68 protein-coding genes (2 of these 68 cut by a window edge) are annotated in these 56,741 nt (G+C 36.5%); 55 read left to right on the forward strand and 13 right to left on the reverse strand.

What is annotated here, in order from left to right:
- On the reverse strand, positions 1-117 hold the 5' portion of the coding sequence (locus BAQ44_RS05640; protein WP_063260830.1) for a LacI family DNA-binding transcriptional regulator. The gene continues 861 nt to the left of window position 1, outside the view; 117 of the gene's 978 nt are visible here — the first part of the coding sequence; its start codon is at positions 115-117; its stop codon lies beyond the left edge, outside the window.
- A gap of 321 nt (positions 118-438) precedes the next feature.
- Here BAQ44_RS05640 and BAQ44_RS05645 point away from each other — a divergent pair, with 321 nt between their 5' ends.
- Complete coding sequence (locus BAQ44_RS05645) at positions 439-975, forward strand: DNA polymerase III subunit delta (RefSeq protein WP_071721463.1); 537 nt, start codon at positions 439-441, stop codon at positions 973-975.
- A gap of 39 nt (positions 976-1,014) precedes the next feature.
- Here BAQ44_RS05645 and BAQ44_RS05650 read toward each other — a convergent pair whose 3' ends face one another.
- Positions 1,015-1,398, reverse strand: coding sequence for a rhodanese-like domain-containing protein (locus BAQ44_RS05650; protein ID WP_048531103.1), 384 nt, complete (start codon positions 1,396-1,398; stop codon positions 1,015-1,017).
- Positions 1,399-1,568: 170 nt separating this feature from the next.
- Between BAQ44_RS05650 and BAQ44_RS05655 the strand changes: the two genes are divergently transcribed.
- The gene (locus BAQ44_RS05655; RefSeq protein ID WP_071721172.1) at positions 1,569-2,405 is read left to right on the forward strand and encodes a lipoate--protein ligase family protein; all 837 of its coding nucleotides are present in this window, start codon (positions 1,569-1,571) and stop codon (positions 2,403-2,405) included.
- Between the two features lie 28 nt (positions 2,406-2,433).
- On the opposite strand, the gene BAQ44_RS05660 is transcribed toward BAQ44_RS05655, so the two are convergent.
- The 3 genes from BAQ44_RS05660 to BAQ44_RS05670 form a co-directional block, all read right to left on the reverse strand.
- Positions 2,434-3,273, reverse strand: coding sequence for a hypothetical protein (locus tag BAQ44_RS05660; protein ID WP_071721174.1), 840 nt, complete (start codon positions 3,271-3,273; stop codon positions 2,434-2,436).
- Between the two features lie 200 nt (positions 3,274-3,473).
- Positions 3,474-4,145 (reverse strand): DUF1129 domain-containing protein, encoded by a 672-nt coding sequence (locus tag BAQ44_RS05665; protein ID WP_061677426.1) that lies wholly within the window; start codon positions 4,143-4,145, stop codon positions 3,474-3,476.
- A gap of 5 nt (positions 4,146-4,150) precedes the next feature.
- Complete coding sequence (locus BAQ44_RS05670; protein ID WP_061677431.1) at positions 4,151-4,468, reverse strand: PadR family transcriptional regulator; 318 nt, start codon at positions 4,466-4,468, stop codon at positions 4,151-4,153.
- Positions 4,469-4,624: 156 nt separating this feature from the next.
- On the opposite strand from BAQ44_RS05670, the gene splB reads away from it, so the two are divergent.
- The 3 genes from splB (at position 4,625) to BAQ44_RS05685 (ending at position 6,939) form a co-directional block, all read left to right on the forward strand.
- Positions 4,625-5,650, forward strand: coding sequence for a spore photoproduct lyase (gene splB, locus BAQ44_RS05675; RefSeq protein WP_061677432.1), 1,026 nt, complete (start codon positions 4,625-4,627; stop codon positions 5,648-5,650).
- Positions 5,651-5,794: 144 nt separating this feature from the next.
- Positions 5,795-6,223, forward strand: coding sequence for a transcriptional regulator MntR (mntR, locus tag BAQ44_RS05680; protein ID WP_001143071.1), 429 nt, complete (start codon positions 5,795-5,797; stop codon positions 6,221-6,223).
- Positions 6,224-6,276: 53 nt separating this feature from the next.
- On the forward strand, positions 6,277-6,939 hold the full coding sequence (locus BAQ44_RS05685; protein ID WP_063260833.1) for an HAD family hydrolase: 663 nt from the start codon (positions 6,277-6,279) through the stop codon (positions 6,937-6,939).
- On the opposite strand, the gene BAQ44_RS05690 is transcribed toward BAQ44_RS05685, so the two are convergent.
- Both BAQ44_RS05690 and BAQ44_RS05695 read right to left on the reverse strand, forming a co-directional pair.
- On the reverse strand, positions 6,936-7,337 hold the full coding sequence (locus tag BAQ44_RS05690; RefSeq protein WP_061677439.1) for an SA1362 family protein: 402 nt from the start codon (positions 7,335-7,337) through the stop codon (positions 6,936-6,938). The two genes, BAQ44_RS05685 and BAQ44_RS05690, sit on opposite strands and share 4 nt — an antisense overlap.
- Positions 7,338-7,416: 79 nt before the next feature.
- Entirely contained in the window at positions 7,417-8,337 is a 921-nt protein-coding gene (locus tag BAQ44_RS05695) for a DUF1385 domain-containing protein (protein ID WP_000807116.1), read from the reverse strand.
- A 244-nt stretch (positions 8,338-8,581) separates the two neighbouring features.
- Here BAQ44_RS05695 and BAQ44_RS05700 point away from each other — a divergent pair, with 244 nt between their 5' ends.
- The 4 genes from BAQ44_RS05700 to efp are packed head-to-tail and all read left to right on the forward strand — an operon-like array spanning position 8,582 to position 11,208.
- A complete protein-coding gene (locus tag BAQ44_RS05700) occupies positions 8,582-9,070 on the forward strand; it encodes a YqhR family membrane protein (protein WP_071721176.1) in 489 nt (162 codons plus the stop codon).
- 52 nt (positions 9,071-9,122) lie between these two features.
- Positions 9,123-9,563 carry a type II 3-dehydroquinate dehydratase gene (aroQ, locus tag BAQ44_RS05705; RefSeq protein WP_061677443.1) on the forward strand — a complete coding sequence of 147 codons (441 nt, stop codon included), beginning with the start codon at positions 9,123-9,125 and terminating at the stop codon, positions 9,561-9,563.
- A gap of 4 nt (positions 9,564-9,567) precedes the next feature.
- On the forward strand, positions 9,568-10,629 hold the full coding sequence (pepQ, locus tag BAQ44_RS05710) for a Xaa-Pro dipeptidase (RefSeq protein WP_071721178.1): 1,062 nt from the start codon (positions 9,568-9,570) through the stop codon (positions 10,627-10,629).
- Between the two features lie 21 nt (positions 10,630-10,650).
- Positions 10,651-11,208: an elongation factor P gene (gene efp / locus BAQ44_RS05715; RefSeq protein ID WP_000626520.1), complete on the forward strand. Its 558-nt coding sequence runs from the start codon at positions 10,651-10,653 to the stop codon at positions 11,206-11,208.
- Positions 11,209-11,243: 35 nt separating this feature from the next.
- Here efp and BAQ44_RS05720 read toward each other — a convergent pair whose 3' ends face one another.
- A complete protein-coding gene (locus BAQ44_RS05720; protein ID WP_063260914.1) occupies positions 11,244-11,564 on the reverse strand; it encodes a hypothetical protein in 321 nt (106 codons plus the stop codon).
- Positions 11,545-12,123 carry a GNAT family N-acetyltransferase gene (locus BAQ44_RS05725; protein ID WP_071721180.1) on the reverse strand — a complete coding sequence of 193 codons (579 nt, stop codon included), beginning with the start codon at positions 12,121-12,123 and terminating at the stop codon, positions 11,545-11,547. The genes BAQ44_RS05720 and BAQ44_RS05725 overlap by 20 nt, the downstream gene beginning before the upstream one ends.
- Positions 12,124-12,313: 190 nt before the next feature.
- Here BAQ44_RS05725 and BAQ44_RS05730 point away from each other — a divergent pair, with 190 nt between their 5' ends.
- From BAQ44_RS05730 to BAQ44_RS05770, 9 genes are read left to right on the forward strand one after another with little or no spacing between them, the layout of a single operon-like run.
- Entirely contained in the window at positions 12,314-12,595 is a 282-nt protein-coding gene (locus BAQ44_RS05730) for a YqhV family protein (protein WP_000816054.1), read from the forward strand.
- 27 nt (positions 12,596-12,622) lie between these two features.
- Entirely contained in the window at positions 12,623-13,549 is a 927-nt protein-coding gene (spoIIIAA, locus tag BAQ44_RS05735; RefSeq protein WP_071721183.1) for a stage III sporulation protein AA, read from the forward strand.
- The gene (spoIIIAB, locus tag BAQ44_RS05740) at positions 13,543-14,058 is read left to right on the forward strand and encodes a stage III sporulation protein SpoIIIAB (protein ID WP_000238690.1); all 516 of its coding nucleotides are present in this window, start codon (positions 13,543-13,545) and stop codon (positions 14,056-14,058) included. Before spoIIIAA ends, spoIIIAB begins: the two co-directional genes overlap by 7 nt.
- 14 nt (positions 14,059-14,072) lie before the next feature.
- Positions 14,073-14,276 (forward strand): stage III sporulation protein AC, encoded by a 204-nt coding sequence (spoIIIAC, locus tag BAQ44_RS05745; RefSeq protein WP_000020914.1) that lies wholly within the window; start codon positions 14,073-14,075, stop codon positions 14,274-14,276.
- A gap of 23 nt (positions 14,277-14,299) precedes the next feature.
- Positions 14,300-14,683 (forward strand): stage III sporulation protein AD, encoded by a 384-nt coding sequence (gene spoIIIAD / locus BAQ44_RS05750; RefSeq protein ID WP_077393170.1) that lies wholly within the window; start codon positions 14,300-14,302, stop codon positions 14,681-14,683.
- 10 nt (positions 14,684-14,693) lie between these two features.
- Positions 14,694-15,866, forward strand: coding sequence for a stage III sporulation protein AE (spoIIIAE, locus tag BAQ44_RS05755; RefSeq protein WP_000943696.1), 1,173 nt, complete (start codon positions 14,694-14,696; stop codon positions 15,864-15,866).
- A gap of 12 nt (positions 15,867-15,878) precedes the next feature.
- A complete protein-coding gene (spoIIIAF, locus tag BAQ44_RS05760; RefSeq protein WP_001161039.1) occupies positions 15,879-16,511 on the forward strand; it encodes a stage III sporulation protein AF in 633 nt (210 codons plus the stop codon).
- Positions 16,501-17,163 (forward strand): stage III sporulation protein AG, encoded by a 663-nt coding sequence (gene spoIIIAG / locus BAQ44_RS05765; protein WP_063260836.1) that lies wholly within the window; start codon positions 16,501-16,503, stop codon positions 17,161-17,163. The genes spoIIIAF and spoIIIAG overlap by 11 nt, the downstream gene beginning before the upstream one ends.
- Before the next feature lie 15 nt (positions 17,164-17,178).
- Positions 17,179-17,847, forward strand: a complete 669-nt coding sequence (locus BAQ44_RS05770) for a SpoIIIAH-like family protein (RefSeq protein WP_071721185.1) — start codon at positions 17,179-17,181, stop codon at positions 17,845-17,847.
- Positions 17,848-17,946: 99 nt separating this feature from the next.
- Here BAQ44_RS05770 and BAQ44_RS05775 read toward each other — a convergent pair whose 3' ends face one another.
- Positions 17,947-18,141: a hypothetical protein gene (locus BAQ44_RS05775; RefSeq protein ID WP_033678013.1), complete on the reverse strand. Its 195-nt coding sequence runs from the start codon at positions 18,139-18,141 to the stop codon at positions 17,947-17,949.
- Between the two features lie 469 nt (positions 18,142-18,610).
- Between BAQ44_RS05775 and accB the strand changes: the two genes are divergently transcribed.
- The 15 genes from accB to BAQ44_RS05855 all read left to right on the forward strand — a co-directional run bounded on the left by accB (position 18,611) and on the right by BAQ44_RS05855 (position 34,952).
- Positions 18,611-19,099 carry an acetyl-CoA carboxylase biotin carboxyl carrier protein gene (accB, locus tag BAQ44_RS05780; protein WP_000472874.1) on the forward strand — a complete coding sequence of 163 codons (489 nt, stop codon included), beginning with the start codon at positions 18,611-18,613 and terminating at the stop codon, positions 19,097-19,099.
- A 16-nt stretch (positions 19,100-19,115) separates the two neighbouring features.
- Positions 19,116-20,468 (forward strand): acetyl-CoA carboxylase biotin carboxylase subunit, encoded by a 1,353-nt coding sequence (gene accC, locus BAQ44_RS05785; protein ID WP_061677463.1) that lies wholly within the window; start codon positions 19,116-19,118, stop codon positions 20,466-20,468.
- A 22-nt stretch (positions 20,469-20,490) separates the two neighbouring features.
- The gene (locus BAQ44_RS05790) at positions 20,491-20,883 is read left to right on the forward strand and encodes an Asp23/Gls24 family envelope stress response protein (protein ID WP_000807630.1); all 393 of its coding nucleotides are present in this window, start codon (positions 20,491-20,493) and stop codon (positions 20,881-20,883) included.
- A 347-nt stretch (positions 20,884-21,230) separates the two neighbouring features.
- Positions 21,231-21,623 carry a N utilization substance protein NusB gene (gene nusB, locus BAQ44_RS05795; RefSeq protein WP_000830249.1) on the forward strand — a complete coding sequence of 131 codons (393 nt, stop codon included), beginning with the start codon at positions 21,231-21,233 and terminating at the stop codon, positions 21,621-21,623.
- Between the two features lie 23 nt (positions 21,624-21,646).
- Positions 21,647-22,507, forward strand: coding sequence for a bifunctional methylenetetrahydrofolate dehydrogenase/methenyltetrahydrofolate cyclohydrolase FolD (gene folD / locus BAQ44_RS05800; protein WP_071721187.1), 861 nt, complete (start codon positions 21,647-21,649; stop codon positions 22,505-22,507).
- 26 nt (positions 22,508-22,533) lie between these two features.
- Entirely contained in the window at positions 22,534-23,892 is a 1,359-nt protein-coding gene (gene xseA / locus BAQ44_RS05805) for an exodeoxyribonuclease VII large subunit (RefSeq protein WP_071721189.1), read from the forward strand.
- A complete protein-coding gene (gene xseB / locus BAQ44_RS05810) occupies positions 23,882-24,112 on the forward strand; it encodes an exodeoxyribonuclease VII small subunit (protein WP_000428423.1) in 231 nt (76 codons plus the stop codon). The genes xseA and xseB overlap by 11 nt, the downstream gene beginning before the upstream one ends.
- Positions 24,112-25,002, forward strand: coding sequence for a (2E,6E)-farnesyl diphosphate synthase (ispA, locus tag BAQ44_RS05815; protein WP_061677470.1), 891 nt, complete (start codon positions 24,112-24,114; stop codon positions 25,000-25,002). Before xseB ends, ispA begins: the two co-directional genes overlap by 1 nt.
- A 302-nt stretch (positions 25,003-25,304) precedes the next feature.
- Positions 25,305-27,197 (forward strand): 1-deoxy-D-xylulose-5-phosphate synthase, encoded by a 1,893-nt coding sequence (gene dxs, locus BAQ44_RS05820; RefSeq protein WP_063260840.1) that lies wholly within the window; start codon positions 25,305-25,307, stop codon positions 27,195-27,197.
- Between the two features lie 3 nt (positions 27,198-27,200).
- Entirely contained in the window at positions 27,201-28,040 is an 840-nt protein-coding gene (locus BAQ44_RS05825; protein WP_063260841.1) for a TlyA family RNA methyltransferase, read from the forward strand.
- A 142-nt stretch (positions 28,041-28,182) separates the two neighbouring features.
- Positions 28,183-28,632, forward strand: coding sequence for an arginine repressor ArgR (gene argR, locus BAQ44_RS05830; RefSeq protein ID WP_001032581.1), 450 nt, complete (start codon positions 28,183-28,185; stop codon positions 28,630-28,632).
- A 267-nt stretch (positions 28,633-28,899) separates the two neighbouring features.
- Positions 28,900-30,639, forward strand: a complete 1,740-nt coding sequence (gene recN, locus BAQ44_RS05835) for a DNA repair protein RecN (protein ID WP_063260842.1) — start codon at positions 28,900-28,902, stop codon at positions 30,637-30,639.
- Between the two features lie 118 nt (positions 30,640-30,757).
- Positions 30,758-32,056 carry a SpoIVB peptidase gene (gene spoIVB, locus BAQ44_RS05840; protein ID WP_071721191.1) on the forward strand — a complete coding sequence of 433 codons (1,299 nt, stop codon included), beginning with the start codon at positions 30,758-30,760 and terminating at the stop codon, positions 32,054-32,056.
- A 287-nt stretch (positions 32,057-32,343) separates the two neighbouring features.
- Positions 32,344-33,138: a sporulation transcription factor Spo0A gene (gene spo0A / locus BAQ44_RS05850; protein WP_000411416.1), complete on the forward strand. Its 795-nt coding sequence runs from the start codon at positions 32,344-32,346 to the stop codon at positions 33,136-33,138.
- Between the two features lie 287 nt (positions 33,139-33,425).
- Positions 33,426-34,952 (forward strand): glycosyltransferase-like membrane protein, encoded by a 1,527-nt coding sequence (locus BAQ44_RS05855; RefSeq protein WP_061677476.1) that lies wholly within the window; start codon positions 33,426-33,428, stop codon positions 34,950-34,952.
- Between the two features lie 186 nt (positions 34,953-35,138).
- Here the strand turns inward: BAQ44_RS05855 and BAQ44_RS05860 are convergent, their stop codons facing one another.
- Complete coding sequence (locus tag BAQ44_RS05860; RefSeq protein ID WP_001247671.1) at positions 35,139-35,285, reverse strand: YycC family protein; 147 nt, start codon at positions 35,283-35,285, stop codon at positions 35,139-35,141.
- A gap of 50 nt (positions 35,286-35,335) precedes the next feature.
- On the opposite strand from BAQ44_RS05860, the gene BAQ44_RS05865 reads away from it, so the two are divergent.
- Positions 35,336-36,064: a glycerophosphodiester phosphodiesterase gene (locus BAQ44_RS05865; RefSeq protein WP_061677478.1), complete on the forward strand. Its 729-nt coding sequence runs from the start codon at positions 35,336-35,338 to the stop codon at positions 36,062-36,064.
- Between the two features lie 154 nt (positions 36,065-36,218).
- Here BAQ44_RS05865 and BAQ44_RS05870 read toward each other — a convergent pair whose 3' ends face one another.
- Positions 36,219-36,452, reverse strand: coding sequence for a DUF2627 domain-containing protein (locus tag BAQ44_RS05870; RefSeq protein WP_001190187.1), 234 nt, complete (start codon positions 36,450-36,452; stop codon positions 36,219-36,221).
- 136 nt (positions 36,453-36,588) lie between these two features.
- Between BAQ44_RS05870 and BAQ44_RS05875 the strand changes: the two genes are divergently transcribed.
- The 19 genes from BAQ44_RS05875 to BAQ44_RS05970 all read left to right on the forward strand — a co-directional run bounded on the left by BAQ44_RS05875 (position 36,589) and on the right by BAQ44_RS05970 (position 55,378).
- Positions 36,589-38,661: a sigma-54 interaction domain-containing protein gene (locus BAQ44_RS05875; protein WP_071721193.1), complete on the forward strand. Its 2,073-nt coding sequence runs from the start codon at positions 36,589-36,591 to the stop codon at positions 38,659-38,661.
- A 195-nt stretch (positions 38,662-38,856) separates the two neighbouring features.
- Positions 38,857-39,756, forward strand: coding sequence for a phosphate butyryltransferase (gene yqiS, locus BAQ44_RS05885; protein ID WP_071721198.1), 900 nt, complete (start codon positions 38,857-38,859; stop codon positions 39,754-39,756).
- Positions 39,757-39,790: 34 nt separating this feature from the next.
- Positions 39,791-40,891: a leucine dehydrogenase gene (locus BAQ44_RS05890; RefSeq protein ID WP_000171356.1), complete on the forward strand. Its 1,101-nt coding sequence runs from the start codon at positions 39,791-39,793 to the stop codon at positions 40,889-40,891.
- Positions 40,892-40,978: 87 nt separating this feature from the next.
- The gene (buk, locus tag BAQ44_RS05895; RefSeq protein ID WP_000056195.1) at positions 40,979-42,082 is read left to right on the forward strand and encodes a butyrate kinase; all 1,104 of its coding nucleotides are present in this window, start codon (positions 40,979-40,981) and stop codon (positions 42,080-42,082) included.
- A 4-nt stretch (positions 42,083-42,086) separates the two neighbouring features.
- Complete coding sequence (gene lpdA / locus BAQ44_RS05900; RefSeq protein WP_000090438.1) at positions 42,087-43,508, forward strand: dihydrolipoyl dehydrogenase; 1,422 nt, start codon at positions 42,087-42,089, stop codon at positions 43,506-43,508.
- 27 nt (positions 43,509-43,535) lie between these two features.
- The gene (gene bfmBAA, locus BAQ44_RS05905) at positions 43,536-44,537 is read left to right on the forward strand and encodes a 3-methyl-2-oxobutanoate dehydrogenase subunit alpha (protein WP_061677485.1); all 1,002 of its coding nucleotides are present in this window, start codon (positions 43,536-43,538) and stop codon (positions 44,535-44,537) included.
- A gap of 13 nt (positions 44,538-44,550) precedes the next feature.
- Positions 44,551-45,534: a 3-methyl-2-oxobutanoate dehydrogenase subunit beta gene (bfmBAB, locus tag BAQ44_RS05910; RefSeq protein ID WP_000290073.1), complete on the forward strand. Its 984-nt coding sequence runs from the start codon at positions 44,551-44,553 to the stop codon at positions 45,532-45,534.
- A gap of 15 nt (positions 45,535-45,549) precedes the next feature.
- Positions 45,550-46,866 carry a dihydrolipoamide acetyltransferase family protein gene (locus tag BAQ44_RS05915; protein ID WP_061677488.1) on the forward strand — a complete coding sequence of 439 codons (1,317 nt, stop codon included), beginning with the start codon at positions 45,550-45,552 and terminating at the stop codon, positions 46,864-46,866.
- A 340-nt stretch (positions 46,867-47,206) separates the two neighbouring features.
- Positions 47,207-48,385, forward strand: coding sequence for an FtsW/RodA/SpoVE family cell cycle protein (locus tag BAQ44_RS05920; RefSeq protein WP_061677489.1), 1,179 nt, complete (start codon positions 47,207-47,209; stop codon positions 48,383-48,385).
- A gap of 105 nt (positions 48,386-48,490) precedes the next feature.
- Positions 48,491-49,195: a DUF421 domain-containing protein gene (locus BAQ44_RS05925; RefSeq protein ID WP_061678081.1), complete on the forward strand. Its 705-nt coding sequence runs from the start codon at positions 48,491-48,493 to the stop codon at positions 49,193-49,195.
- 69 nt (positions 49,196-49,264) lie between these two features.
- Positions 49,265-49,729, forward strand: a complete 465-nt coding sequence (locus BAQ44_RS05930) for an NUDIX hydrolase (RefSeq protein WP_063260847.1) — start codon at positions 49,265-49,267, stop codon at positions 49,727-49,729.
- A gap of 121 nt (positions 49,730-49,850) precedes the next feature.
- A complete protein-coding gene (locus tag BAQ44_RS05935; RefSeq protein WP_063260848.1) occupies positions 49,851-50,258 on the forward strand; it encodes a YjdF family protein in 408 nt (135 codons plus the stop codon).
- 143 nt (positions 50,259-50,401) lie between these two features.
- Positions 50,402-50,815 (forward strand): BrxA/BrxB family bacilliredoxin, encoded by a 414-nt coding sequence (locus BAQ44_RS05940; RefSeq protein WP_002008492.1) that lies wholly within the window; start codon positions 50,402-50,404, stop codon positions 50,813-50,815.
- 355 nt (positions 50,816-51,170) lie between these two features.
- On the forward strand, positions 51,171-51,950 hold the full coding sequence (locus BAQ44_RS05945) for a transporter substrate-binding domain-containing protein (RefSeq protein WP_071721201.1): 780 nt from the start codon (positions 51,171-51,173) through the stop codon (positions 51,948-51,950).
- 36 nt (positions 51,951-51,986) lie between these two features.
- The gene (locus BAQ44_RS05950) at positions 51,987-52,646 is read left to right on the forward strand and encodes an amino acid ABC transporter permease (protein WP_063260851.1); all 660 of its coding nucleotides are present in this window, start codon (positions 51,987-51,989) and stop codon (positions 52,644-52,646) included.
- Positions 52,639-53,361, forward strand: coding sequence for an amino acid ABC transporter ATP-binding protein (locus BAQ44_RS05955; RefSeq protein WP_063260852.1), 723 nt, complete (start codon positions 52,639-52,641; stop codon positions 53,359-53,361). Before BAQ44_RS05950 ends, BAQ44_RS05955 begins: the two co-directional genes overlap by 8 nt.
- Positions 53,362-53,461: 100 nt before the next feature.
- A complete protein-coding gene (locus BAQ44_RS05960; RefSeq protein ID WP_000472675.1) occupies positions 53,462-54,430 on the forward strand; it encodes an aromatic acid exporter family protein in 969 nt (322 codons plus the stop codon).
- Between the two features lie 16 nt (positions 54,431-54,446).
- Positions 54,447-55,007, forward strand: a complete 561-nt coding sequence (locus BAQ44_RS05965; protein WP_061678087.1) for a L,D-transpeptidase — start codon at positions 54,447-54,449, stop codon at positions 55,005-55,007.
- Positions 55,008-55,138: 131 nt separating this feature from the next.
- Positions 55,139-55,378, forward strand: coding sequence for a DUF3894 domain-containing protein (locus tag BAQ44_RS05970; protein WP_061678088.1), 240 nt, complete (start codon positions 55,139-55,141; stop codon positions 55,376-55,378).
- A 72-nt stretch (positions 55,379-55,450) separates the two neighbouring features.
- Here BAQ44_RS05970 and prli42 read toward each other — a convergent pair whose 3' ends face one another.
- The gene (gene prli42 / locus BAQ44_RS30725; RefSeq protein ID WP_000549040.1) at positions 55,451-55,543 is read right to left on the reverse strand and encodes a stressosome-associated protein Prli42; all 93 of its coding nucleotides are present in this window, start codon (positions 55,541-55,543) and stop codon (positions 55,451-55,453) included.
- Between the two features lie 189 nt (positions 55,544-55,732).
- On the opposite strand from prli42, the gene BAQ44_RS05975 reads away from it, so the two are divergent.
- Complete coding sequence (locus tag BAQ44_RS05975) at positions 55,733-56,278, forward strand: GNAT family N-acetyltransferase (RefSeq protein ID WP_033657628.1); 546 nt, start codon at positions 55,733-55,735, stop codon at positions 56,276-56,278.
- A 127-nt stretch (positions 56,279-56,405) separates the two neighbouring features.
- On the forward strand, positions 56,406-56,741 hold the 5' portion of the coding sequence (locus BAQ44_RS05980) for a tripeptidase T (protein WP_000609805.1). 783 nt of this gene lie beyond the right edge of the window; 336 of the gene's 1,119 nt are visible here — the first part of the coding sequence; its start codon is at positions 56,406-56,408; its stop codon lies beyond the right edge, outside the window.

Raw genomic sequence — 56,741 nt, forward strand, 5'->3', positions numbered from 1 at the left:
AGCATCTAGAACACGCTTACGTTTTTCTTCTTTTACGTAAGGGTGATTATTAAGGACGCGGGAAACAGTTGATATGGATACACCAGCGGTTTTTGCAATTTGTTTTATATTGGCCATATGTATCACCTCTTTCCCCTTATTATAAAGGGAAAATAATAAGAATGAAAAAATCTTGACCTGAAAAGCTTTTCACAAACTATGTTATAAACATGACTTCTGTTATTCGCGTAACCTTTTCATTTGGGCGTGAGAATGATGGGGGTCTTTTTTGCGTCTATAAAAGAGATTTTGTCAAAATGTGTGAGAATAACGTGGAAAGTTTTCAAAGGGGGAGTTTGTTAATGAAGCGAATATGAATAGCATATAAACGCTTCATTCGTAAAGATAGCGGTATGAAGAAAGGGCGGAAACAAATTGAAAAAAAGAATCATTTGTTTCGTGTTTTCTAGTCTAGTGCTAAGTTCATGTTCGTTTCAGCAAACGATGCAAGGAGAGAAAAACTTTGTGGGAACAACAGGGGGAGCTATGGATCGTGTTACGGATCCAATTCCGCTGAAGGAGCTTCCAAAATATTTTCCAATGAAATTTAAAGTTCCGGCGTTTTTACCGTATGACATTACGAGTGATGTGAAGGGGGAAGTCAGAACGATTGGAAAAAAGAACACTGTTTTGATGATTAAATATAAACAGCGGGAGTCGGGGAGAAATGAGTATATTGAGTTAAATGTTGCGAACTTTCCTTATAGTTTTCCGGATCTCGTGGAAGAGAAGCGATTTCAAGAACAAATGAAATTGAATAATGGAGCACTCGCTTATTTTAAAAATAAGGATGATACTGAGCGAGGAGACGAATTTGCTACGCTTATCTGGAAAGAGAAAGGACTTGAATATCAGATTTTGTATCGTAATGCACAAGAGAATGATAAAAATGTAATTAAGCAAAATTTATTATACATTGCGAATAATATGGAATGAAAAAACTAGCTGAATTATTCAGCTAGTTTTTGTATGTTATTATTTCTTTTTAATTTTTCCAGTCCACGTTTTGAATCCACCTTGTAATTGGTAGAAATCTTTGTAGCCTTGTTTCTTTAAGTATTGAGCCGCACGACCAGTACGGAATCCGCTTTGGCAGTATAAGTAAACTGGTTGATCTTTACGAAGTTCTTTATGACGAAGGCGAATTTGTGATAACGGAATGTTACGTGCGCCTAAAATATGCCCTGCAGTATATTCGTCTGCTTCGCGAATATCGATAAGCTGTGCTTTACGGTAGCCAGCGCGAAACTCTTCTTCTGAAAGTGTTTTAATTAATTTTTTCTGATAGAAATACATCCATACAGTGTAACCGATGAACGCTACGATTACGGCTAATAAAATAATCCAAGTTGTTGACACGGTTCTATCGCTCCCTTTTTTCTTATCCTACTTTCAATATTATAATGCCCGTATGTATTTATGCAACAGATTCATTTGCATATAAGAAGAAATTTCGTATTCTTTCACAAATTTTGTCGAATTTGGTAGACTAGAGAATGTGAAAAATAATTGGTTATATGAGGTGCAGGATGGGAAAAGAAAAATGGTGTTATATTAACTCTGGTCAATGTTCACCGGCATTTAATATGGCGTTAGATGAATGTTTATTAAATTGGCAAAGTGAAAAGAAAATGCCACCAACCATTCGTTTTTATGAATGGGAAGTACCAACATTAACAGTTGGGTATTTCCAACGTGTTGAAAAAGATATCAATATGGATATAGTTAACGAAAAGAAATATGGATTCGTTCGTCGTCAAACAGGCGGCAGGGGTGTACTACATGATAAAGAATTAACGTACAGTGTTATTGTGTCTGAAGATCATCCAAATATGCCAAAAACAGTTACAGAAGCGTATCGTATTATTTCGCAAGGTTTATTAGACGGTTTTAAGGCATTAGGATTAGAAGCGTATTATGCAGTTCCAAAAACGGAAGCAGACCGTGAAAATTTAAAAAATCCACGTTCAGGCGTATGCTTTGATGCACCGTCTTGGTATGAAATTGTAGTAGAAGGAAGAAAAATCGCAGGTAGTGCTCAAACACGTCAAAAAGGTGTGATTTTACAGCACGGATCGATTCCGTTAGAAATAGATTTAGATGAATTATATGATCTGTTTTTATTCCCGAATGAACGTGTAAAAGAACGTATGAAGAGTATGTTCTCTTCTAAAGCGGTAGCAATTAATGAATTAACAGACCGTACGTTTACAATCGAACAGTTAATTAAAGCGTTTGAGGTTGGGTTTGAAAAAGGATTAGATGTAGAGCTTATTCCGTATGAATTAACAGAAGAACAGTTACATGAAGTGCAAACATTAGCAAAAGAGAAGTATGAAAGTAAGGAATGGAATTATAAAAAATAAGAGGTGGCAATGGCCACCTCTTATTTTTTTATAGTAAATTAAGTACTTTTTCTACTTTGATTCCTTTATCTTGTAAAGAACGAAGGCGATTTACAACGTCCATAATTTCTTTGTCAAATGTAACGCTAATACCTTGGCTTTGTAGTTCTTGTTTTAAGCTTTCAATAGAATCATCTATGTCGATGCCAAGCTCGTAATCTTGACAAACTTCAATTGTCTTTTTCACGAGTTTCACATAATTTTCTTGTAGTTTTGTATTTGTTTCAGTCAAAGCAGGTTGCTTCGGTTTTGCAGGCGCAACCGGTGCTGTCTCTTGCTTTGTAACTGGAGTTGGTACTGCTTTTTTCACAGGTGCTGGAGTAGATAATTCCACAGCTGCTTCTACACTTACTGGCTTCGGCGTTGGTACCGGAGTAGGTTTAGGTGCTACAGGTGTTTCTACTCGCGTAACAGGTTTTGGAGCAGGTGTAACTGCTTTTGGAGCTTCTACAACTACTTCTTTTTTCGGAGTAGGTACTACAACTGTTTCTTCTTGCTCAGCAGCTTCTTTATTTTCTTTGCTCCACATAACGCGCTCAACTTCTAGAGAAACATTATTTTTGTTCATCGCTGTTAATGTAACTTTACCAACTTCAGCGTTCCCAGTGAAATCAACAATTTTATAAATAACACTCTTGTTCCAATCCACGTTTCCGCTCAAAAATAATTCTTCGTTACATTTCGGCGTTAAGCCCTCGATTTTAATTTCTGCGTTTACACCGTTTTCACTATATACCATAATTAGCGAAGCATTTACATCTTCGTCTGCTAACATTAGTTCACGTACCATTTTGCCGGTGCGTACTTGCGTTTTCTTCTTAACTGACATCTAATTTCTCCTCTCAAAAATTCAGTAATAATAAAAAAATCGTATAACGAAAAATAATTGCTCACGAAGATTTATGATACCGATAATAAAAGCATCACGTCAACAATTAACTTTAATTATTTTGCATTTTTCTTATTTTCTTTATGAAATTTTTCAATTTGTAAAATTAGACAGAAGAAAAACAGCCTTTTGAAAGGCTGCTAAAAATTTGATTTTTTATATAGTAATTTATATAAAACAAAAAATAAGATAGCAATTAAGGCATTTTGCCAAAAGGTTAGATGATAAAGGAAATAAGGTTGCTTTCTAAAATAAATATTTACAAATATAGCTGAACAAAATGGAGTAGCAAAAGCGAGTCCGAATAGAATTCGTCCTTTCCAATTTATCTTTTTATTAAAAGAGTAACGCTTTAATAAATGTAATATAAGCAGTATTCCTAGAATAATGAGTGAAACAGATAAAGTAGTTCCAGGGATGCTAAAAGGTGGGCTTGTTATATCGGTATTTTTTTCAAACAGGAAAATGAAAAGAGAAGCAAGGGCATCCATTCCAAACTGTATAGCAAGAAGTAAGCTAATAACAAAACCGATTAAAGAAGTTTTTTCTAATTTTGTTTGGGCTGGTAAAGCTGATATAAGTTCATCGCAGTAAGATTGTAAATCATTTCCGAAAATGTCGTAAGCATTTTTATTTTCTGTTTGTGCTTCGATAAGGTGGTCTAATATTTCTAACAAAAGTTCTTCCACTTGATGTTCGGGTACATTAGATAACCGAAGGTATACTAACATATCGCCATAAGCAGTTTCGTTTTCGGAAGTTAAAAGCTCACGTTTTTTATTATTTAACTCAATCATGTCTTGTGCATTCATCCCTATCACTCCCCTTGTAATAAGTTGTTTACGGTTGTTGAAACCATTCCCCAGCTTTGTTTAAATTCTTCAAGCTGTTCTAATCCTTTTTCGGTTACGTGATAATATTTACGTTTTGGACCGAGTGAGGAGGCTTTTAATGTTCCTTCAATCAACTTTTCTTTTTGCATACGTAACAATAACGGATATATGCTTCCTTCGCTTACGAATGTAAATCCGTGTTTATTTAATTTTGTACTCAGTTCATATCCGTACACTTCTTCTTGTGAAATGATGTATAGGATGCAACCTTCGAGCACACCTTTTAACATTTGGCTGTGCATGATTTCACCACCTTTTATTCAGGTAACTTGCGTTGCAAGGTAGCTGATATCCAAATTATAGCATCCAGTAACTTGCAACGCAAGTTACTGACGTGGAAAACTTTTATGAGTGTTAATTTTTCAACATTCCCCATACTAACGAGGGGAGGGAAACGTATGAAACCATTTATGCCAAAACTCGTTTACTTTGAACCGAAGGCACTTGAATATCCGCTTGGAAAAGAACTGTATGAGAAGTTTACGAAGATGGGATTAGAAATTCGTGAAACGACATCTCATAATCAAATTAGAAATTTGCCAGGTGAAAATGATTTGCAAAAGTATCGTACTGCAAAGGCAACGCTTGTCGTTGGGGTTAGGAAGACATTAAAGTTTGATACGTCAAAACCGTCAGCTGAATATGCAATCCCGCTTGCAACAGGGTGTATGGGGCATTGTCATTATTGTTATTTGCAAACGACACTTGGGAGTAAGCCTTACGTTCGCGTGTATGTTAATCTTGATGAAATATTTGAGAAGGCAAAGCAATATATGGATGAAAGAGCACCTGAAATAACAAGATTTGAAGCGGCTTGTACATCAGATATCGTTGGGATTGATCATTTAACACATGCATTAAAGCGGGCGATTGAATTCATTGGAGAAAGTGAGCACGGGCGTTTACGTTTCGTTACGAAATATTCGCACGTTGATCATTTATTAGATGCAAAACATAATGGGAAAACTCGTTTTCGCTTCAGTATTAATTCACGGTATGTGATTAAAAATTTTGAGCCGGGGACATCACCGTTTGAAGAGCGTATTGAGGCGGCACGTAAAGTAGCAGGCGCGGGTTATCCACTTGGCTTTATAGTTGCGCCACTTTATATGCATGAAGGATGGGAAGAAGGATACCGTGAACTATTTGAGCGACTGTACAATGCGCTAAAAGATTTGTCGATACCGAATTTAACGTTTGAATTAATTCAACATCGCTTTACAAAACCGGCAAAAAAGGTCATTCAAGAGCGTTATCCTAATTCGAAACTTGAAATGGATGAAGAGAAGCGTAAATATAAATGGGGACGATACGGAATCGGGAAATACGTATATAAAAAAGATGATGCGGAAGTATTAGAAGAAACAATAAGAGGTTATATACATGAGTTTTTTCCTGATGCAGAAATACAATACTTTACTTAAGAAGAGTCTGTATACAAATACAGATTCTTTTTTGTTTTATATATTTAAGCTTGTTTTCAACTTGTCACGTTATTCTTTCTGGTGTATCATTTTATTGATTGCTTCGTACGGAATGAGCAAAATGAAATTGGATGGAGGAAACCGATGCCTACCCCTAGTATGGAAGATTATATTGAACAAATTTATTTGTTGATTGATGAAAAGGGTTATGCCCGCGTATCTGATATTGCTGAAGCGCTGAGTGTACATCCATCCTCTGTAACAAAAATGGTGCAAAAATTAGACAAAGATGAATATCTAATTTATGAAAAATATAGAGGGCTTGTATTAACATCAAAAGGTAAAAAAATCGGAGAACGTCTCGTATACCGTCATGACTTGCTAGAGCAATTTATGCGTATTATCGGTTTGGATGAAAGCAAGATTTACAATGATGTAGAAGGAATTGAACATCATTTAAGTTGGGAAGCAATTGACCGCATCGGTGATTTAGTGCAATACTTTGAACAAGATGAGGTTCGAGTGGAAACACTTCGTGGTGTTCAAAAAGCAAATGAAGAGAAAAGTAATTAAGGGGAACGTATGTCGTTTCCTTTTTTATTTCAATCGAAAAGGATGGGAGAATTATGAAAGCAATTATTTTTGATTTTGATGGATTAATTGTGGACACAGAAACAATATGGTTTCACTCTTTCAGAGACGCCGTTCGTGAGTATGGCGGGGAGTTACCTTTAGAGGAATTTGCAAAATGTATTGGAACGACAGATGATGTACTATATGCATATTTAAATGAGCAATTAAAAGAGAAATTTAATAAGCATACATTAAAAGAAAAAGTGAAAACTTTACATAAAGAGAAAATGAAAATACCAGAAGCTCGTGACGGGGTAAAAGAATATTTAGAGGAAGCGAAAGAAATGGGATTGAAAATCGCATTAGCTTCCAGTTCATCTAGAGAATGGATTATTCCTTTTTTGGAAGAGCTACAAATTCGAGATTATTTTGAAGTCATTAAAACGAGAGACGATGTTGAAAAGGTAAAACCGGATCCAGCACTTTATCGAATTGCGATAGAAGATTTAGGGATTGATCCGTCTGAAGCTGTTGTATTTGAAGATTCGTTAAACGGATTGAAGGCAGCAATTGCAGCAGGATTAAAGTGTGTCGTAGTACCTAATGATGTGACACGGAACTTACCCTTTGAAAATCATCACCTTCGAATTGAAAGTATGAAAGATAAAAGTTTGAAAGAAGTACTGCAAAATATAAAAAAAGACCGTATTTCCTAAAAGGAAGCACGGTCTTTCTTTTTTGTTTTTTTACCTTCAATGACAGTTAAATGAGATTGTTTTCTTTTTCGCTTCAAAGTGGAAGGAGTGCCTTTTTTTCCTTTTTCATTAGAAGCGTTTGATTTAAATAATGAATTGCTTAGGGGTGCTACATTTTGTTTCCCATGTTTGCGGTTCGATTGTTTTGCAGCACGCTTATAAGAGCTTTGCGAATTTGCAGAACCACTAGAGTTTGTAAACATTTTGTAGAGTAAATAAAAGATACCAACGACAGCCAACATGATACCAATATTTCTTAACACTCCCATTGGGTCTGTAATGACAGATGAAACAAGGCCGAATATTGCTAATCCGATAATAAGCACAAATATAGCGAAAGTAAACGAACGACCGTTCATAAGGGACACCTCCTAAAAACATATATTAAAAATAGTATATTAACGATGAGGAAAGGAGTTGAACACCATTTTTAAATAATTATTGTTTGTTTTCTAAACGTAATAATTCTTCAAACGATGCAATGGCTACTTCCACTTGATCATCTGTTGGTTCTTTCGTTGTTAACAGTTGCAGCCATAATCCGGGATATCCAAGTATGCGTAATACTGGAATATCGCGTAATCGATTTGTAAATTGTAACACTTCGAAAGAAATGCCGAGAACGACTGGAATTAATAAAATTCGGTTTACGACTCTGGCCCAAAGTGGATCTGTAGGGACAAGGAAATAAACAAACATTCCAATAATGACTGTAAATATAATAAAGCTACTGCCACAGCGATAATGAAGGCGAGTTTGTTTTTGTACATTTTCCACAGTCATTGGAAGGTTATTCTCATAGGCATTAATTACTTTATGCTCCGCACCATGGTACTGAAATACCCGCTTAATAAGTGGGGTTAAAGAAATAAAGTATATATAGCTCAATAATAGCATGAGCTTAATGACACTTTCGACAATGATTTGCCCTGTATGAGAGGGGAAAATCGGTCTCGTTAATTCAGCTAGTAGTGCAGGAACTGCTGTGAAAATGACTTTACCAAATATGAAAGATAAAACACCAACTGCTGCAACTCCTAATACCATCGTTAATTTCGATTGTTCTTCTTTGTTATTTGCAATTTGTTCGTCTTCTTCTGGGTGAACATCAAATCGTTCTGAAGCAAAGTTTAAATGTTTTGCTCCGTTCGCACTTGCATCCACAATAGCGGCAATACCTCGTAAAAATGGAATTTTCTTCAGGATAGATAATGCTTTATTACGAACGCGTGGTAATCGATAAAATTCAATCGATTTATCTTTACGACGAACCGCTGTAACAGTATATTCTCTACCGCCAAACATAACTCCTTCTATGACTGCTTGCCCGCCATATATTTGTTTTGACTCTTCTGCCATGTTAACACCAACCTGTATTTGTTTCTCTCTTATGTAGAAAAAGAGGCAATTGTCATACTGGGTTCTGTCATTTTGAAATAAGACAATCACCGAGTTTCCTTTATTTTATCGACAAATACAAGTATATGACAAGGAAAAATGTTACGAGAGTCGGACATTTCTTATTCTTTTTATAGACAAATTTCGCAGTATTTAAACATGGTTCAAAATAGTTTCGGGCATACTATTGAGCGGAGGTGTCGATGTGAGTCAAGAACAATTAGGAACAAGAAATTTTGTGCAAATTGGTTTATTTGGTGGAATCTTTTGGGGAGGGATATGGTATTTCCTTCATATATTTTCATTTACGGAAGCGGGACCGAACTATTTACTTTTACCATTTGCCTTTGGAAGCTGGAAAGAAGGGGTATGGGGCAATGTGTCAGGAATTGTTTGTATGGGACTACTTTCGATTTTAATTGCCTTTTTGTATAAAGTGTTTTTGGCAAAGTTTGAAGGAATTCTTCCAGGGATGATTTATGGCCTATTTTGGTGGGCGTTACTATTTTTCGGAATGGGGTTAATAGCGCCTGCTATTAAAAGCGCACTCCATTTACCGAAAGAAACAATTGTGACGACGATATGCATTTTTATATTGTATGGTGTGTTTATAGCATACTCTGTTTCCTACGCAGTAAATACCAATAAAGCTGAGCGAGAAGGAGAAGAGAAGACGAACTATTCAAATAAGTAACTCCTATGTTAAAATGTTGTATAGATATTTAATATTAAGGAGTTTTAAGCATATGAAAAAGGTACTCCTCGTAAACGGTCCTAACCTAAATCGCCTCGGTGTCAGGGAGGTAAATGTATATGGTAAGGGCACGCTAGCGACACTTGAAGCAGACATGAAGCAAGAAGCAGAAACGATGGGAGTGGAGTTAGAATGTTTCCAATCGAATCATGAAGGTGCGATTATCGATCGTATTCATGAGGCGGAAGATATATATGAAGGGATCATTTTAAATCCTGGAGCATTTACGCATTATAGCTATGCGATTCGAGATGCGATTGCGAGCATTTCGATTCCTGTTATTGAAGTACATATTTCTAACATTCACCAGCGTGAGTCGTTCCGTCATGAATCTGTGACGGCAGCTGTTTGTGCGGGACAAATTGTTGGATTTGGTTTTTATGGCTATAAGTTAGCGTTATTTGCAGTAATGGAGAAATTGAGGGAGGCATAAAGTAATGGGGAAAATCGAAAGAGTAAGAAGTGCATTTGATGAGGCTGGTATTGACGGTATTTTGTTAACAAATGAACATAGTCGTAGATATATGGCTAACTTCACAGGAACAGCTGGTGTTGTACTGATTTCGAAAAATCGTGCTCAATTTATTACAGATTTCCGTTATGTAGAGCAGGCTAGTAAACAAGCAGTTGGATACGAGATTGTACAGCATGCAGGATTAATCATTGATGAAGTTGCAAAACAAGTGAAGGAACTAGGAATTCAAAAGCTTGGCTTTGAGCAAGATACTCTTACATATAGTTCTTATTCAGCGCATAAAGAAGCGATCGATGCTGAATTTATCCCAACTTCTGGGCTTGTAGAAAAGTTACGCTTGATAAAGACTGATTCAGAGATTAAGATATTAAAGGAAGCTGCACAGATTGCAGATGCTGCCTTTGAACATATTCTATCATTCATTCGTCCGGGAGTATCTGAAATTGAAGTGTCAAATGAACTTGAATTTTTCATGAGAAAACAAGGAGCAACATCTTCTTCGTTTGATATTATCGTTGCTTCAGGTCTTCGTTCGGCATTACCGCACGGCGTGGCATCTGAAAAAGTGATAGAAACAGGAGATTTCGTTACATTAGACTTCGGCGCTTATTACATAGGATATTGCTCTGATATTACTCGTACGATTGCAGTTGGTGAACCATCTGATAAATTGAAAGAAATTTATAATATCGTTTTAGAAGCACAACTATGTGGTGTGAACGGTATTAAAGCTGGTTTAACAGGCCGTGAAGCGGATGCGTTAACGCGCGATTACATAACGGAAAAAGGATATGGTGAATACTTCGGACACTCTACTGGTCATGGAATCGGTCTTGAAATTCATGAAGCACCAGGTTTAGCGTTCCGTTCTGATACAGTTCTTGAACCAGGTATGGCTGTAACAGTAGAACCAGGTATTTATATTCCAGGTATTGGCGGCGTACGTATTGAAGATGATATCATTGTAACAAGTGAAGGTAATGAAGTAATTACGAAATCACCAAAAGAACTTATTATTTTGTAATATACAGGAGGATTTTTTTACATGATTTCAGTAAACGATTTTCGTACAGGTTTAACAATTTCAGTGGACAATGCCCTATGGCAAGTAATGGATTTCCAACACGTAAAGCCAGGTAAAGGTGCTGCATTCGTTCGTTCTAAACTACGTAACCTTCGCACAGGATCTGTTCAAGAGAAAACATTCCGTGCAGGTGAAAAAGTAGAAAAAGCACACATCGAAAACCGTCGTATGCAATACTTATACGCGAGCGGTGAGTCTCACGTATTTATGGATAACGGAACTTATGAGCAAATCGAACTTGGTGAAAAACAAATCGAGCGCGAACTTAAATTCCTAAAAGAAAACATGGAAGTATCTATTATGACATACCAAGATGAAGTACTTGGTGTTGAACTTCCAAACACGGTTGAATTACAAGTTACAGAAACAGAGCCAGGTATTAAAGGAGATACAGCTTCTAACGTAACAAAACCAGCTACATTAGAAACTGGTCTTGTTGTACAAGTACCAATCTTCATTAACGAAGGCGAAATGCTTATCATCAACACTGGTGAAGGTAAATACGTTTCTCGTGCATAGTAGAAAAGCACTCGTGATTATCACGAGTGCCTTTTTTATAGGAAATAGGGCAGATAATAAATCGTGGTTATAACAAAGCTAACTAAGACAAGTGAAAGGGTACCCATAATGTACGGAGTCAAAACAATTTGAAATGGTTTTATCTCGCCAGTCTCAACGCCAGTCAGTGTTTTACTGATGGCATGATCTGTAATGTTGTTTCTATGATTACTCATAATAATTAGCCACGTAATTGCAAATATTGCTAAACTACCAAGGAAAAAGGCCTCCATAAATGACCAACTGACCAATAATGAAAAAAGATAAATAAGAGCTAATTCTACTACAATCGTTAAACTAATTTTTAATACCTTCATATTTTTCCCCCTTATTTTGTAAGTCTAGCCAATTTAGAAATTTCTCACGTGACACAACATGTAGTACACAAGAAGAGTTTATTTCATTCTCTAAGGCAGAATGCTCATCAGGGAATCTATCTTCCACATGCAATGAAATATAAGGTAGTTTTTCTTGTGCTTTTAACGAACGGACATTATTCGTTTTAGCACCAGCAAATACGTAGGAAAGTTGTAAGTCTAAAAAAGCAATTTTAAAGATTTCTTTTTTAGCAGCTTCATTATATCCTTTCCCCCAGTATGGATAACCAAGCCAACTGCCAATGTGAGATTGTTTCTTTTCAGAATTAATATGTTTAAGCGTGGTGAGGCCAATTATTTCATTCTCGTCATTTACAATCATTCTCGATAAAGACCTCTTTTGGCGCTCTTCTTCTATTGCGAAAAGAAGAAATGCTTTCGTGTCTTCAATCTTTTCTACTTTTATTCCTAATGCATTTTTTACATGTGGATCACTTGATAGCTTAAAAATCACATTTGCATAGCGTAAATCGATTGGTACTAAAGTAACGTGCTGCATCGTCTATACCCCTTTTAAATTAAATATACCATAATATACCATTAAATAATACAAATATTCTGATTTTTAAAAGGCGTTAGATAAAAATTATGTTTTTACTTCTGAAATAGACAACCTTTGCATATGGTTGTACAAATATACTCTTTTGTAGCAGACAGCATTAGTAACCGTTATGGGAGAAGGTGGGAGAATGAAACAGTGGCTAGCGGCAATGGAAACATCCGTGCTTGTAATGGGGTTACTTCGGTTGTTTTCAGGTAGCGCGGAAATATTCGCCGCTTTGCTTATGCTTTATGTGAATGATGCGAAGAAAGCATTGTTTATAAATGGTATGTTGGCGTTTGTTGGACCGACCGTATTAATTTTAACAATGACAATAGGCATAGCGAGTGTGGCAAGTGAGATTTCTTTCTTGAAACTCTTTTTTCTAGCGCTTGGAATTGGCTGCATTTTTATCGCGTTGTTGAAATAGTAAGTCGAGTATAGTGGGGAGAAGCTGATGAAAGAAGTATTAGAAGTTTTACCGAAAACGATGAAGCAGCTAGTGGAAAGTTGTAAGCAGTGCGATGCTCTAGAGGAAATTCGTGTTCGAATTGGAAGACCGCTAGAGTGTATTGCTCATGGCGAAGTGTTTTTTTATGACTATATCGTTACGGCAGAGGATGCCATTTACTTATTGAATAAGTTAAGTCAATTCTCAATTTATACGATGGAAGAGGAATTAAAACGAGGGTATGTGACACTTCGAGGAGGACATAGAATCGGCTTGGCGGGAAAAGTCATTACAGAAAAAAGCGCAGTGAAAATGATTCGAGATGTCTCTTCCTTTAATATTCGTATCGCTCGTCAAAAAATAGGAATTGCTGAACCACTTTTGCCGTATTTGTATGAATCACGATGGTTAAACACGATGGTTATTGGCCCGCCGCAAACGGGGAAAACAACACTTTTAAGAGATGTAGCACGTTGCATGAGTCAAGGTGTAAGTGCTTCAAAAATTCCTTCTTGTAAAGTCGGGATTGTAGATGAACGGTCAGAAATTGCAGGCTGCGTGAAAGGTATTCCGCAATATGACTTTGGCACGCGAGTAGATGTGTTAGACGCATGTCCAAAAGCTGAAGGAATGATGATGATGATTCGTTCTATGAGTCCAGATGTTTTGATTGTAGATGAAATCGGACGTAAAGAAGATAGTGAAGCAATTATGGAGGCGGTGCATGCAGGAGTTCAGCTTTTTATAAGTGCACATGGATTTTCTTATGATGATGTTGTGAAACGTCCATCACTAAAAGCGGTGCTGGAGCTCGGTATATTTGATAGGTTTGTGGAGCTATCAAAAGCAAGAGGGCCAGGAACAGTTATGCAAGTGAAAGATAAATATGGAAAATCGGTATTGCCTCATAGAAAGGCTGAGGGCATATGGTAAAAATATTTGGTGCAGTGTTAATCGTTGCGGTCAGCACCTTTTTCGGATTTTCATACGCAAAAAAATATAGCGAGAGGCCACGGCAACTTAGATTATTAAAAGCGGCACTTCAATCATTAGAGGCAGAAATTATGTATGGGCATACACCTTTGTCTGAAGCCGCCGAGCGATTAGTGAAACAAATGCCGAAGCCGTTAAATTGGATATTTCAAAGTTTCGCTAGAAGGCTAGAGAGCGGAGAACAAACAGTAAGAGAAGCTTGGATAGATAGTTTGAAAGAAAATTGGAAGCTAACAGCATTTCAACAAACTGAGTACGAGATTTTGCAGCAATTTGGCGAAACGCTCGGACAACATGATCGTGAATCACAACAAAAACATATACGCTTATGCATTACACATTTAGAGAGAGAAGAAGAAGAAGCGAAAGCGTTACAACTGCAATATGAAAAAATGATCAAGAGCTTAGGGGTACTAGCGGGGCTACTTATCGTAATTTTACTGCTATAGGAGGGAGAAAGGCGATGTCCATTGATGTTGGATTAATATTTCAAATCGCCGGAATCGGCATTGTTTTAGCTTTTATTCATACCGTACTAAAAGAATTAAAGCGAGAGGATATTGCAAATTGGGTTATCCTTGTCGGTTTTGTCGTTATTTTATTTCATGTGGCATTTTTAATTAATACGCTATTCGACAAGATTAAGAGTGTCTTTCTCTTCCAGTAAAGGAGGCGGTTCGAATCGAAATTATACAAATTGTCGGATTAGGCCTCGTTGCTACGTTTTTAGCCGCTGTATTGAATCAGCATAAATCTAGCATTACGTCGTTATTTATTGTGTTCGTAGGTAGCGTGATGTTTCTTATTTTAATTGATCAAATTCACTCTATTTTACAAATGATTGAGAGAGTAGCGAGTGAAGCGAAAGTTAGCAACGTATATGTAGAAACGTTGCTAAAAATTATTGGGATTGCTTATATTGCTGAGTTTGGAGCGCAAATTACAAAAGATGCAGGGCAGGGTGCAATCGCTTCGAAAATTGAATTGGCTGGAAAAATCTTAATTCTAGTAATGGCAATTCCTATTTTGACGGTTGTAATTGAGACTATTCTCGGATTTTTACCGACGGGATAAGGGGGAGTGAATGTTGAGGGGGTTTGGAGCTAAGCTGCTATTTGCTTGCTTCCTTTTCTTTTCTTTACCGGTTGTTGTACAAGCTTCTCCTGTAGAAACAAACGTCGTTGATCAACAATTGGATAAGCTCGGAATTGAAGATGTGAAGCAATTTTGGGACGGGCTTGTTACAAAATATGGAGGTTATTTACCAGAGAGTCAAAAAGGTAGCTTTATGGAGTTCGTAAAGGGAGAAAAAGAAATTTCTATAAAAGAGTGGATGCTAGGTTTATTAAAGTATTTATTTCACGAGCTTGTTGCAAATGGGAAGCTACTTGGAACGCTTATTATGCTTACAATTTTTAGTGCATTGTTGCAATCACTGCAATCTGCATTTTCAAAGAGTAGTGTAAGTAAAATTGCGGATGCTGTTGTATATATGGTACTGATTATTTTCGCATTAAATAGTTTTTATGTCGTCATGACATATGCAAGAGAAACGATACAAACAATGGTAGATTTCATATTAGCGCTATTGCCAATCTTGCTTGCACTCATAGCAACTGGAGGTGGTGTTGTATCTGTATCGTTTTTTCATCCGATTATCATCTTCTTAATGAACACGAGCGGGCTTTTGATGAATTATATCGTTCTACCACTTTTATTACTTGCAACGATATTAAGTATTGTAAGTACGATGAGTGATCAATATAAAGTTACGAAATTGTCCAAGCTTCTGCAAAACGTTAGCGTTGGGATTATCGGTATTTTTTTAACGATTTTTTTAGGGGTATTATCTGTACAAGGAACAGCGACAGCGGTTGCTGATGGAATCGCTGTGAAAACTGCTAAATTTGTAACAGGGAACTTTATTCCTGTAGTAGGAAGAATGTTTACAGAGGCGGCGGACACTGTTATTAGTGCATCCGGATTATTAAAAAACACAGTCGGAATTATCGGGCTCGTCATTCTATGCTTAATTGTTGCTTTTCCAGCGATTCAAATTTTTTGTATCGCGTTTATTTATAAATTCGCAGCAGCAGTATTACAGCCAGTTGGCAGCGGAGCAATTATTCAATGTTTAGATATTATCGGGCGAAGCATCATTTATGTATTTGCTTGCTTAGCTATCGTATCATTTATGTTCTTTTTAAGTATCACAATTATTATTGCTGCGGGGAACATTACACTTATGATGCGGTAGGAGGTGAAGGGTATGCAATTTGTTACAGAGTGGATTAGAAATATTATCGTTTTTTTACTCTTAGCGACAATGCTGCATCTTATTCTTCCAAATTCTAATTTGCAGAAGTACGTCAAATTCGTTGTAAGTTTATTATTAGTTGTTTTAATTTTAACGCCTCTTTTTAAACTATTGCAAACAGATGTGAATGAAGTAATCGCAAATTTTAATGAAGAGAAGTATGTAGCAGAAGGATCTGTAAAAAATTCAATAGATTCGAAGAAAAAAGAAATACAAGCTCTAACACGTGCATATAGTTTAGAAGAGATGGCTACCAAAATGAAAAAAGAAGTAGGAAAAGAATTCGAGAAAAAGTATGGTATGACAGTCTCTGAAATACAAATAGTCGCAGCGGAAAGTACAGCGGAAGTAAAGTCAGCGAAAGATATTCAAACTGTTGTTGTGACGCTGAAAGAAAAAGAACGTAGTAAAAATGATGCAATCGAAACAGTAAAACCAGTTGAAATTAACACGAAAGAACCACCGAAAAAAGTAGAAGAAACGAATGTAGAAATGAAAGACTTCTTTTCAAGCAGGTGGCAACTAGAGAATAAACAAATCCAAGTTCAAATGGAAGGGAGGACAGGTAGAGTAAATGGACAATAAAGATAAAAATTCGAAGTTCTCATTTTTTCGAAACTTATTGAATGGGGATGAAAAGGAAAGCAATGAGAAGGGAAAAAAGGTGACACCTAAGTTTTTACTTGTCCTACTCATACTTGGAATTTTGCTTATGTTTTCTAGTAGTTTATTTTCAAGTAAAAAAGAAGAAATACCTGTATTTAAAGAACAAAAAACGCAAAACCAAGAAAAAGACGTACCAACTTTTGGACAAAAAAATAACGATAGTATGTCAAATGTAGAAAAGTATGAAAAAGCGTATGAACAAGAATTAAAAGCAGCTTTAGAAGAAATAGCAGGAGTAAAAGATGTAACGATTAAAGTGAATTTAGATTCATCTGAAGAAAAAATATTAGAAAAAAATACAGTGAAACGTTCACAAACGACAGGTGAAACAGATAAGACAGGCGGTAAGAGGGAAGTAGAGGATGAGTCCCTTGATGAAAAGACAGTTATTATACGTGAAGGTGATAAAGAAACTCCCGTTGTTTTACGAACAGAGAAACCGAAAGTGCGAGGTGTTCTTGTTGTAGCAAAGGGAGTGGATAATATACAAGTTAAAGCGATTGTAAAGGAAGCTGTAATACGGCTGCTAGATGTACCAGCTCATCGCGTTTCAGTATCACCGAAAAATTGATAGGGAGGAAATAAAGTGTTAAAAAAACAAACGGTTTGGCTATTAACGATGTTAAGTTTAGTTGTTGTACTATCTGTTTATTACGTAACAACTCCTGACAAAATGAATACTGCATCACCGGCAACAGGTGAAAAGATTGGACAAGAAAAACAAGGTACTGATAAAGCAGTAACAAATGAAGCACCGAAAGAAACGCCAAAAAAAGAAACTACAAGCAAAGAAACATCAAATAAAGAAACAAATAAAGAAACAAATAAAGAAACAGACAAAAAAGAGAGTGCTAACAAAGAAACAAGTAAAAAAGATGCTAACGTAACAGTTCAATCAAGCGATGAAAATTTCACAGCGTTACGTATGCAAATGGAAGATCAGCGAAGTGAAGAAAAATCAAGATTACAAGAAGTGATGAATTCAGCGAAATCTTCAGCAACAGAAAAGAGTAAAGCAAAAGATAATTTTGATGCAATTACTACAATGGAAACGAAGCAAGAACTACTTGAGACAGTAATTAAGTCTCAAGGTGGATATAAAGATGCTCTTGTAAGAGCTGATGGAACTGACATTAGAGTAACTGTGAAAGCAGCAAAGCATTCACAAAAAGAAGCGAATAAAATTATACAGCTTGTAAGAAGTGAAGGCGGATCAAAAGATGTAGGTGTGAAATTTGATCCACCAGCAAAATAAAAACTAATAATCCGCGGGGAAATCCTCCGCGGATTATTAGTTTTTACGAATCGGATTGTTTGAAAATAGTTAGATAAAAATAATAATAGAAAAAAGCTATCATTTTCGATAGCTTTTTTCTGTTTCGTCTTTGTAGTTGTTTTTACTATGTTCAACTCGGAACGGAGAAATACGTTGTGAGTAAAAGATTAGCGGTTCATGGTAACGATGGTTACTTTTTCCAGATTTGACGTGGATGAAGAGAACGAATGCCCAGACCATTACGGCAGGTAAGAAGAGAATGAGCCATATCATGTGTCCACACCTCGATACAATATATTTTCTACACTTTGAACATACTATTCTTATATGAAGGAATGATGAACGACGTGTAAACAAAAAAATAATATTTGGTAAAAATATGTTATTGACTATAGATGAGGTGAAGAGTGGAGCGGTAATGATACGTTTACCTTGTGGCATTTTGAAAAAGTAAGGAATGTTTTTTAGGAAGTGGTCTTGCCAATTTCGCATGAAACTTGGTATTATTACTAGGTAATAAATTTTTATTGAAATAATATTTTTACAGGAGTTTCGATTTATTATAAAGAAATATAAATTGGAATGTTTAAAAAATTTATCGTAAGATGGAAATAGCAATTATTTCTATTAGTAAATGAAATGCATTTTCTAATAGAGTACATCGTATTTTTACAGTCAATCTAGTTTTAGTGACGAGAATCTGTAAAAACGGGACAAACAAGAGTATGGGAGTGGATTTTGCATGTTTAAAATTCAAGAAGTTCGTGAATTAATTAAATTAATTGATAGCTCTAATATTGATGAATTTGAATACAAAAAAGATGGTACGACAATCAAAATGAAAAAGCGTGGTAATGAAGTTGTTGCTGTGCAAGCACCTGTAGCAAAACAAGTCGTGCAACCAGTAGCACCTGTTGAAGTTGAAACAACAGTAGCGGCAGCACAAGTGGAAGTACCAAAACAAGAAGAGAAAAAAGCTGTTCAAAATGAAAACCTACATAAAATTACATCACCAATGGTAGGTACATTCTATTCTTCTTCTTCGCCTGATACACCTGCATATGTAAGTGTAGGGGATAGAGTATCGAAAGATTCTATCGTATGCATTGTCGAGGCTATGAAATTATTTAACGAAATCGATGCTGATGTAGATGGTGAAATTGTTGAGATTCTTGTTAATAATGGCCAACTTGTGGAGTATGGACAACCGCTATTTCTTGTAAAAGCGTAATAAGGGAGTCTTTGTGATGATAAAAAAAGTATTAATAGCCAATCGTGGGGAAATTGCTGTACGAATTATTCGTGCTTGTAAAGAAATGGATATTGAAACAGTCGCAATTTATTCAGAAGCAGATAAAGAGTCACTTCACGTACAAATTGCTGATGAGGCGTATTGTGTAGGGCCAACGATTTCGAAAGAAAGCTATTTAAATTTGACGAACATTATTAGTGTTGCGAAGTTAACAGGCTGTGATGCTATTCATCCGGGATACGGATTTTTAGCAGAGAATGCAGATTTTGCAGAGCTATGCCGTGAATGTAACTTGATTTTTATCGGTCCAAGTCCAGAAGCTATTTCAAAGATGGGCACAAAAGACGTTGCTCGTGATACAATGAAAGAAGCAGGGGTTCCGATTGTACCAGGTTCACAAGGGATTATTAAAAATACCGAAGAAGCGATCGAGCTTGCTAATCAAATTGGATATCCAGTTATTATTAAAGCGACTGCAGGTGGCGGCGGAAAAGGTATTCGTGTCGCACGCCATGAAGAAGAGCTTGTAAAAGGAATTCAAATTACACAGCAAGAAGCTAGTACCGCTTTTGGGAACCCTGGTGTATACTTAGAAAAGTACGTTGAAGATTTCCGCCATGTTGAGATTCAAATAATGGCAGATACACACGGAAATGCCATTCATTTAGGAGAGCGTGATTGTACAATTCAGCGCCGCTTGCAAAAACTACTAGAAGAAAGTCCATCACCTGCACTTGATGAAAATGTTCGCAAGCAGATGGGTGAGGCGGCAGTTAAAGCAGCGGTAGCGGTTGATTATACAGGTGCTGGTACGGTTGAGTTTATTTATGAATATAGAACGAAAAGCTTTTATTTCATGGAGATGAATACGAGAATTCAAGTTGAGCATCCGGTTACTGAAATGGTAACAGGGATGGATTTAATTAAAGAACAAATTCGTGTTGCTTCTGGAGAAAAGTTATCGTTACAGCAAGAAGAAGTACAATTTAATGGTTGGGCAATTGAATGCCGAATTAATGCGGAAAACCCTGCCAAAAAATTTATGCCATCTCCAGGTAAAGTAGAAATGTACTTGCCACCAGGCGGATTTGGTATTCGCGTCGATTCAGCTGTATATCCGGGATATTCAATCCCACCTTTCTATGATTCGATGGTTGCTAAATTAATTGTTCACGGAAAAACACGTGAAGAGGCAATTGCAAAAATGAAGCGTGCACTCAGTGAGTTTGTCATTGAAGGCGTACATACAACAATCCCGTTCCATTTGCAATTGCTAGATCATCCTGATTTTGTAAAAGGTGAGTTTAATACGAAATTTTTGGAAGAGCATGAACTTGTGACGCAGTGATACATTAAAGGAGGTTTTTTTCATGGCTGAACATATGTTAGATATGGGTCAAGATACAACTCTTGGTAAAGTAGAAATTGCACCAGAAGTAATTGAAGTAATCGCAGGTATTGCAGCTGCTGAGGTAGAAGGTGTAGCGGCAATGCGTGGTAATTTTGCTACAGATGTTGTTGAGAAGTTAGGTAAGAAAAATCATGGTAAAGGTGTAAAGGTTGAATTAGCAAACGAAGATATTATTGTTGACCTTTATGTTGTGATGTACTTTGGCGTAGCAATTCCAGTTGTTGCACAAAAGATTCAAGACAACATTCGCCAGGCACTCTTTACAATGACAGGGCTTGAGCCAAAAGAAGTGAATGTTCACATCGTTGGCGTAACATTCGAAACACAAAAAACAGAAATCGAACCAGTGTAAGAATGAAAAAGGTGCCTAGTAACATAGGCACCTTTTTTATCGTTTCATTTCTTCACAAATTAAAACCCTCTAATTATTATACTATTTCAAAAAAAAAGAAATCAAAAAGGAAATGTTTCGTTTTTCCAAAAAACGTACATTGTGATAAGATATGGAACTTGAAGTTAATCTTTTTATTATTTTTCAGCCTTGTAACCCGTGTGTGAAACGATAAATTGTGTTATTATCATTGTATTATAAGGTTGGAAAATCAATGAAAACTGTAAGAGTAAGTGAATTGACGGCTTATAAATTATAATAATATAACAAAGCATAAGGAAAGACTTGAAGCATAAAGGAGAGTTACAATGAAACGTAGGACGGCTAGAGAAAGAGCGATGCAAGCATTATATCAAATGGATATTACAGGTGAATTAGAACCGAAAGTAGCTGTGGAAAACACGCTAGATGAAGGTGAAGAAACAAATGAATTTCTAGAATCACTTGTAGTAGGTTTTGTAGAAAATAAAGAAGTAATTGATGAAGCGATTCGTCAAAACTTAAAAAAATGGAAGCTGGAGCGTATTAGTATTGTTGATCGCAGTATTTTACGTGTAGCTGTGTATGAAATGAAATACATGGAAGAAATTCCACACAACGTAACAATTAACGAAGCAATTGAAATTGCTAAAACATTTGGGGATGAGGAATCTCGTCGTTTTATTAACGGCGTTTTATCTAATATAAAAGATACACTGTAATTTCTTTAAGGGGGAATCTTAAAATGGTAGCAGTAATCATCAAAGGAAATGAAGTTGCGGAGAAAAAACGAGCACAATTAACAGAAGAAGTTGTGAAGTTGAAAAAGCAAGGGATTGTACCAGGATTAGCAGTTATTCTAGTTGGAGAAGATCCAGCATCTCGTTCTTATGTAAAAGGAAAAGAAAAGGGCTGTGAACAAGTAGGAATCTATTCAGAGCTAATTGAACTTCCTGAAACAATTACTGAGGAGCGTTTGCTTGCTGAAATCGATCGCTTAAATAGCGATGACCGTATTAACGGCATATTAGTGCAATTACCTTTACCAAAACATATTGAAGAAAAAGCTATCATTGAAAGAATTTCACCAGAAAAAGATGTAGATGGATTTCACCCAATCAGTGTGGGACGTATGATGACGGGACAAGATACATTCCTTCCATGTACACCGCACGGTATTGTAGAATTAGTAAAAGAAACAAACCTTGATATTTCAGGAAAACATGTTGTAGTAATTGGAAGAAGTAATATTGTCGGCAAGCCAGTGGGACAATTGTTCTTAAATGAAAATGCAACTGTCACATACTGTCATTCTAAGACGCAAAATATGAAAGAGTTAACGAAGTTAGCTGATATTTTAATCGTAGCAGTTGGACGACCTAAGATGATAACAGCTGATTATATGAAAGAAGGAGCGGTTGTAATCGACGTTGGTGTAAACCGTTTAGAAACAGGCAAACTTTGTGGTGATGTTGATTTTGACAACGTGTTAGATGTTGCTGGTTACATTACACCTGTGCCAAAGGGTGTTGGTCCAATGACGATCACAATGCTTCTTCATAATACTGTTGAATCTGCTAAACGTGCAGGTGTCGTTTGTAAATAATTTGAGTCGGCTATGAGGAGAGAGAAATGGAGAAACAATATTTAACCGTTACAGCGTTAACACGCTATATAAAAACAAAAATAGAATATGATCCGCATTTGCAGTCTGTTTGGTTAAAAGGTGAAATTTCCAATTTTAAAAATCATAGTCGTGGTCATATGTATTTTACATTGAAAGATGAAAATGCAAGAATCGCAGCGGTTATGTTTGCGGGTCATAATCGTAATATTAAATTCAGACCTGAAAATGGGATGAAGGTACTTGTGAAAGGGAAAATTTCCGTTTACGAGGCGAGCGGTTCTTATCAAATTTATATTCAAGACATGCAGCCGGATGGAATCGGAAACCTGCATTTAGCTTACGAACAATTAAAGGTTCGTTTAGAGGAAGAAGGTTTATTTTCTCAAGTTTATAAAAAAACAATTCCTCCTTATGCTAAAACAATAGGTGTGATTACGTCGCCAACAGGAGCTGCGATTCGTGATATTATAACAACGATTAAACGTCGTTATCCAATTGGAAATATTATTGTGTTTCCAGTACTTGTACAGGGGGAGTCAGCGGCTCCCTCAATTGTACAAGCGATTCGTACAGCGAATGAAATGGGAGAGATAGATGTCCTAATCGTTGGGCGAGGGGGAGGCTCTATTGAGGAATTATGGGCGTTTAATGAAGAAATGGTTGCAAGGGCAATCTTTAAGAGTGAGATCCCTATTATTTCGGCAGTAGGCCATGAAACGGACTTTACAATTGCGGATTTTGTTGCCGATTTGCGTGCGCCAACACCGACTGCAGCAGCTGAGCTGGCAGCGCCTAACATTATAGAGTTACAAGAAAAGGTATTACAAAGAACTCTAAGATTGCAAAGAGCAATGAGAGAGTTAGTACATAAAAAAGAAGAAAAACTACAAGGATTGCAAAAATCTTATGCGTTCCGTTATCCAAGACAAGTATATGAGCAAAAAGAAGAGCAATTAGATAGAGCGTTAGAACAGCTTGTTTTAGCGAAAGAGCGCTATATTGATAAAAAGTTAAATCAGTTAAAACAACTTTCATTTTATTTAGAGAAGCACCACCCAGCTCAAAAAATTATGCAAACAAAGGTAGCGGTTGAAACATTGCAAAAGCAATTGCAACGTGAAATGCAAACATTACTTCAAACGAAAGAATTTGCCTTTGTAAGAGCAGCTCAAAAACTTGAAGCGTTAAGTCCGCTTAAAGTAATGATGAGAGGGTACGGGCTTGTATATGATGAAGAGAAGCAAGTGTTAAAAAGTGTGAAAGATGTCAGCCTTGGAGATGCTGTTTCAGTTCAATTACAAGATGGAATACTAGATTGTAGCGTATCAGGCATAGAGGAGCGTGAATTGAATAATGGAAAATAAATTAAGCTTTGAAGAGGCAATTTCGCAACTTGAGCATCTCGTTTCTAAGCTAGAGCAAGGTGACGTACCTTTAGAAGAAGCAATCTCTTATTTTAAAGAGGGTATGGAATTATCTAAGCTTTGTGATGAGAAGTTGAAGAACGTACAAGAACAAATGGCAGTTATTCTTGGGGAAGATGGAGAGCTTGAACCGTTTACTGCTTTAGGAGATGAAGCATAGTGACTGTTGCTTTTGATACTTTTTTGAAAGAAAGTAAAACTTTCGTAGAAGAGAAGCTTGTAAGCTATGCAAATGAATTACAATGTCCAAATGTACTTCGTGAAGCGATGGCATATTCTTTGGAAGCGGGTGGAAAGCGTCTCCGCCCGTTACTTTTATTTGCGACATTACAAGCGTTTGGTAAAGAAAGAAATCTTGGAGTAGGTGCAGCTTGTGCCCTTGAAATGATACATACATACTCGTTAGTTCATGATGATTTACCTTGTATGGATGATGATGATTTAAGAAGAGGGAAGCCCACAAATCATAAAGTATTTGGTGAAGCGATGGCAGTTTTAGCAGGCGATGGTTTGTTGACGTATGCTTTTCAAGTTATTATGGCATATGAACAAAAGGAAATCTCTGCAGAAAAAAAAGTAAGACTTGTACTTGAACTTGCAAAAGCGGCAGGACCAGAAGGAATGGTTGGCGGACAAGTGGCAGATATGGAAGCTGAAGGGAAACAGCTTACGATTGATGAGTTGGAGTATATTCATAAGCATAAGACTGGGAAACTACTTGAATTCGCTGTACTTGCCGGATCGATACTTTCTGATGCCACAGAAGAACAAGAAGAAAAATTACTTGCGTTTGCGAAATATATTGGCCTAGCGTTCCAAATTCGAGATGATATTCTAGATGTGGAAGGAACCGAAGAAGAGATTGGAAAACCGATTGGTAGTGATGTTTCCAACGAAAAGAGCACATATACGACGTTATTTACTCTAGATAGAGCAAAGGATATTTTAGAAGATACAATTGCAAAAGCAAAAGATGCTATTGGTTCCTTGCAATTACAAGATGAATATTTACTATCTATTTGCGATTTGATTGCAAAACGTAATAACTAATATAACAGCGTTTCCATTTGTTGAGTCATTCATCATTTTATGATATAAATGTAGGAAAAGGTTTTTCTTTTCTTGTTATTGGCAAAAATATATGTAGATTACATTGCCGTTATCACTTCGTGTTAGCGGCTATTTTTTTCATCGCCTAAAGAAATATGGTTTATAATAGGATTAGGGCGCAATAGACTGGTTAATTGCAGGACAAGGTGAAAAATAAAAAAAGATAATTTCTTGTTTTGTGTAAATGTTTTTTATAATATTTGACATGTTGACAGATTATGAAATGAAAGTGAGTGATCCATGTGGATCTAACGCAAATTCAAAACCCTAGTTTTTTGAAAGATATGTCTATCGGTGAACTAGAGGGATTGAGTGAGGATATTCGTAAATTTTTAATTGAAGAGCTCTCTCAAACAGGTGGACATATTGCACCTAATTTAGGTGTAGTAGAACTCACAATTGCTCTGCATAAATTATTTGATAGTCCGAAAGATAAATTTTTATGGGACGTAGGACATCAATCCTATGTACATAAAATTTTAACAGGACGTGCAAAGGAATTCGGTACATTAAGGCAATATCAGGGCCTATGTGGTTTCCCAAAACGTTGCGAGAGTGAGCACGATGTATGGGAAACTGGCCATAGCTCGACATCATTATCTGCTGCAATGGGAATGGCTCTAGCACGTGATTTAAAGAAAACGAAAGAATATGTTATACCAATCATTGGAGATGGTGCTCTAACAGGCGGAATGGCTTTAGAGGCATTGAACCATATTGGACATGAAAAAACAGACATGATTGTTATTTTGAATGATAATGAAATGTCAATTGCACCAAACGTTGGTGCGCTTCATAATGTGCTTGGACGTCTACGTACCGCAGGGAAATACCATTGGGTAAAAGATGAACTAGAGTATATATTAAAGAAAATCCCAGCAGTCGGTGGGAAAGTTGCTGCGACAGCAGAGAAAATAAAAGATAGTCTTAAATATTTACTAGTATCCGGTGTCTTTTTCGAAGAATTAGGCTTTACATATTTAGGTCCAGTTGATGGGCACGATTATGAAAAGTTATTCGAAACGTTGCAATATGCAAAGAAAACAAAAGGCCCAGTGCTTGTTCATGTTATTACGAAAAAAGGAAAAGGTTATAAGCCAGCTGAGAGTGATGTTATTGGAACTTGGCATGGAACAGGACCTTATAAAATTGAATCAGGTGACTTCGTTAAACCGAAAGAAGTTGCACCAGCATGGAGTGCTGTTGTTAGTGATACAGTACTTAAGCTAGCGAGAACGGATGAGCGTATCGTTGCAATTACACCTGCAATGCCTGTTGGATCGAAACTTGAGAAATTCCAAAAAGAATTCCCGGATCGTATGATTGATGTAGGTATTGCAGAACAGCATGCTACAACAATGGCAGCGGGTATGGCAACGCAAGGTATGAAGCCATTCTTAGCGATTTATTCAACATTCTTACAAAGAGCATATGACCAAGTTGTTCATGATATATGCCGCCAAAATTTAAATGTCTTTATCGGAATCGATCGCTCTGGTTTAGTAGGAGCAGATGGTGAAACGCATCAAGGTGTGTTTGACATTTCATTCTTACGTCATTTGCCGAATATGGTACTTATGATGCCGAAAGATGAAAATGAAGGGCAACATTTAGTATATACGGCGATGCAATATGAAGATGGACCAATCGCATTACGTTATGCGCGCGGTAATGGACTTGGTGTTCATATGGATGAAGAATTAAAGGCGATTCCAATCGGTTCATGGGAAACGTTAAAAGAAGGTACACAAGCGGCTATTTTAACATTTGGTACGACAATACCAATGGCAATGGAAGCGGCTGAGCGTCTTGAAAAGGCTGGAATTTCAGTGAAAGTAGTGAACGCTCGCTTTATTAAACCGATGGATGAAGCATATTTACATGACCTCTTAGGAAAAAATATACCGATTTTAACGATTGAAGAAGCTTGCTTAATCGGCGGTTTTGGAACGGGAGTAGTTGAATTTGCATCTGAGAACGGGTACCATAGTGCGTTAGTTGAAAGAATGGGTATTCCAGACCGTTTCATAGAGCACGGTAGTGTAACAAAATTATTAGAAGAAATTGGTTTAACGACAGATGCTGTTGTAGACCGTATTCATACAATGATTCCATCAAAACAAAAAAGGGCGTAACAAATGAGTGCAAAAAAAGAAAGAGTAGATGTACTATTAGTAGAGCGAGGACTTATAGAAACACGTGAGAAAGCAAAACGCGCCGTTATGGCCGGACTTGTATATGCGAATGAGATGAGACTTGATAAGCCAGGAGAGAAGATCCCACAAGATACGGAGATTACGGTGAAGGGACAAGTTATGCCGTATGTAAGCCGTGGTGGTTATAAACTTGAAAAGGCATTAGAGACATTTCATCTTGATTTACAAGATAAAGTTATGATAGATATTGGTTCATCAACTGGTGGCTTTACAGATTGTGCGCTTCAAAACGGAGCGAAATTATCTTATGCATTAGATGTAGGATACAATCAACTTGCATGGAAATTGCGTCAAGATGAGCGTGTTGTCGTAATGGAACGGACAAACTTCCGTTACGTGACACCAGCAGACTTAGACCGTGGTTTACCGCAATTTGCTAGTATCGATGTTTCATTTATATCATTAAAGCTCATACTGCCGGTTTTAAAAACAATGCTTATGCCTAATGGAGATGTAGCGGCGTTAATTAAACCACAGTTTGAAGCTGGAAGAGAGCAAGTTGGGAAAAAAGGTATCGTTCGTGATCGAAAAGTACATGAGGCTGTCGTGGAAATGATTGTCGACTTTGCTATAAAAGAAGGATACGACGTAGAAGGTTTAACATTCTCACCAATTACGGGCGGGGATGGTAATATTGAATTTTTAATTCATCTGAAATGGCATGGTGAACGCGAGAATGGCGAAAATCATTCTCCAGTTTCTGTTGAGCAAGTAGTTACAGAGGCGCATAATGTCCTAAAACAAAAAGGAAAAGGGGAATAACATATGTTGTTCCTCTTTTTGTTGTAATTGTATAATGATTGTAAAAACAATTGTGTACAAGCAACGAATTATAAGTTAACATAAATAAGTGAAGTATACCAATGTTTAAACTATGGTAAGAGATAGTGTGAGGTGCAAATGTATGAATAAAGGTCAGCGCCATATTAAAATCAGGGAAATTATTGCGAACAAAGAAATTGAAACACAAGATGAATTAGTTGATATTTTACGTAATGAGGGATTTAATGTAACGCAAGCAACAGTATCGCGCGATATTAAAGAACTGCACTTAGTGAAAGTGCCATTACATGATGGTCGCTATAAATATAGCTTGCCAGCAGATCAACGATTTAACCCGTTACAAAAATTAAAACGCAATCTAGTGGATTCATTTGTAAAATTAGACACGGCAGGACATATGCTTGTGCTAAAAACATTGCCTGGTAACGCTCATTCACTTGGAGCACTTATTGATCATTTAGAGTGGGATGAGATCATCGGAACCATCTGTGGTGATGATACTTGCTTAATTATTTGCCGTACACCTGAAGATACAGGTGTTGTCTCTGATCGTTTCTTAAATATGTTGTAACAAAAAAATCTTGTTTGCTTTCCTCTGTAAAGTGGAAAGTGAACAGGATATTTTTATTGGTTAAAAATGTGAATTCTTAATTGTAATATAATATTTTCTTTGAATAAAATTAGAAAATAGGTGGATTGACCCGTAAAACAAATGTTTGGTACAATGGAGCGGTTAGAAAAGTAATTTATACATACAAACATATAGTATGACTATTTGAATAAAGAACTGAGAAAAGCCCTTAATAGGGGATTAGTTTATAACGAGGTGAATGGGGCATTGTTATCGGAATTATCGATTAGAAACTTTGCTATTATCGAGGCATTAAATATTTCTTTTCAAAAAGGATTAACGGTTTTAAGTGGTGAAACAGGAGCCGGAAAATCGATTATTATTGATGCGATTAGTTTACTTGTAGGTGGCCGTGGTTCAGCGGAATTTGTTCGATACGGAACAGAAAAAGCTGAGATAGAAGGGTTATTTTATGTAGAAGATGATAAGCATCCGTGTATTGAAAAGGCAGAAGAATTGGATATAGAAATAGAAGACGGCATGATTATTTTGAAGCGTGATATCGCTGCAAACGGAAAAAGTGTATGTCGTGTAAATGGGAAACTGGTTACCCTTAGTATATTAAAGGAAATTGGAAAAACACTTGTTGATATTCATGGGCAGCACGAAACACAAGATTTAATGAATGAAGAGCGTCATATGTTTATGCTTGATCATTTTGATGGAGATCGCATTGTTAAACAATTGGGTATATATCAAAATGTATACGCTGACTATGAGAAGTTAAAAAAACAGTTAAAATCGTTAAGTGAAAATGAACAACAAATGGCGCATCGATTAGATTTAATTCAATTCCAGCATGAAGAAATCCGTAAGGCGGATTTAAAGATGGATGAAGAAAATGAATTAACTGAAGAACGATTGCAAATTTCTAATTTCGAAAAAATTTACAAAGCATTAGGCGATGCATATCGCTCATTAAGCGCTGACGGACAAGGGTTAGATAATATACGAAGCGCAATGGGACAAATGGAGAGTATTACACATTTAGATGAAGTATATCAAGAAAACCATGATTCAATTGCAAATAGCTACTACTTATTAGAAGAAGTTGCATATCAACTTAGAGAAAAGCTCGATATGATGGAATATGATCCGAATCGTTTAGACGAAATTGAAACGCGTTTAAATGAAATTCGTATGCTAAAGAGAAAATATGGAAATACTGTAGAAGAGATTTTAGCGTATGCTGATAAAATTGAACAAGAAATTTTTACGATTGAAAATAAAGACGTTCATATTGAAACGACGAAGAAGCAATTAAAGGAATTAGAAAGTGTTATTCTGAAAGAAGCAATGTCGTTAAGTAATATGCGTCATGAACTTGCAGAGCATCTTACAAATGCCATTCATCAGGAATTAAAAGAATTGTATATGGAAAAAACAAAATTTGAAGTAAGAATTATGAAGCGAGTAGGAAATGCTGAAGAGCCTCTTGTAGAGGGAGCACCGGTAAGACTTACGGCGGATGGCTACGATCATGTGGAATTTTATATTTCAACAAATCCAGGTGAGCCGCTAAAACCACTTTCAAAGGTCGCTTCTGGCGGAGAGTTATCTCGTATTATTTTAGCTTTAAAAAGCATTTTTTCTAAGCATCAAGGTGTTGCATCAGTTATCTTTGATGAAGTGGATACTGGTGTGAGTGGTCGAGTTGCACAGGCTATTGCGGAAAAAATTTATCGAGTATCAGTAAACTCGCAAGTACTTTGTATTACGCACTTACCTCAAGTGGCTTCAATGGCGGATTCGCATTTATTTATTCGAAAACAAGTAGCGAATGATCGAACAATTACATCAGTTACCGTTTTAACTATGGAGGATAAAGTAACGGAAATCGCTCGAATGATTTCTGGTGTGGAAATTACAGATTTAACGACAGAACATGCGAAAGAATTACTTACACAAGCGCATCATTTTAAACAGACAGCAGAGGCTATCCAGTAATGGATAGCTTTTTTTCTCAAATAATGATTTCTTAATTCTTCCGGTTATAAATAAAGCACTGCAAGGAGAGATTAAAAAGTGAAGCCAAAAGGCTGAATGTGGGGTAGGAGCGAGGAGAGTGAACAAATTGAAATTAGAAAGATTTCGCAAAATAATAGGTATTTGTCTCCTTGTTTCTTTAGTTTTTATTGGGTGTTTTAAACCGCTTCGGACGTTTATTTCATCTCCGAAGCAACTTGTTGTTTTTGAAGGACAACAATCAGAAATAGCGTCATTACCAGTTTTTAAAGCTTCATCTACAGATCGTCATGTGTTTACAGTAAGTTCAAATGAACAAAAACAAGGACTTATGGTAAATTCTCATCAAAATGGTGAAGCAGATATGGTGTTTCAGCTTGCTGGTTTTCCAGTGAAAAAAGTAAATGTGAAAGTATTGAAAGATTTTAAAGTTATTCCAGGTGGACAATCAATTGGTGTGAAGTTAAATACAAAAGGGGTACTTGTTGTAGGCCATCATTTAATTCAAACTGAAAAAGGGAAAGTATCTCCTGGTGAGACAGCTGGTGTGCAAATTGGAGATATGATTACTGAAATTAATGGTAAAACAATTGAAAGAATGAGTGATGTAGCACCATTTATTCATAATAGTGGTGAAACAGGTGAACCGCTTAATCTTGTTTTGTTAAGAGATGGAAAACACATCCGCACTAAGTTAACACCACAAAAAGATAGTGGAGAATCGTCTTATCGCATTGGTTTATATATTCGTGATTCGGCAGCTGGAATCGGAACAATGACATTTGTTCATCCTGATTCTATGAAATATGGGGCACTTGGTCATGTCATTTCTGATAACGATACGAAAAAGCCGATTCAAGTCGAAGATGGACAAATTATGCGTTCGACGGTTACATCAATTGAAAGAGGTAGTCATGGGAATCCAGGAGAGAAATTAGCGAGGTTCTCACCAGATCGTGAAGTGATTGGTAATATTACAATAAATAGTCCGTTTGGTATATTCGGGAAACTAAATGCAAATATACCAAATGGCGTAATGGATAAAGCAATGCCTATTGCACTATCTCATCAAGTAAAAGAGGGGCCAGCAAAAATATTAACAGTTATTGATAAAGATAAAGTGGAAGCGTTTGACATTGAAGTTGTTAGTACAGTACCGCAAAAGTTTCCGGCTACAAAAGGCATGGTAATAAAAGTCACAGACAAACGTTTATTAGCGAAAACGGGTGGTATCGTACAAGGCATGAGCGGAAGTCCAATTGTACAAAACGGAAAAGTAATTGGTGCTGTTACACATGTATTTGTAAATGATCCAACATCAGGATATGGTGTTCATATTGAATGGATGTTACATGAGGCTGGAATTAACATTTATGAACAAGAAAGAAAAGCGAGCTAATTATTAATTAGCTCGCTTTTCTGTTGAAAAATTCGTTGAAATTTTGTAAAAGCTCCGCAAGAGGTGTTTTTTGTTGTAAAATAAAAGAAAAGGGTTGAACGTTTCGTTGTATTTCTATGATGGAATGTGTTGCGAAAGGGAATAAATGAGCGATAAACATATTTTTTTGTGATTTTATCGGAAAGTAACAAACTTTAAAAGGGAATTTTCACACAATTGTCGAACAATTCATGTAGCCTAGAAGGATACACATGTCGGAGAATCGATTCGGTAAGGGAGGAAAAGCTGTGGAGAAAATTAAAGTATGTCTTGTGGATGATAATAAAGAATTAGTATCAATGCTAGAGAGTTATGTAGCTGCTCAAGATGATATGGAAGTAATCGGTACTGCTTATAATGGTCAAGAGTGTTTAAATTTATTAACTGATAAGCAGCCGGATGTACTTGTTTTAGACATTATTATGCCACATTTAGATGGTTTAGCTGTACTAGAGAAAATGCGACATATTGAAAGGCTAAGACAGCCTAGCGTAATTATGTTGACAGCATTCGGACAAGAAGATGTGACGAAAAAAGCAGTTGACTTAGGTGCTTCATATTTCATATTAAAACCATTTGATATGGAGAATTTAACGAGTCATATTCGTCAAGTGAGCGGTAAGGCGAACGCTACCATTAAACGTCCACTTCCATCTTTCCGTTCAGCAACGACAATAGATGGAAAACCGAAAAACTTAGATGCAAGCATTACGAGTATCATTCATGAAATTGGTGTGCCTGCTCATATTAAAGGGTATATGTATTTAAGGGAAGCAATCTCTATGGTGTACAATGATATCGAATTACTGGGATCTATTACGAAAGTATTGTATCCAGATATTGCGAAGAAATATAATACAACAGCAAGCCGCGTTGAGCGTGCAATCCGTCACGCAATTGAAGTAGCATGGAGTCGTGGGAATATTGATTCTATTTCGTCCTTATTCGGTTATACAGTATCCATGTCAAAAGCAAAACCTACGAACTCAGAGTTCATCGCAATGGTTGCGGATAAGCTGAGACTTGAACATAAGGCTAGCTGAGAGTAGAATCGGTAAGGAGTTTAAGCTTTAGTAAAGCTTAAACATTCTTGAAACTTATACTCGATATTAAATTTAAAACCAATGAACTTTTTATTTAATGACCAATGAATGTTAGAATTCGTTGGTCTTTTTATTTACTTCGATTTTAGGATTTTGAAGGTATACATATTTAAATAGAAAATTGCAATGAACATAAGGATATGTATAGGAAATACGTGGGTTTGACATCATAATTTCTATAACGTATCATTGATTGGGAAAGTTAAGAGATATAGGAGAATGGATGAATGACTTTAAAAAAAATAGTGAATCGAGCTTACCCAATCATTGTTATGACGGTGTTTTTATCTATATTTTCAATGATAGTAAGTAAATTTTTTATCCCGAAAATAATATTAATGAGTGGTGAATTTCCTTATCCGACTGAGGAGTATACTCCCCAAAAAGTCGGTGCTGTTATAGCGGCAACGTTGCTTTTATTTGCGCTCTTCTTTATGTATTATAAAAGGGTTATTAATAAAATGAAAAGAACGCACACAAATATTATGATTGCTTTAGGTATCGTAATCATTTTGACGACGGAAATAATGATTACTTCCATCGCATTTAACCCTGTTATAGGAGATTATGCCATCCTTAAACAAGGAATTGTTTCTGTGTTTAATGGGGATAATCAATTTTTAGAAATGGGACAGCTTCTATTTTATCCATATAATACACATATTGTATTATTAGGAGGATATTTTGCGAAATTGATAGGAAGCGTAGATGTAGCGATGAAAATATTACCGATAGTGTGTATAACAGGTAGTATTATTTTAAATGTATTGATTGTAAGGAAAATTACAAACTTTAAAGTTGCTCACATATCGATCGTGTTATCTGTGCTAAACATTTTTATATATTGGCAGGCGCCAGTTTTCTATACACATACATTAGTAATATTTTTTATTTCAGCAACGATGTATACATATTTGTGTTTGAAAACGGCAGAAACAAAAAGAATGAAGATTATTTTATGGATTTTATTAGGGGGTTTCGCAGCTTGTACTTATATTATAAGACCGACAGCATTGGCGGTAGCGTTAGCGATTTTAATTGAAAATATTTTTAAGTTTCGTAAGGAGTATTCCGTAAAGGTATTAAGTAGTGTTTTATTTTGTTTAATCCTTATTATAAGTTTTAAAGGTATAACGACAAAGCTAAATCTTAGTACCGATAATGAAATTGAAAAAATTCCATTCACTCATTGGGTGAAAATGGGGCTGAACAAAGATACGTATGGTGTGTGGAATCAGGCAGATGCAGATTATATTGATGATGAAAACATAAAGAATACAAAGGATTTGAATGAACACAATAAAGAAGTTATAGTGCAACGTTTCAGTGAACTTGGTGTAACGGGTTATGTACAACATTTAAATGAAAAAATAACTAGAGAATGGGTATCAAGTCAGTTCTCCATGTACCGTATTGGAGAATGGTTTGAGCAGAAGAATGACACGATAACTAATTACGTATCGAACTATAGTACAAAGAATTATGAAATCGTTACTATATATTCGTATGTTATCAAATTATTCGTTTATGTAGCTGTTCTGGCGGCTGTTATACTTTATAAAAAGAAAGATGAAAATGAATCGGAAGTTATACGTATTGCGATGATTAGTACGTTAGGTGTGTTTACTTTCTTATTACTATGGGAAACAGCTCCTCATTATACTTATGAGGCATTTGCATTTATGAATATTCCAGCTTCTTTAGGATTATATAAATTATTTATGATTTTTAACAAAGAAAAGAAAACTGCATAATTTGAGTAACTGAAACGAGTAGTAAGAACCCCCTCTTTTATTAAAAGAGGGGGTTTCATTTATTGATTATAAATGTTTGAAGAAAAGATTAAACGGAATCATGGTATATCTGTTAAAGGATTTTAGCGGGGAAGTCATCCGTGATATAATAGAAAATAATAAAAAGCCCTGCAAAACAGGACTGTATTATTCTTCGTCTTTATTTTGTTTTTCTAATTCAACTAACTTTTGAATTAAAATGTGCTGCGGCATATGCATAAGTTGTTCGAGTGGAACACCTAATGCCTTTGATAGGCGGACTGCAGTGTCTGGAGAAATTTGTAATGGTCTCATAGAAGTACCTCCTTTTTCGTATAGTATAGCATAAGATTGGGGGAGTGAGGATGACTCTTATATTTGCACATCGTGGTGCAGCGGGAACGTACCCAGAAAATACAATGATTTCATTTGAAGCAGCTGAATCTTTTAGAGCAGATGGAATTGAACTTGATGTTCAATTAACGAAAGACGGAAAGGTTGTCGTCATTCATGATGAAACAGTGAACAGGACAACAAATGGAAAAGGTGCGGTTCGAAATTATGTATATGAGGATTTATGTAAATTAGATGCGAGCTACACATTCAGTGATAAAGTAGGATTTTGTAAAATCCCTCTTTTAGAAGAGGTGTTAGAATGGATTGAAAAAACAGAGTTGCTACTTAATATTGAACTTAAAAATAATAAAATTCCATACAGAGGTTTAGAAGAAGAAGTTATAACGCTTGTGCGGAAATATAATCTAGAAGATCGTGTTATATTTTCTTCATTTAATCACTACAGTATGAAAAAGTGTCATATGATGGCTCCTGATATTCAAACAGCGATTTTATATCGCGAAGGTTTGCATAGTCCATGGGCGTATGCAAAAAAAATGGGTGCTACAGCAGTACACCCGAATTATCGTTATCTGCAAGATGCTGTTGCTGAATTAACGATGGAGAGTGGTGTAGAGGTTCGTCCTTATACAATTAATGAAGAAACGCTTATGCGAAAATATTTTGATATGAATATTTCGGCGATTATTACTGATTACCCTGAAACGGCAAGAATCTTATTGCCAATAAAAAAATGAGACCGCGTGTAACGGTCTCGTTTTTTTATTTATCCCGCTATTTGCGGGCAGTAAGACCCCCGCCTCAAAATTCAGTGAAAGCAAAGAAGTTAGGTGGGAGATCAACCGCCCGTAAAATCCCGATTGGTGAGGGCTGATAATCAGTAGGGCTTTCTTATCTTCTAAAGCGAGCTTGTACTTTATTTCGTTTACGGTCTCGGTGTAAGACGAAGCCACCAAAAATATAAAACCCGAGCGCGAAGCAAAGAGCGCCAATTAAAAATTGTAACCACAGTATAGAAAGTGGAGGAAATAGAATCCCAAATACAGTATCTCTCATTAACTTAATGCCAAACACAGCTAATGAAATAGGAATGAGTGCTAATAATAGAGCAAGGTAACGCTGCATATAAACGCTCCTTTTCAGATTGTTTTGTTTATTTTAATGATGTTATATGGAAAGGGGGTTTGTCAAGAGGGGGCTGAACGAGTAAGATAAGGGTGTGAAAAATTTTGCAGAGATACTTCGAGAGGAAGTGTAATATATGAAACAAAAAGTGTTAATTGTTGGTGCCGGTGAAGGTGGCAGTACACTGCTCAATCTGTTACAAAGTTCAAATATATTTCAAATTATAGGGATTATTGATATAAATCCGTTAGCGAAAGGATTACAAATGGCTACGGAATATGGGGTTACGATTGGAGAGAGTGTAACGCAGTTTCTTACTATGCGCATTGATGTAATGTTTGATATGACAGGTGACGCTGATTTACATAAAGTTTTATTAAAGAAGAAGCATAAAGATACGCTGCTTATACCAGGCGATATTGCGAAAATTGTTACGAGATTAGCACATGAGAAGGAAGATTTAATTGGAAAGTTAGAAGAACAAACGCAGCAAGGGGATTTAATTTTAAATTCTACACATGACGGTATGATTGTGATTGATCGAGAGGGACAAGTTCGCCTGTTTAATAAAAGTGCAGAGCGTATTATCGGATATAAAAAAGAAGATGCGGTAGGGAAATATATTTTAGAAGTTATTCCGACTAGTAAATTGCTTCGTATTATACGTACGAAACAAATAGAAGTAAATTATGAACTGACATTAGAGAATGAAAAGAAAATTATTACAACCCGTATTCCGATATTAAAAGAAGGAGGAGAGGTACAAGGGGCATTTGCGATTTTTAAAGATATAACAGAAGTTGTAGATCTTGCGGAAGAAGTTACAGATTTAAAAGAGATTCAAACGTTACTTGAGGCAATTATTAACTCATCTGAAGAAGCGATTTCAGTCGTGGATGAAAAAGGAAGAGGGTTAGTAATTAACCCTGCCTATACGAAATTAACAGGTTTAACAGAAGAGGACATTATTGGAAAGCCAGCTACAACTGATATTGTAGAAGGTGAAAGTATGCATATGAAAGTACTTCGAACGCGTAGGGCGGTACGAGGAATACATATGAAGATTGGGCAAAAAAAGCGAGATGTAATTGTAAACGTAGCGCCAGTCATTGTGGATGGGATATTGAAAGGGAGCGTTGGTGTAATTCGTGACGTATCAGAAATTCAAAAGTTAACAAATGAATTGAATAGGGCAAGGCAAATTATTCGAACGTTAGAAGCGAAATATTCATTTGATGACATTGTCGGAAATTCTGATGAAACAACGGCGGCTATCGAGCAGGCAAAACTTGGGGCGAATACACCAGCGACAGTATTACTACGCGGAGAGTCAGGGACAGGTAAAGAATTGTTTGCGCATGCTATCCATAATGGAAGTAATCGAAAATATAATAAGTTCGTTCGTGTAAACTGTGCAGCTATTTCGGAGACTTTGCTAGAAAGTGAATTATTCGGTTATGAGGAAGGGGCATTTTCTGGCGCGAAAAGAGGCGGAAAACGTGGATTCTTTGAGGAAGCGAATAACGGTAGCATCTTTTTAGATGAAATAGGAGAACTATCTGCAAATACGCAGGCGAAACTCCTTCGCGTGTTGCAAGAAAAAGAGATTGTAAAAGTTGGTGGAACGAAAGCGATTCCTATCAATGTTCGAGTAATTGCAGCGACACATGTGAATTTAGAAAAAGGCATTCTAGAAGGAGAGTTTAGGGAGGACTTATATTATCGATTAAATAAAATTCCAATTCAAATTCCATCTCTTCGTCAGCGTAAAGGGGACATACCGGCAATTGCAGAAAGATTAATTCAAAAAATTAATCAAGATTATGGCCGAAATATAGAGGGGCTCACTGATCCAGCTATTTTATATTTACAATCATATGAATGGCCAGGAAATGTGAGGGAGCTTGAAAATATTTTGGGGAGAGCTATTATCTTTATGAATTATAACGAGACCTATATTGATGTACACCATTTACCGCCATTACATAATGAAGAGCAGGTGGAGTCAAAGCAAACTCATTTATTACCCGAGTTAGAGGAAAAGCCACTTGAACATTTAGTGACAGAGTTTGAAGGGAATATCATTCATGAATATTTAGAGAGGTTTGGCGGAAATAAAACACAAACGGCAAGAGCGTTAGGAATTTCGGTCCGAAATTTATATTACAAGCTAGAAAAGTATGAGTGTGCAAAAAATAGCATGCAATAAATTGCGTACCATGCAATTTATTGCATGGTATACAAAATACGACAAATCAAGACAGAATATTTTGTTATTTTCCAAAGTATTGATTTTACTGCATTTTGAATGCGTTTTCATTATTGGTAAGACCACTTTGAAAAGTTGGCACGGTATTTGCTTTATAAAAAGACGAGGGACGACGGAAAGGGTTGATTACAAAATATGAAGTTAGAACACTTAATTGATCAAGCAGCAGGCCAGCCTAAAAAAACTGTGGCTGTAGCAGTAGCTGAAGATCATGAAGTAATTGAAGCTGTAGCGAAAGCAATTACATTACAGCTAGCTCAATTTCGTCTATATGGAAATCAAGAAAAAATAATGGTGATGTTACAAGAACATGGTTTGCAAACTTCAGAACATATTGAAGTGATTGCAGCAGCATCAAGTGCTGAGGCTGCAGAACTTTCTGTTAAAGCTGTAAGAAATGGCGAAGCAGATGTGCTTATGAAGGGAAACATCCCAACAGCAAATATTTTGAAAGCTGTATTAAATAAGGAGTGGGGACTTCGTAAAGGGAGCGTACTTTCACACGTTGCAGCATTTGAAGTTCCAAATTACGATCGTCTAATTTTTGTTACAGATGCAGCGATGAATATTGCACCTGATGTAACACAGAAAGCTGCTATTATACAGAATACTGTAGAAGTTGCCCAGGCAATAGGAATAGATCTGCCAAAGGTAGCGCCAATTGCAGCGGTAGAGGTTGTGAATCCTGCGATGCAAGCGACAATTGATGCAGCGATGTTAACTCAAATGAATCGCCGCGGACAAATTAAAAATTGTGTCGTTGATGGACCACTTGCTTTAGATAATGCAGTATCACAAATTGCAGCAGAACATAAAGGCATAGTAAGTGATGTAGCAGGTAAGGCAGACATTTTACTCGTCCCAACGATTGAAGCTGGAAATGTGCTATACAAATCACTCGTATACTTTGCGGATGCAAAAGTAGGAGCTATGATTGCTGGCGCAAAAGCACCGATTGTTTTAACATCTCGTGCTGATTCAGCAGAAACAAAAGTATATTCATTAGCATTGGCAGTTGCGACTGCTTCAAAATAAACCAAAAAGGGTAAAACACTAGGGGGAAACGACAATGACATTAGAAATCTTCGAATACTTAGAAAAATATGATTATGAGCAAGTAGTATTTTGTCAAGATAAAGAATCTGGTTTAAAAGCAATTATTGCAATTCATGATACAACACTTGGACCAGCTCTTGGTGGAACAAGAATGTGGACATATGATTCTGAAGAAGCGGCGATTGAAGATGCATTGCGTCTTGCAAAAGGGATGACATACAAAAACGCAGCAGCTGGCTTAAACTTAGGTGGTGCGAAAACAGTAATTATCGGTGATCCACGTAAAGATAAGAGCGAAGCGATGTTCCGCGCATTAGGACGTTACATTCAAGGACTAAACGGACGTTACATTACAGCTGAAGATGTTGGTACAACAGTAGATGATATGGATATTATCCACGAAGAAACTGACTTTGTAACAGGTATTTCACCATCATTCGGTTCTTCTGGTAACCCATCTCCAGTAACTGCATACGGTGTTTACCGTGGGATGAAAGCAGCTGCGAAAGAGGCTTTCGGTACTGATAATTTAGAAGGAAAAGTAATTGCTGTTCAAGGCGTTGGTAACGTAGCATATCACCTATGCAAACATTTACACGCTGAAGGAGCAAAACTAATCGTTACAGATATTAATAAAGAAGCTGTACAACGCGCGGTAGAAGAATTCGGTGCATCAGCAGTTGAACCAAATGAAATTTACGGTGTTGAATGTGATATTTACGCACCATGTGCATTAGGCGCAACAGTTAATGACGAAACTATTCCACAACTTAAAGCAAAAGTAATCGCAGGTTCTGCAAATAACCAATTAAAAGAAGATCGTCATGGCGACGTGATTCATGAAATGGGTATTGTATACGCACCAGACTATGTTATCAATGCTGGTGGTGTAATTAACGTAGCAGACGAGTTATATGGATACAATAGAGAACGTGCACTAAAACGTGTTGAGTCAATTTATGACACAATTGCAAAAGTAATCGAAATTTCAAAACGTGATGGCATTGCAACTTATGTAGCAGCAGATCGTTTAGCTGAAGAGCGCATTGCAAGCTTGAAAAACTCTCGTAGCACATACTTACGCAACGGTCACGACATTATTAGCCGTCGCTAATCATTCATATATTACTTTTACAAAAGGTGTGGTTACCTCTTACGAGGTTTCCACTTCCTTTTGAATTTATTAGTGGAGGTAGCAGCAGTGTCCTTAAATCGAATTCTTGTTATTAATCCGGGTAGTACATCCACAAAAATTGGTGTTTTTGATAATGAAAGACCCGTTTTAGAAGAGACTATTCGTCATGACGAAGAACAAATTGGAAAATATAAGAGAATTATCGACCAATATGAATTTCGTAAAGAAACGATCTTAGAAGTTCTACATTCTCACGGTATTAACATTTCAAAGTTAAACGCAGTTTGTGGGCGCGGGGGATTACTTCGTCCAATCGAAGGCGGAACATACACAGTGAACGATTCGATGTTAGAAGATTTAAAAAATGGCTTTAGCGGTCATCATGCTTCAAATCTTGGAGGCATTTTAGCATATGAAATCGCTTCTGGATTAAATATTCCGGCATTCATAGTAGATCCTGTCGTTGTAGATGAAATGGAGCCGATTGCTCGTATAAGCGGTATTGCTGGTATGGAACGTAAAAGCATTTTCCATGCATTAAACCAAAAAGCAGTTGCTCGTAAAGTAGCTGAAGAATTAAATCACAAATACGAGGATTTAAATTTATTAGTTACACATATGGGCGGCGGTATTACAGTTGGTGCTCATAAAAAAGGAAAAGTTATCGATGTGAATAACGGCTTAAACGGTGAAGGACCATTTAGTCCAGAGCGTGCTGGTACAGTACCGGTAGGACAATTAGTTGAGATGTGTTTCTCTGGTGAGTATTACCGTGACGAAATGGTTAAAAAGCTTGTTGGACAAGGTGGACTTGTAAGTCTAATCGGTACAAATGATGCAATCAAAGTAGAACAAATGGTTGAAAAAGGTGATCCGGAAGCAACTCTTATTTATAAAGCAATGGCATATCAAGTTGCGAAAGAGATTGGCGGAGCTAGCGCTGTACTTCACGGGAAAATTGATGCAATCGTTCTAACTGGTGGACTTGCGTACAGTAAAATTCTTGTCGATGAAATAAAAGAGCGTGTGGACTGGATTGCTGATGTTATCGTACATCCAGGGGAAGATGAATTACAAGCATTAGCAGAAGGAGCACTTCGTGTATTACGTGAAGAAGAAGCGCCGAAAGAGTATGTTGTACGAGAAAAACAAACAGTAGCTAGGGGTTGAGATAATGGCAAGAGAATATGATTTAGTCATCGTTGGCGGCGGTACTGGTGGTTATGTTGCTGCTATTCGAGCATCGCAACTAGGTTTAAAAACTGCACTTGTTGAAAAAGAAAATCTTGGTGGTACTTGTTTGCACAAAGGATGTATTCCTAGTAAAGCTCTTTTACGTAGTGCGGAAGTATACGCAACTGCTAAAAAAAGCGAAGAGTTCGGGGTTATTGCAAGTAATGTAGAACTAAACTTTGCGAAAGTACAAGAGCGTAAAGAGAAGATTGTAACGCAACTTCATAAAGGTGTTCAACACCTAATGAAACAAGGTAAAATTGATGTGTTTGAAGGTATTGGCCGTATTCTTGGCCCATCTATTTTCTCTCCAATGCCAGGGACAATTTCAGTTGAACTTGCAAGTGGAGAAGAGAATGAAATGTTAATTCCAAAAAATGTACTTGTTGCAACAGGTTCTCGTCCGAATTCATTACCAGGTTTAGAATTAGACGGAGAGTATGTAATGTCTTCCGATCATGCTCTAAAAATGGAAACGCTTCCTAGTTCGATTATTATCGTTGGTGGCGGTGTAATCGGTATTGAGTGGGCATCTATGCTTGCTGACTTCGGTGTAGAAGTTACAGTATTAGAGTATGCGAAAACGATACTACCACTTGAAGATCAGGACGTTTCAAAAGAAATGCAACGTCTATTCAAGAAAAAAGGTATTAAAGTGGTAACTGGTGCAAAAGTATTACCAGAAACATTGGTAAAAGATAATGGAGTAACAATTCAAGCTGAACATAACGGTGAGAATAAAGAATTTAAAGCAGAAAAAATGCTTGTATCTGTAGGAAGACAAGCCAATACGCAAAATATTGGTTTAGAGAATACGGATATCGTTGTGGAAAAAGGATACATTCAAACAAATGAGTTTTATCAAACGAAAGAATCTCATATTTACGCAATTGGAGATGTAATCGGTGGCTTACAACTTGCTCACGTTGCTTCTCATGAAGGAATTGTTGCAGTAGAACATATTGCGGGTAAAGAAGTTACACCAATTGATTATTCTATGGTATCAAAATGCGTATATAGCAGTCCGGAAGTTGCTTCTGTCGGTTTAACAGAACAAGAAGCGAAAGAAAAAGGCTATAAGTTAAAAGTAGGTAAGTTCTCATTCCGTGCAATCGGAAAAGCACTTGTATACGGCGAATCAGATGGTTTCGTAAAACTTGTAGTTGATGAAGAAACAAATGACATTCTTGGTGTTCACATGATTGGACCACATGTAACAGATATGATTTCTGAAGCTGGTCTTGCAAGAGTACTTGATGCAACACCGTGGGAAGTAGCACATACAATTCATCCGCATCCATCATTATCTGAGGCGATTGGTGAAGCAGCATTAGCTGTAGATGGAAAAGCGTTACACGCATAAAAATGTGGATTTAGGAGGTTATGAAAAATGGCAGAAGTAAAAGAAAAGCGCCATGAAGAGCTTGGCTTAAGTGATGAGCAAGTATTAGAGATGTTCCGTACGATGTTACTTGCGCGTAAAATCGACGAACGTATGTGGTTATTAAACCGCGCTGGTAAAATTCCATTCGTAATTTCTTGTCAAGGACAAGAGGCGGCACAAGTTGGAGCAGCATTCGCTCTTGATAGAGAGAAAGATTATGCATTACCATACTACCGTGATATGGGTGTTGTACTAGCGTTTGGTATGACAGCTAAAGAACTTATGTTGTCTGCTTTCGCGAAAGCTGGAGATCCAAACTCTGGTGGTCGTCAAATGCCTGGTCACTTCGGTCAAAAGAAAAATCGTATTGTGACAGGATCATCTCCAGTAACAACGCAAGTACCACATGCAGTTGGTATTGCATTAGCTGGAAAAATGGAAAAGAAAGATTTAGTAACGTTTGTTACATTTGGAGAAGGTTCTTCAAACCAAGGTGACTTCCATGAAGGGGCAAACTTTGCTGGCGTACACAAACTACCTGTTATTTTCATGTGTGAAAATAATAAATACGCAATCTCTATTCCGGTTGAAAAACAATTAGCATGTAAAAATGTATCAGATCGTGCAATTGGTTACGGTATGCCTGGATATACAATAGACGGAAACGATCCACTTGCAGTATATACAGCCGTAAAAGAAGCTGCAGACCGCGGCCGTCGTGGTGAAGGCCCAACTTTAATTGAAACAGTATCATATCGTTTAACAGCACATTCTAGTGACGATGATGATCGTGTTTATCGTGATAAAGAAGAAGTAGAAGAAGCAAAGAAAAAAGATTCAATTATAACATTTGCTGCTTATTTAAAAGAAGCTGGCGTGTTAACTGAGGAATCTGAAAAACAAATGTTAGACGAAATTATGCATATCGTAAATGAAGCAACAGAATATGCAGAAAATGCTCCGTATGCAGCACCTGAAGATGCATTGAAGCACGTATACGCAGAATAGGGGGGAACGTTTCATGGCTGTAATGTCTTATATTGATGCTATTACATTAGCAATGCGCGAAGAAATGGAACGCGATGAGAAAGTATTCGTTTTAGGTGAAGATGTTGGTAAAAAAGGTGGCGTATTTAAAGCGACACATGGTTTGTATGATCAATTTGGTGAAGATCGTGCGCTTGATGCACCGCTTGCGGAATCTGCAATTGCTGGGGTAGCAATTGGTGCGGCAATGTATGGTATGCGTCCAATCGCTGAAATGCAGTTTGCTGATTTCATCATGCCAGCAGTAAACCAAATTGTTTCTGAGGCAGCAAAAATTCGTTATCGTTCTAATAACGATTGGACTTGTCCAGTTACAATTCGTGCACCATTTGGTGGGGGTGTCCACGGTGCATTGTATCATTCACAATCTGTGGAAGCGATGTTTGCAAACCAACCAGGTTTAAAAATTGTTATCCCTTCTACACCATATGATGCAAAAGGCTTATTAAAAGCAGCAATTCGTGATGAAGATCCAGTATTATTCTTCGAACATAAACGTGCATATCGCTTAATTAAAGGTGAAGTGCCAGAGGATGATTACGTATTACCAATCGGAAAAGCAGATGTAAAACGTGAAGGTGATGATATTACTGTTATCACATACGGATTATGTGTTCATTTTGCTCTTCAAGCAGCTGAAAAGTTAGCACAAGATGGCATCTCTGCACATGTTCTTGATTTACGTACTGTATATCCATTAGATAAAGAAGCAATTATTGAAGCAGCTTCTAAAACAGGTAAAGTTCTTCTTGTAACAGAAGACAATAAAGAAGGAAGTATTATCAGTGAAGTGGCAGCAATTATTGCGGAAAACTGTCTGTTTGATTTAGATGCGCCAATCGCACGTCTTGCAGGTCCAGACGTTCCAGCGATGCCATATGCACCAACAATGGAAAAATTCTTTATGGTAAATCCAGATAAAGTTGAAAAAGCAATGCGTGAACTTGCGGAATTTTAATCGGGGGGACTATACATGGCTGTAGAAAATATCACAATGCCTCAGCTCGGGGAGAGCGTTACAGAGGGTACAATTAGTAAATGGCTCGTTAATGTTGGCGATCACGTAAATAAGTATGATCCGCTTGCAGAAGTAATGACTGATAAAGTAAATGCTGAAGTACCATCTTCTTTCACTGGTATTGTGAAAGAGTTAATCGCTGGTGAAGGTGAGACGTTAGCTGTAGGCGAAGTAGTTTGTGTTATTCAAGTAGAAGGCGCAGATGAAGTAGCAGCGACAGCTGTTGAAGAAAAAACAAAAGAAGAACCAAAGGCAGAAGTAGCTACGTCTGCAAAAGCACCGAAAGCAAAACAACCAACTGATGGAAAACCACGTTTTTCACCAGCTGTTTTAAAACTTGCGGGTGAGCATAACGTTGATTTAGATCTAGTAGAAGGTACGGGAGCAAATGGCCGTATCACTCGTAAAGATATTTTAACGCTAGTGGAATCTGGAAATATTCCGCAAGCAGGTGCGAAGAAAGAGGAAGCGGTAGCAGCAGTAGTAGAAGCTCGTCCAGAAGCACCAAAAGCTGCGCCAGTCGCACAAAAAGTAGAAGCGGCAAAACCAGTTTCTGTACCAACAATGCCTGGCGATATCGAAATTCCAGTAACAGGTGTGCGTAAAGCAATTGCAGCGAACATGTTGCGTAGTAAACACGAAGCACCACACGCTTGGATGATGATTGAAGTAGATGTGACAAACCTTGTGTCATACCGTAATTCAATTAAAGGTGATTTCAAAAAACGCGAAGGCTTTAACTTAACGTTCTTTGCTTTCTTCGTAAAAGCAGTAGCACAAGCGTTAAAAGAGTATCCTCAAATCAATTCAATGTGGGCTGGCGATAAGATTGTTCAGAAGAAAGATATTAACCTTTCTATCGCTGTTGCAACAGAGGACGAACTATTTGTACCAGTAATTAAACACGCGGACGAGAAGACGATTAAAGGTATCGCTCGTGAAATTACAGAGCTTGCAGGAAAAGTACGTACGAAATCGTTAAAAGCGGACGAAATGCAAGGTGGAACATTTACAATTAATAACACAGGATCATTCGGTTCTGTTCAATCTATGGGTATTATTAATTACCCACAAGCGGCTATTTTACAAGTTGAATCAATTGTAAAACGCCCAGTTATTATGGATAACGGTATGTTCGGTGCTCGCGACATGGTTAACTTATGTTTATCACTTGATCACCGTGTACTAGATGGCCTAATTTGTGGCAAGTTCTTAGGACGTGTAAAAGAAATTCTAGAAAATACGTCAGAAAATAATACATCTGTATATTAATAAAAAGCTCGCTTATGCGAGCTTTTTATCATCTTATTTCTTCATTTGCATCCTACTATATGTACAACACTTTTCACGGCAATCTTACAATGAACGAGTATGTATTAGAAATTTACGAAAATACATTGCTGATATATGGTATATAGATATAAAATAAGAAAAGAATAATTTTTTTGGCAAATCTTACTGACGAAACTGTAGTATAATATATTGTATTGTATGAAAAAGAGAGTTATTCTATATAAGTGTTTTATAGATAATGTGTAATCAGTCGTCAAAACATGAAGAATGTTGACTCCTGGTTTTTTATTTTGCTGTAACAATGTTTCAGGAGGATGTCATGAAAAGAAGTACCGAGTTTCTAAAAAGTTTAGATGTAAAATTAATATTAATTTTGTTTGCATTATGTGTTACGAGTATAGCTGCTATATATAGCAGTCAGCAAACTGGCCAATATGGAGAGGCAAACTTTGCGATGAAACAGGGTTTGAACTACATAATTGGAGTTGTATTGTTACTGCTTGTTGCAAGCATTGACTTAGATCAATTACAAAAATTGTCTTGGCCACTTTATATCGTTGGATTTGCTTCACTTATTCTTTTGAAAATACTACCGGTTTCCACTTTTACACCTGAAAAATTAGGTGCAAAAAGATGGTTTGTGTTTCCATTAGTTGGACAAATTCAGCCATCTGAGTTTTTCAAAATTTCCTTGCTTCTCGTAGTAGCAAGTATAGCAGTGAAACATAATGCACAGTATATGGCAAGAACATTCCAAACAGATTTACAATTAGTAGGTAAAATTATGCTAGTATCTCTCCCGCCTATGGCTGTTGTATATAGCCAACCGGATACAGGGATGGTGTTCTTATATGCTGCTGCTATTGCATGTATTTTATTTATGTCAGGTATTCAGAAGAAATTGATAGCGTTATGTACAGTTATTCCGGTGACCGTTTTATCTGCGTTAATATTTATTTACGTAAGGTATGAGGATTTCTTCTTTAATAATTTAGTTACGTTACTAAAACCTCACCAACAATCACGTATTGTAGGTTGGTTAAATCCATTTGAAAATGCAGATCAAGGTTATCAAACACAGCAATCGATTTTAGCTGTAGGTAGTGGTGGTATGGAAGGGAAAGGGTTTGGTGAAGGGAACGTTTATATCCCTGAGAAGCATACTGACTTTATTTTTGCTACAATTGCCGAAGAAGGTGGATTTATCGTAGCAGCTTTAGTTGTATTCTTGTTCCTATTACTACTATATAGAACAATTATTATTGGTTATTCTGCTGATAATTTATTCGGTACATTATTATGTGCTGGATCAATTGGGATATTAACGGTTCAAATATTCCAAAACATCGGTATGATCGTTGGATTAATGCCTGTAAAAGGGATTGCATTACCTTTCTTATCATACGGGGGAAGTTCCTTGTTCTCAAATATGATTATGATGGGTCTCATATTATCGGTACGGAAAACGTATAAAAAGTATATGTTTTCTGTTAAGTAAAAAGCTGGTTCGTTTAAATACGAACCAGCTTTTTTACATATATGCTCTTAAACGTTGCAAACTAAAACAGAATAGCAGTTTGAGACGGGTAAGGAGTGCAAAGTGATGCATATGCATATTTTTGAAGGGGCACGGCATCTTTCTAATAGTGAGTGGGTTATTCGGGCTATTATAGCATACATATTCTTAATATTAGTTGCGAAAGCGATGGGACAAAGGTCCATCGCACAACTTCGTTTTTTAGATGTCGTATTAGTGTTATTGCTTGGTGGGAATATTTCTAACGCATTATCTGATGAAAAAGTGGGATTACTCGGTTCGATGATTACAACGTTCATACTCGTTGTACTTCACATTATAAGCTCAGTCTTAATGTTGAAATGGGATAGATGGAGACGCTTTTTAGAGCCGGCACCTATTATTCTTATACATAATGGTTCCATTGATTTTAGCAATTTGAAAAAAGCGAGAATTACGGTGGAATATTTATTTTCGGAACTTCGTATGCGAAATGTGAGCGATATTCAAACGGTTAAATTAGCATTATGGGAAGCAAGCGGTGTTGTTTCTATATTTCAGTATCCCCAATATGAAGCAGCTTCACGACTTGATCTGAAAGTGGCGGGAAGAAGGTCTCCAGTTTCTTTTGTATTAGTAAAGGATGGGAGCATTCAGCAAGATGTTCTAGCTTTAGTAGGAAAAACAGAAGAGTGGGCGAGAGAATTTTTAGAGAAGAGCGCAGAAGTTGAATCCATTATGTTAGCTACAGTAGATGAAGCTCATAAAATAAATATTTTGTTAAAAAAATGAAAAATATACGCATTTTGTCGTTTCATACATATGATACAATAGTGTGGACAACGAAAAAGGAGGGATACGATGGGATATGTAGAGGAGTTACGAAAAGTAGTTGGTCATCGCCCTTTAATTTTAGTTGGTGCTGTTGTACTCGTTATAAATGAACATGGATATGTATTATTACAGCAAAGAACAGAGCCTTACGGAAAATGGGGATTGCCTGGCGGGCTAATGGAGCTTGGCGAATCACCAGAAGAAACAGCTTGCCGTGAAGTATATGAAGAGACAGGAATAGAAGTGAAGAACCTTCGATTAATTAATGTATTTTCAGGAGCGAATTATTTTACAAAACTAGCAAATGGTGATGAATTTCAATCCGTAACGACAGCCTATTATACCGAGGAATACGAAGGGGAGTTTGTTATGAATAAAGAAGAAGCGGTTCAGCTTACATTCTTTCCACTAACAGAACTACCTGACTATATTGTAGGATCGCATAAAAAAATGATTATGGAATATATAAAAATTATGGGAAATAAGATATAATACAATGAAAGAGATACAAAAACACAGTTCTGGTCGGTAGTCCAGACGCATGATTACATGTCAGTAACCTTCCCCTCCGGGATGTCCGGTATTTCTAATTTTTTTAAAGGAGGGGCTGTCAATGGATTTGACAGTATATCACGATGGTCAATTTTTCGTAGGAATTATTACACATAAAGAAAAAGGAAAATTGTATGGAGCACGGTATATTTTTGGAATGGAACCTTCAGATGAAGAAGTACTTATATTTGTGAATGGTCCAATGTTAGCGTATTTCCAGCACGTTGCAAAATGCGGTGTGGAAGTGAAAGAAAAACAACGTCCAAAAAATATAAAACGTATCATACGACAAGCGGCAAAAGAAGTAAATGTAAAACGTTTTACTAAGGCACAAGAGGCAATTGGCTTATCTTATGAACTGCATAAACAAGAAAAGAAAGTGCGATCTAAAGAGATGCGAGAAGCTGAAAAACAAAGAAGACGTTTAATCAAAGTACAAAAAGCAAAGCAAAAGCATCGTGGCCATTAAGAAAAGGTGTTAGAGCAAGAGCTCTAACACCTTTTCTATACCCAAATACAAGTAAACTTACTTGTATTTCATAAACATTAACTGGTAAGATACAAATAGGTAGTTTTAGAGGAGGGAAAAGATTGATTAATTTTAACTTTTTTATGAATGATGTTGTCCGCCAAGCGCGTGAAGAGATTGTCTCTGCTGGATATACAGAATTGACGACGCCGGAAGCAGTAGAAGAAGCGTTTAAAAGAAATGGAACAACACTTGTAATGGTAAACTCTGTATGTGGTTGTGCAGGTGGTATTGCTCGTCCTGCTGCTGCGCATTCCGTACATTATGATAAACGTCCTAACCATCTTGTAACGGTGTTTGCAGGTCAAGATAAGGAAGCAACAGCAACAGCTCGTGAATATTTTGAAGGATATCCACCTTCTTCTCCATCATTCGCTTTATTAAAAGATGGAAAAATTGTAACGATGGTAGAACGTCATGAAATTGAAGGTCATGAACCAATGCAAGTTATTGCAAAGCTACAATCTTATTTCGAAGAGAATTGTGAAGAACTATAAATATAAGTGAAAAGGCGGTACGTCCACAATGAAGTGGATGTACCGCCTTTTTTTATTTAGTATTAAAATTTATCCCGCTTTAATGAGCAGTAAGACCCCCACCTCAAAATGCAGTGAAAGCAAAGAAGTTAGGTGGGGGATGAAGAAAACCCCCACTGATTAAAGTTTCACTTTATGGGACATGCATAGTTATGTTGTTTTATGCAATATTTTATACATGATAAACGTTATTAATATTGTTATTTTATTTATTTTTATTTTATATATTGCATAAAAATGAAAGTGCTGATACAATACAAACATCGAATAAATATTCTATTAAACTTTTAAATATACATTATTAGGGGGAAGAAAGATGAAGAAGTTATTATCGATATCGTTTGCACTTATTTTAATTGTAAGTATGTTCAGCGCTTGTAGTAATGGGGACGAAAAGGCTAGTGGAAAAAATAAAAAAGTACTGGTTATGGGGACTTCAGCAGATTATAAACCATATGAATACGTGGAAGCTTCAAAAAGTGATGAAATTATCGGCTTTGATGTTGATGTTGCTAAATATATCGGAAAAGAACTTGGTTATGAAGTGAAAATGAAAGATATGGATTTTGGTGGTTTATTAGCATCGCTTAGCTCAGGAAAAGTTGATTTCGTAATGGCAGGTATGACGCCTACTGCAGAGCGTAAAAATAATGTTGATTTCACAGATATTTATTTTGTTGCGAAAAACATGGTCGTTTCTAAAAAGGATTCTAACATTCAATCTGTAGAGGATTTAAAAGGGAAAAAAGTAGGGGTACAAACAGGATCTATTCAAGAAGAGAAAGCGGCAGAATTTAAAAAACAAGTAGATTTCAAAGTTGAGGGACGTGACCGTATACCAGAAATCGTACAAGAAATTAAAGCTGGTCGTTTTGACGCTGCAATTATAGAAGACACAGTTGCTAAAAATTATGTAGAGAAAATGAAAGATTTACAAGGAATTGAAATTCAAGAAGCACCAGAAGAAGTAGGAGCAGCAATTGCCCTTCCGAAAAACAGTGATAAAACAGCAGAATTTAATAAAGTAATTAAAAAGATGCAAGAAAATGGAGAAATGGATAAATTAGTGAAGAAATGGTTTGGCAGCGAAAAATAAGCTGCCTTTCACTTTTCTGTGAGGGGAATGAATAGAATGAACTTAGATTTTTCGGCGATTACGCCTTCGATACCATATATACTAAAAGGCCTAGAAGTTACTTTGAAAATTGTAGCAGTATCAGCGCTAGTAGGATTTATTTTAGGAACGTTATTAGCGCTTTGCAAAATTGCTAGAATACGAGCATTAAATATAGCGGCAGATTTTTATACATCAATTTTCCGTGGTACACCACTTGTATTACAATTAATGATTATTTATTTCGGTGTCCCGCAAATAATTGGTTATGATATACCAGCATTCGTAGCAGCTGTATTAGCATTTAGCTTAAATTCAGGTGCATATATGTCAGAGGTAATTCGTGCCGGCATTCAAGCGGTTGATAATGGACAAACAGAAGCAGCGATGGCTTTAGGGATACCTTACGGAAAAATGATGCGAAATATTATTTTCCCTCAAGCATTAAAAAATATATTACCAGCGCTTGTGAACGAGTTTGCGACACTTACGAAAGAATCGGCTGTAGTAACAGTAATAGGAGCGACAGATTTAATGCGCCGTGCTTACATTGTAGGCGGTGAGACGTTTAAATATCTTGAACCATTACTTTTTGTTGGACTAATTTATTATATGCTAGTCATTATTCTTACATTAGTCGGGAAGGCAATTGAAGGGAGAATGAAGAAAAGTGATTAAAATTGAAAACCTTCATAAATCATTTGGAAAAAACGAAGTATTAAAAGGAATTACAACAACGATTGAAAAAGGGGAAGTAGTAGCAATTATTGGACCGTCTGGATCAGGGAAATCAACATTTTTACGTTGTATGAATGTGTTAGAAGCACCGACAAATGGTCAAATTTGGATTGGAACGGAAGAAGTAACGAATCCGAAAACGAATATTATGCACGTTCGTGAAAATGTCGGAATGGTATTTCAGCATTTCCACCTATTTCCTCATATGACTGTATTAGAAAATATTACGTATGCTCCTATCAATGTAAAAGGAGTAACGAAACAAGAAGCTGATAAGAAAGCCGAGAAACTTTTAGAAAAGGTCGGTTTATTAGATAAAAAAGATACGTATCCAAACCGTCTTTCGGGAGGACAAAAGCAACGTGTAGCAATTGCGAGAGCGTTGGCGATGGAACCAGAAGTTATGTTATTTGATGAACCAACATCAGCACTAGATCCAGAGATGGTAAAAGAAGTGTTAGAAGTTATGAAATCATTAGTTACGACAGGAATGACAATGGCGATTGTTACACATGAAATGGGATTCGCAAAAGAAGTGGCAGATCGTGTTCTCTTTTTAGATGGTGGAAAGCTTGTAGAAGATAGTGCGCCAGCAGAATTTTTTGCAGCACCGAAAAGTGAACGTGCGCAACAATTTTTACAAAAAATATTGTAATATGTAACGGTTACGTGAATAATAAGTAGAAAAGGATGACATTGTGTCATCCTTTTTTTATACTAACTGTAAATACGTTTATACATATAGGAGCAGTGCTATGTTCAAAATTGGATACCGTACAGTAAAAACAGCAATAGGGACAGGCGCAGCAGTTTTTATTGCTCAGTTATTAGGATTAGAATTTTATAGTTCAGCGGGCATTTTAGTTATATTATGTGTACAAAATACGAAACGTAAATCACTTCAAGTATCGTTACATCGTTTTTTAGCTTGTGTATTATCAATGGTATTCGCGTTTTGTATTTTTGAAACAATTGGATATACACCGCTAGCAATTAGTATATTATTACTTACATTTATTCCGACTGCAGTTATGCTTAAAATTCAAGAAGGTATTGTCACGAGTTCAGTTATTGTGATGCATCTATATTCATTGAAACAAATTACATGGCTTATTGTTGGAAATGAAATTGCGATATTAACGATAGGAATTAGCGTGGCTTTATTAGTGAATATGTATATGCCAAGTAGTGAAAATAAGCTAAAAGAGTATCAGGATACAATAGAAAGTAATTTTAAAACAATTTTGTTTGAAATGGTCGTTTATTTACGAAACAGAGAAAGTAGTTGGAGCGGGGCAGAACTTATTGAAACTGAAAATATGCTAAATGAAGCAAGGGATTTATCGTTTAAGAAACTTGAGAATGCATTTATGCGAGAAGATGGCTATTACTATCGTTACTTTAATATGCGTATGCAGCAATTCGAAATTTTAGAGCGGATGATACCATTAGCAGCTTCTTTATCATGGACATATGAACAAGCTGACATGATTGCGGATGTGGTTGAAAACATTGGGAATGCTATTAGCCCTGAGAGTACTGGGGTTATTTCCTTAAGACAGCTGCAAGAAATGAGAGAATTATTTAGAGACATGCCATTGCCCGTTACACGTGAAGAGTTTGAGATACGTGCGAAGCTTGTTCAACTTGTGTATGAAATGGAGCAATATTTACTCATTAAAAGTCGTTTTAAGGGAAAGGATAATATAAAAGAACTTATATAGAAGGTAGGAATTACTTATGCCGTATCTTCTCTCTTTCATATTATGTTTTTCTTTATCGCCTATTTGGCCTCTTGGTGATAATCCACGTGCCGGAGATCCTTTCATTATTGTAAATAAAGCGACGAATAAACTAGCTTATATTGACGATGGAAAGATTCAAAAGGTTTTTCCAGTAGCGACAGGGAAAACAAATGAATTAACTCCAGAGGGAACTTTTGATGTTGTAATGAAAGCGAAGGATCCGTATTATATTGCAAAGAATATTCCCGGGGGATCACCGAAAAATCCGCTTGGGTCAAGGTGGATTGGATTTAATGCAAGAGGAACTGATGGAAGTAAATATGGAATACATGGAACAAACCAACCTAGTTCGATTGGAAAGTATATTTCACAAGGATGTATAAGGATGAAGAAAAACGATGTGGAGTATTTATTTGATCGCATTCCAATTGGAACGAAAGTATGGATTGTGAAGTCAAAACAATCATTTCAGCAATTGGCAAAACAAAAAGGAGCCATTGCATATGAAAAAGCCAACGAAAAGGTTGGCTTTTTCTATTGTAATAAGTTGTCTTGACATGTGTACATAACCATGAGTTAATGAGAGTATAGAAAGATAAAGTAAAACTTTAATCAGTGGAAGGTTTTTACCCGCTGACTATCAGCCCGCACCAATCGGGGTAAAAATTAGATAAAGGGGTTGCTCATATGTACTTGAATCCAAAAATTTCGTATATGCAATTTTTTATGGGATTTCTATTTGTTATTACATTCATATTGGCAACTTTTAATATATGTTCTTATCTCGTAGCAATTGTATGTATGGCATTACTCAATCTTACTTTTGTTATTGGAGCATTTCAGCAGAAACAATATACAAGTTTTATAACAGCACTTATAATGTCATTTTCCTTTAGTATTGTAGCGATTGTGCTTTATATAAAATAAACCATCTCGATATCGAGATGGTTTATTTTGTTATGTATAAAGAGTAAAAAAAGGACGAAAACATCGTCCTTTTTACCAAAACATACTTGCGCCAGCAAGTAATGTTGTTACAAGCATAGAAATTAGCATGACATAAACCATAACTTTTTGAGCTTTTTTATGCATCGTTAAACCTCCTTGCAAATCAGTACAATATCATTGTAACGAGAAATGATATTGTGGACAAGGGGAGAGAAGTGACAAAATTCGAGAAGTGTGTGTAAAGTATAACAGGAAATTTGTATGTATGTAGAGAATATATAATAATGATAGAGTATAAGTTTTTTGTTATGCAAGCTGAAGAATGGAGATACGATGATGAAAATATACGAAACAAATCGTTTACATTTAAGGGAAATTGATGAGTCGTATGCTGAAAAAGTTCTTCAATATTACGACAGAAATCGTGAATTTTTAAAAGCTTGGGAAGAGTATAGACCGGATGATTTTTTTACGTTAGATTATCAGAAGAAAAAGTTACAAAAGGATAGAAAAGAGTTTGCAGAAGGTAAAATCATCAGACTTTGGATTTTTAAAAAGGGTGATGATACAAAAATTATTGGGTGTATTTCATTTAATTTAATTGTTCGCGGCATTTATCAATCTTGTGTGCTCGGCTATAAATTAGATAAGGCAGAATTGAATAAAGGCTATACGACAGAAGCGCTTAGGAAAGCTATTCAAGTTACTTTCGAAGAATTTCAGTTACATCGTATAGAAGCACCGATTATGCCACGAAATTTAGCATCTATACAAGTAGTGACGAAGATAGGTTTTCAATATGAGGGCGTGTCTAGGAAGATGTTAATGGTAAATGGAGTATGGGAAGATCATATGCGCTGGGTATTGTTAAATGAGTAATAGAAAGCAGATGGTTATCTAGACATATAAACCGTCTGTTTTTTGTCTTGTATTTCGAAACTTTTGCGAAATTCTGTTATAATTAATAGTGTTACATACATAATGGTAGTGCAGGAGGCGCAGTATTATGATTAATCAAGAACGTTTAGTAAATGAATTTATGGAATTAGTACAAGTAGATTCTGAAACGAAATTTGAAGCAGAAATTTGTAAAGTATTAACAAAGAAATTTACAGATTTAGGTGTAGAAGTATTTGAAGATGACACAATGGCTGTTACTGGTCATGGTGCAGGTAACTTAATTTGTACTTTACCAGCAACAAAAGATGGTGTTGATACAATTTACTTTACTTCTCATATGGATACAGTAGTTCCTGGTAATGGAATTAAGCCCTCTATTAAAGATGGATATATCGTATCAGATGGTACTACGATTTTAGGTGCGGATGATAAAGCAGGATTA

It is taken from the genome of Bacillus mobilis (genome assembly GCF_001884045.1).
Taxonomy (GTDB): domain Bacteria; phylum Bacillota; class Bacilli; order Bacillales; family Bacillaceae_G; genus Bacillus_A; species Bacillus_A mobilis.

Bases quoted from the DNA above. Each gene is read 5' to 3' on its own strand.
- BAQ44_RS05665 (WP_061677426.1), bottom strand. From the start codon at position 4,145: ATGAATGCACAAGACATGATTGAGTTAAATAATAAAAAACGTGAGCTT.
- spoIIIAF (WP_001161039.1), top strand. From the start codon at position 15,879: ATGCAATTTGTTACAGAGTGGATTAGAAATATTATCGTTTTTTTACTC.
- spoIIIAE (WP_000943696.1), top strand. From the start codon at position 14,694: ATGTTGAGGGGGTTTGGAGCTAAGCTGCTATTTGCTTGCTTCCTTTTC.
- BAQ44_RS05890 (WP_000171356.1), top strand. From the start codon at position 39,791: ATGACATTAGAAATCTTCGAATACTTAGAAAAATATGATTATGAGCAA.
- BAQ44_RS05950 (WP_063260851.1), top strand. From the start codon at position 51,987: ATGAACTTAGATTTTTCGGCGATTACGCCTTCGATACCATATATACTA.
- BAQ44_RS05925 (WP_061678081.1), top strand. From the start codon at position 48,491: ATGCATATGCATATTTTTGAAGGGGCACGGCATCTTTCTAATAGTGAG.
- BAQ44_RS05920 (WP_061677489.1), top strand. From the start codon at position 47,207: ATGAAAAGAAGTACCGAGTTTCTAAAAAGTTTAGATGTAAAATTAATA.
- BAQ44_RS05855 (WP_061677476.1), top strand. From the start codon at position 33,426: ATGACTTTAAAAAAAATAGTGAATCGAGCTTACCCAATCATTGTTATG.
- BAQ44_RS05790 (WP_000807630.1), top strand. From the start codon at position 20,491: ATGGCTGAACATATGTTAGATATGGGTCAAGATACAACTCTTGGTAAA.
- BAQ44_RS05825 (WP_063260841.1), top strand. From the start codon at position 27,201: ATGAGTGCAAAAAAAGAAAGAGTAGATGTACTATTAGTAGAGCGAGGA.
- prli42 (WP_000549040.1), bottom strand. From the start codon at position 55,543: ATGCATAAAAAAGCTCAAAAAGTTATGGTTTATGTCATGCTAATTTCT.
- BAQ44_RS05965 (WP_061678087.1), top strand. From the start codon at position 54,447: ATGCCGTATCTTCTCTCTTTCATATTATGTTTTTCTTTATCGCCTATT.
- splB (WP_061677432.1), top strand. From the start codon at position 4,625: ATGAAACCATTTATGCCAAAACTCGTTTACTTTGAACCGAAGGCACTT.
- BAQ44_RS05775 (WP_033678013.1), bottom strand. From the start codon at position 18,141: ATGATATGGCTCATTCTCTTCTTACCTGCCGTAATGGTCTGGGCATTC.
- BAQ44_RS05970 (WP_061678088.1), top strand. From the start codon at position 55,139: ATGTACTTGAATCCAAAAATTTCGTATATGCAATTTTTTATGGGATTT.
- BAQ44_RS05865 (WP_061677478.1), top strand. From the start codon at position 35,336: ATGACTCTTATATTTGCACATCGTGGTGCAGCGGGAACGTACCCAGAA.
- pepQ (WP_071721178.1), top strand. From the start codon at position 9,568: ATGGGGAAAATCGAAAGAGTAAGAAGTGCATTTGATGAGGCTGGTATT.
- xseB (WP_000428423.1), top strand. From the start codon at position 23,882: ATGGAAAATAAATTAAGCTTTGAAGAGGCAATTTCGCAACTTGAGCAT.
- yqiS (WP_071721198.1), top strand. From the start codon at position 38,857: ATGAAGTTAGAACACTTAATTGATCAAGCAGCAGGCCAGCCTAAAAAA.
- aroQ (WP_061677443.1), top strand. From the start codon at position 9,123: ATGAAAAAGGTACTCCTCGTAAACGGTCCTAACCTAAATCGCCTCGGT.
- BAQ44_RS05870 (WP_001190187.1), bottom strand. From the start codon at position 36,452: ATGCAGCGTTACCTTGCTCTATTATTAGCACTCATTCCTATTTCATTA.
- BAQ44_RS05860 (WP_001247671.1), bottom strand. From the start codon at position 35,285: ATGAGACCATTACAAATTTCTCCAGACACTGCAGTCCGCCTATCAAAG.
- BAQ44_RS05960 (WP_000472675.1), top strand. From the start codon at position 53,462: ATGTTCAAAATTGGATACCGTACAGTAAAAACAGCAATAGGGACAGGC.
- BAQ44_RS05875 (WP_071721193.1), top strand. From the start codon at position 36,589: ATGAAACAAAAAGTGTTAATTGTTGGTGCCGGTGAAGGTGGCAGTACA.
- BAQ44_RS05655 (WP_071721172.1), top strand. From the start codon at position 1,569: ATGGGAAAAGAAAAATGGTGTTATATTAACTCTGGTCAATGTTCACCG.
- BAQ44_RS05695 (WP_000807116.1), bottom strand. From the start codon at position 8,337: ATGGCAGAAGAGTCAAAACAAATATATGGCGGGCAAGCAGTCATAGAA.
- folD (WP_071721187.1), top strand. From the start codon at position 21,647: ATGGTAGCAGTAATCATCAAAGGAAATGAAGTTGCGGAGAAAAAACGA.
- nusB (WP_000830249.1), top strand. From the start codon at position 21,231: ATGAAACGTAGGACGGCTAGAGAAAGAGCGATGCAAGCATTATATCAA.
- spoIIIAA (WP_071721183.1), top strand. From the start codon at position 12,623: ATGAAAGAAGTATTAGAAGTTTTACCGAAAACGATGAAGCAGCTAGTG.
- mntR (WP_001143071.1), top strand. From the start codon at position 5,795: ATGCCTACCCCTAGTATGGAAGATTATATTGAACAAATTTATTTGTTG.
- accC (WP_061677463.1), top strand. From the start codon at position 19,116: ATGATAAAAAAAGTATTAATAGCCAATCGTGGGGAAATTGCTGTACGA.
- BAQ44_RS05915 (WP_061677488.1), top strand. From the start codon at position 45,550: ATGGCTGTAGAAAATATCACAATGCCTCAGCTCGGGGAGAGCGTTACA.
- xseA (WP_071721189.1), top strand. From the start codon at position 22,534: ATGGAGAAACAATATTTAACCGTTACAGCGTTAACACGCTATATAAAA.
- lpdA (WP_000090438.1), top strand. From the start codon at position 42,087: ATGGCAAGAGAATATGATTTAGTCATCGTTGGCGGCGGTACTGGTGGT.
- spoIIIAG (WP_063260836.1), top strand. From the start codon at position 16,501: ATGGACAATAAAGATAAAAATTCGAAGTTCTCATTTTTTCGAAACTTA.
- BAQ44_RS05935 (WP_063260848.1), top strand. From the start codon at position 49,851: ATGGATTTGACAGTATATCACGATGGTCAATTTTTCGTAGGAATTATT.
- efp (WP_000626520.1), top strand. From the start codon at position 10,651: ATGATTTCAGTAAACGATTTTCGTACAGGTTTAACAATTTCAGTGGAC.
- BAQ44_RS05945 (WP_071721201.1), top strand. From the start codon at position 51,171: ATGAAGAAGTTATTATCGATATCGTTTGCACTTATTTTAATTGTAAGT.
- accB (WP_000472874.1), top strand. From the start codon at position 18,611: ATGTTTAAAATTCAAGAAGTTCGTGAATTAATTAAATTAATTGATAGC.
- bfmBAB (WP_000290073.1), top strand. From the start codon at position 44,551: ATGGCTGTAATGTCTTATATTGATGCTATTACATTAGCAATGCGCGAA.
- BAQ44_RS05730 (WP_000816054.1), top strand. From the start codon at position 12,314: ATGAAACAGTGGCTAGCGGCAATGGAAACATCCGTGCTTGTAATGGGG.
- BAQ44_RS05725 (WP_071721180.1), bottom strand. From the start codon at position 12,123: ATGCAGCACGTTACTTTAGTACCAATCGATTTACGCTATGCAAATGTG.
- BAQ44_RS05685 (WP_063260833.1), top strand. From the start codon at position 6,277: ATGAAAGCAATTATTTTTGATTTTGATGGATTAATTGTGGACACAGAA.
- BAQ44_RS05660 (WP_071721174.1), bottom strand. From the start codon at position 3,273: ATGTCAGTTAAGAAGAAAACGCAAGTACGCACCGGCAAAATGGTACGT.
- BAQ44_RS05720 (WP_063260914.1), bottom strand. From the start codon at position 11,564: ATGAAGGTATTAAAAATTAGTTTAACGATTGTAGTAGAATTAGCTCTT.
- bfmBAA (WP_061677485.1), top strand. From the start codon at position 43,536: ATGGCAGAAGTAAAAGAAAAGCGCCATGAAGAGCTTGGCTTAAGTGAT.
- spoIIIAB (WP_000238690.1), top strand. From the start codon at position 13,543: ATGGTAAAAATATTTGGTGCAGTGTTAATCGTTGCGGTCAGCACCTTT.
- spoIIIAC (WP_000020914.1), top strand. From the start codon at position 14,073: ATGTCCATTGATGTTGGATTAATATTTCAAATCGCCGGAATCGGCATT.
- BAQ44_RS05940 (WP_002008492.1), top strand. From the start codon at position 50,402: ATGAATGATGTTGTCCGCCAAGCGCGTGAAGAGATTGTCTCTGCTGGA.
- BAQ44_RS05930 (WP_063260847.1), top strand. From the start codon at position 49,265: ATGGGATATGTAGAGGAGTTACGAAAAGTAGTTGGTCATCGCCCTTTA.
- argR (WP_001032581.1), top strand. From the start codon at position 28,183: ATGAATAAAGGTCAGCGCCATATTAAAATCAGGGAAATTATTGCGAAC.
- BAQ44_RS05690 (WP_061677439.1), bottom strand. From the start codon at position 7,337: ATGAACGGTCGTTCGTTTACTTTCGCTATATTTGTGCTTATTATCGGA.
- BAQ44_RS05975 (WP_033657628.1), top strand. From the start codon at position 55,733: ATGATGAAAATATACGAAACAAATCGTTTACATTTAAGGGAAATTGAT.
- BAQ44_RS05670 (WP_061677431.1), bottom strand. From the start codon at position 4,468: ATGCACAGCCAAATGTTAAAAGGTGTGCTCGAAGGTTGCATCCTATAC.